The organism is Neofamilia massiliensis (assembly GCF_001299475.1).
Lineage (GTDB): Bacteria > Bacillota > Clostridia > Tissierellales > Peptoniphilaceae > Neofamilia > Neofamilia massiliensis.
The window spans coordinates 691838-749508 of record NZ_CYUJ01000003.1 but is presented as its reverse complement, the minus strand read 5'-3'; the positions used below and the strand labels follow the sequence as shown (position 1 = coordinate 749508).

General features: G+C 36.1%; 54 protein-coding genes, 1 tRNA gene and 1 other annotated feature (2 of these 56 running past the window's edge). Of the genes, 47 read left to right on the top strand and 8 right to left on the bottom strand.

What is annotated here, in order from left to right; genetic code table 11:
* Nucleotides 1-515, top strand: partial view of a ribonuclease HII gene (locus BN2667_RS07945; RefSeq protein ID WP_054252791.1) — the 3' portion only. Its footprint begins 481 nt before the window's first position; only the last 515 of its 996 coding nucleotides appear in the window; the start codon falls outside the window, past its left edge; it ends in the stop codon at nucleotides 513-515.
* 4 nt (nucleotides 516-519) lie between these two features.
* On the opposite strand, the gene BN2667_RS07940 is transcribed toward BN2667_RS07945, so the two are convergent.
* The 4 genes from BN2667_RS07940 to BN2667_RS07925 all read right to left on the bottom strand — a co-directional run bounded on the left by BN2667_RS07940 (nucleotide 520) and on the right by BN2667_RS07925 (nucleotide 3396).
* Entirely contained in the window at nucleotides 520-771 is a 252-nt protein-coding gene (locus BN2667_RS07940) for a hypothetical protein (protein ID WP_054252790.1), read from the bottom strand.
* Nucleotides 772-1076: 305 nt separating this feature from the next.
* Complete coding sequence (pcp, locus tag BN2667_RS07935; RefSeq protein WP_054252789.1) at nucleotides 1077-1718, bottom strand: pyroglutamyl-peptidase I; 642 nt, start codon at nucleotides 1716-1718, stop codon at nucleotides 1077-1079.
* A gap of 18 nt (nucleotides 1719-1736) precedes the next feature.
* The gene (locus BN2667_RS07930; protein ID WP_054252788.1) at nucleotides 1737-2732 is read right to left on the bottom strand and encodes a DUF979 domain-containing protein; all 996 of its coding nucleotides are present in this window, start codon (nucleotides 2730-2732) and stop codon (nucleotides 1737-1739) included.
* The gene (locus BN2667_RS07925) at nucleotides 2725-3396 is read right to left on the bottom strand and encodes a DUF969 domain-containing protein (protein WP_054252787.1); all 672 of its coding nucleotides are present in this window, start codon (nucleotides 3394-3396) and stop codon (nucleotides 2725-2727) included. Before BN2667_RS07925 ends, BN2667_RS07930 begins: the two co-directional genes overlap by 8 nt.
* 267 nt (nucleotides 3397-3663) lie before the next feature.
* Here BN2667_RS07925 and BN2667_RS07920 point away from each other — a divergent pair, with 267 nt between their 5' ends.
* From BN2667_RS07920 to gltS, 15 genes are all read left to right on the top strand, one after another.
* Entirely contained in the window at nucleotides 3664-4203 is a 540-nt protein-coding gene (locus BN2667_RS07920; RefSeq protein ID WP_054252786.1) for a TetR/AcrR family transcriptional regulator, read from the top strand.
* 135 nt (nucleotides 4204-4338) lie between these two features.
* Nucleotides 4339-5703 carry a radical SAM/SPASM domain-containing protein gene (locus BN2667_RS07915; protein ID WP_054252785.1) on the top strand — a complete coding sequence of 455 codons (1365 nt, stop codon included), beginning with the start codon at nucleotides 4339-4341 and terminating at the stop codon, nucleotides 5701-5703.
* Between the two features lie 102 nt (nucleotides 5704-5805).
* Nucleotides 5806-7335: a YifB family Mg chelatase-like AAA ATPase gene (locus tag BN2667_RS07910; RefSeq protein WP_054252784.1), complete on the top strand. Its 1530-nt coding sequence runs from the start codon at nucleotides 5806-5808 to the stop codon at nucleotides 7333-7335.
* 9 nt (nucleotides 7336-7344) lie between these two features.
* Nucleotides 7345-7995 carry a DUF1638 domain-containing protein gene (locus BN2667_RS07905; protein ID WP_054252783.1) on the top strand — a complete coding sequence of 217 codons (651 nt, stop codon included), beginning with the start codon at nucleotides 7345-7347 and terminating at the stop codon, nucleotides 7993-7995.
* A complete protein-coding gene (gene dprA / locus BN2667_RS07900) occupies nucleotides 7974-9053 on the top strand; it encodes a DNA-processing protein DprA (RefSeq protein ID WP_054252782.1) in 1080 nt (359 codons plus the stop codon). The genes BN2667_RS07905 and dprA overlap by 22 nt, the downstream gene beginning before the upstream one ends.
* A 78-nt stretch (nucleotides 9054-9131) precedes the next feature.
* Nucleotides 9132-10085: a putative ABC transporter permease gene (locus BN2667_RS07895; RefSeq protein WP_054252781.1), complete on the top strand. Its 954-nt coding sequence runs from the start codon at nucleotides 9132-9134 to the stop codon at nucleotides 10083-10085.
* Between the two features lie 287 nt (nucleotides 10086-10372).
* Nucleotides 10373-11482, top strand: a complete 1110-nt coding sequence (gcvT, locus tag BN2667_RS07890) for a glycine cleavage system aminomethyltransferase GcvT (RefSeq protein ID WP_054252780.1) — start codon at nucleotides 10373-10375, stop codon at nucleotides 11480-11482.
* Between the two features lie 19 nt (nucleotides 11483-11501).
* A complete protein-coding gene (gcvH, locus tag BN2667_RS07885) occupies nucleotides 11502-11885 on the top strand; it encodes a glycine cleavage system protein GcvH (protein WP_054252779.1) in 384 nt (127 codons plus the stop codon).
* A 3-nt stretch (nucleotides 11886-11888) separates the two neighbouring features.
* Nucleotides 11889-13238: an aminomethyl-transferring glycine dehydrogenase subunit GcvPA gene (gene gcvPA, locus BN2667_RS07880; protein ID WP_054252778.1), complete on the top strand. Its 1350-nt coding sequence runs from the start codon at nucleotides 11889-11891 to the stop codon at nucleotides 13236-13238.
* A complete protein-coding gene (gene gcvPB, locus BN2667_RS07875; protein WP_054252777.1) occupies nucleotides 13235-14692 on the top strand; it encodes an aminomethyl-transferring glycine dehydrogenase subunit GcvPB in 1458 nt (485 codons plus the stop codon). The genes gcvPA and gcvPB overlap by 4 nt, the downstream gene beginning before the upstream one ends.
* A gap of 53 nt (nucleotides 14693-14745) precedes the next feature.
* Nucleotides 14746-16155 (top strand): dihydrolipoyl dehydrogenase, encoded by a 1410-nt coding sequence (lpdA, locus tag BN2667_RS07870; RefSeq protein WP_054253022.1) that lies wholly within the window; start codon nucleotides 14746-14748, stop codon nucleotides 16153-16155.
* 1 nt (nucleotide 16156) lies between these two features.
* Nucleotides 16157-17164: a lipoate--protein ligase gene (locus BN2667_RS07865; protein WP_054252776.1), complete on the top strand. Its 1008-nt coding sequence runs from the start codon at nucleotides 16157-16159 to the stop codon at nucleotides 17162-17164.
* 14 nt (nucleotides 17165-17178) lie between these two features.
* Nucleotides 17179-18033 carry a bifunctional 5,10-methylenetetrahydrofolate dehydrogenase/5,10-methenyltetrahydrofolate cyclohydrolase gene (locus tag BN2667_RS07860; RefSeq protein WP_054252775.1) on the top strand — a complete coding sequence of 285 codons (855 nt, stop codon included), beginning with the start codon at nucleotides 17179-17181 and terminating at the stop codon, nucleotides 18031-18033.
* A 26-nt stretch (nucleotides 18034-18059) separates the two neighbouring features.
* Nucleotides 18060-19310, top strand: a complete 1251-nt coding sequence (locus BN2667_RS07855; protein WP_054252774.1) for a serine hydroxymethyltransferase — start codon at nucleotides 18060-18062, stop codon at nucleotides 19308-19310.
* Between the two features lie 325 nt (nucleotides 19311-19635).
* Nucleotides 19636-20856, top strand: a complete 1221-nt coding sequence (gene gltS / locus BN2667_RS07850) for a sodium/glutamate symporter (protein ID WP_054252773.1) — start codon at nucleotides 19636-19638, stop codon at nucleotides 20854-20856.
* Nucleotides 20857-20948: 92 nt separating this feature from the next.
* On the opposite strand, the gene BN2667_RS07845 is transcribed toward gltS, so the two are convergent.
* A complete protein-coding gene (locus BN2667_RS07845) occupies nucleotides 20949-21569 on the bottom strand; it encodes a DUF3841 domain-containing protein (RefSeq protein WP_054252772.1) in 621 nt (206 codons plus the stop codon).
* A 250-nt stretch (nucleotides 21570-21819) separates the two neighbouring features.
* On the opposite strand from BN2667_RS07845, the gene BN2667_RS07840 reads away from it, so the two are divergent.
* From BN2667_RS07840 to BN2667_RS07775, 14 genes are all read left to right on the top strand, one after another.
* Nucleotides 21820-22686: a sulfide/dihydroorotate dehydrogenase-like FAD/NAD-binding protein gene (locus tag BN2667_RS07840; RefSeq protein WP_054252771.1), complete on the top strand. Its 867-nt coding sequence runs from the start codon at nucleotides 21820-21822 to the stop codon at nucleotides 22684-22686.
* A complete protein-coding gene (gene gltA, locus BN2667_RS07835; protein ID WP_054252770.1) occupies nucleotides 22679-24055 on the top strand; it encodes an NADPH-dependent glutamate synthase in 1377 nt (458 codons plus the stop codon). The genes BN2667_RS07840 and gltA overlap by 8 nt, the downstream gene beginning before the upstream one ends.
* Before the next feature lie 6 nt (nucleotides 24056-24061).
* Nucleotides 24062-24430 carry a zinc ribbon domain-containing protein gene (locus tag BN2667_RS07830; RefSeq protein ID WP_054252769.1) on the top strand — a complete coding sequence of 123 codons (369 nt, stop codon included), beginning with the start codon at nucleotides 24062-24064 and terminating at the stop codon, nucleotides 24428-24430.
* A 239-nt stretch (nucleotides 24431-24669) separates the two neighbouring features.
* Nucleotides 24670-25980, top strand: coding sequence for a YjiH family protein (locus tag BN2667_RS07825; RefSeq protein ID WP_242848724.1), 1311 nt, complete (start codon nucleotides 24670-24672; stop codon nucleotides 25978-25980).
* Between the two features lie 141 nt (nucleotides 25981-26121).
* Nucleotides 26122-27456, top strand: a complete 1335-nt coding sequence (locus BN2667_RS07820) for a TrkH family potassium uptake protein (RefSeq protein ID WP_054252767.1) — start codon at nucleotides 26122-26124, stop codon at nucleotides 27454-27456.
* 11 nt (nucleotides 27457-27467) lie between these two features.
* Nucleotides 27468-28124 (top strand): potassium channel family protein, encoded by a 657-nt coding sequence (locus BN2667_RS07815; protein WP_054252766.1) that lies wholly within the window; start codon nucleotides 27468-27470, stop codon nucleotides 28122-28124.
* Nucleotides 28117-28905: a TrmH family RNA methyltransferase gene (locus BN2667_RS07810; RefSeq protein ID WP_054252765.1), complete on the top strand. Its 789-nt coding sequence runs from the start codon at nucleotides 28117-28119 to the stop codon at nucleotides 28903-28905. Before BN2667_RS07815 ends, BN2667_RS07810 begins: the two co-directional genes overlap by 8 nt.
* Nucleotides 28902-29609 carry a DUF6873 family GME fold protein gene (locus BN2667_RS07805; RefSeq protein ID WP_054252764.1) on the top strand — a complete coding sequence of 236 codons (708 nt, stop codon included), beginning with the start codon at nucleotides 28902-28904 and terminating at the stop codon, nucleotides 29607-29609. The genes BN2667_RS07810 and BN2667_RS07805 overlap by 4 nt, the downstream gene beginning before the upstream one ends.
* Nucleotides 29602-30924, top strand: a complete 1323-nt coding sequence (gene hisS, locus BN2667_RS07800) for a histidine--tRNA ligase (protein WP_054252763.1) — start codon at nucleotides 29602-29604, stop codon at nucleotides 30922-30924. The genes BN2667_RS07805 and hisS overlap by 8 nt, the downstream gene beginning before the upstream one ends.
* Before the next feature lie 9 nt (nucleotides 30925-30933).
* Nucleotides 30934-31117: a binding site (T-box leader), on the top strand.
* 45 nt (nucleotides 31118-31162) lie between these two features.
* On the top strand, nucleotides 31163-33070 hold the full coding sequence (gene thrS / locus BN2667_RS07795; RefSeq protein ID WP_202903569.1) for a threonine--tRNA ligase: 1908 nt from the start codon (nucleotides 31163-31165) through the stop codon (nucleotides 33068-33070).
* A gap of 71 nt (nucleotides 33071-33141) precedes the next feature.
* Complete coding sequence (locus tag BN2667_RS07790; protein ID WP_054252762.1) at nucleotides 33142-34191, top strand: DNA polymerase IV; 1050 nt, start codon at nucleotides 33142-33144, stop codon at nucleotides 34189-34191.
* Between the two features lie 13 nt (nucleotides 34192-34204).
* On the top strand, nucleotides 34205-34963 hold the full coding sequence (gene rph, locus BN2667_RS07785; protein WP_054252761.1) for a ribonuclease PH: 759 nt from the start codon (nucleotides 34205-34207) through the stop codon (nucleotides 34961-34963).
* Nucleotides 34932-35540, top strand: a complete 609-nt coding sequence (rdgB, locus tag BN2667_RS07780; RefSeq protein ID WP_242848723.1) for an RdgB/HAM1 family non-canonical purine NTP pyrophosphatase — start codon at nucleotides 34932-34934, stop codon at nucleotides 35538-35540. Before rph ends, rdgB begins: the two co-directional genes overlap by 32 nt.
* A 177-nt stretch (nucleotides 35541-35717) precedes the next feature.
* Nucleotides 35718-36974 (top strand): YkvI family membrane protein, encoded by a 1257-nt coding sequence (locus BN2667_RS07775; RefSeq protein ID WP_054252760.1) that lies wholly within the window; start codon nucleotides 35718-35720, stop codon nucleotides 36972-36974.
* A 51-nt stretch (nucleotides 36975-37025) separates the two neighbouring features.
* On the opposite strand, the gene BN2667_RS07770 is transcribed toward BN2667_RS07775, so the two are convergent.
* A complete protein-coding gene (locus tag BN2667_RS07770) occupies nucleotides 37026-38033 on the bottom strand; it encodes a potassium channel family protein (protein ID WP_054252759.1) in 1008 nt (335 codons plus the stop codon).
* A 175-nt stretch (nucleotides 38034-38208) separates the two neighbouring features.
* Here BN2667_RS07770 and BN2667_RS07765 point away from each other — a divergent pair, with 175 nt between their 5' ends.
* From BN2667_RS07765 to BN2667_RS07685, 16 genes are all read left to right on the top strand, one after another.
* A complete protein-coding gene (locus BN2667_RS07765) occupies nucleotides 38209-38619 on the top strand; it encodes a YkvA family protein (RefSeq protein ID WP_054252758.1) in 411 nt (136 codons plus the stop codon).
* Between the two features lie 227 nt (nucleotides 38620-38846).
* Nucleotides 38847-39383, top strand: a complete 537-nt coding sequence (locus BN2667_RS07760; RefSeq protein ID WP_054252757.1) for a hypothetical protein — start codon at nucleotides 38847-38849, stop codon at nucleotides 39381-39383.
* Nucleotides 39384-39605: 222 nt separating this feature from the next.
* Nucleotides 39606-40022 carry a YkvA family protein gene (locus BN2667_RS07755; protein ID WP_082380233.1) on the top strand — a complete coding sequence of 139 codons (417 nt, stop codon included), beginning with the start codon at nucleotides 39606-39608 and terminating at the stop codon, nucleotides 40020-40022.
* 218 nt (nucleotides 40023-40240) lie between these two features.
* On the top strand, nucleotides 40241-42181 hold the full coding sequence (locus tag BN2667_RS07750) for a site-specific DNA-methyltransferase (RefSeq protein ID WP_054252755.1): 1941 nt from the start codon (nucleotides 40241-40243) through the stop codon (nucleotides 42179-42181).
* Between the two features lie 102 nt (nucleotides 42182-42283).
* Nucleotides 42284-44146, top strand: a complete 1863-nt coding sequence (locus BN2667_RS07745; protein ID WP_202903568.1) for a site-specific DNA-methyltransferase — start codon at nucleotides 42284-42286, stop codon at nucleotides 44144-44146.
* A gap of 1 nt (nucleotide 44147) precedes the next feature.
* Nucleotides 44148-47258: a type III restriction-modification system endonuclease gene (locus tag BN2667_RS07740; protein ID WP_054252754.1), complete on the top strand. Its 3111-nt coding sequence runs from the start codon at nucleotides 44148-44150 to the stop codon at nucleotides 47256-47258.
* Between the two features lie 169 nt (nucleotides 47259-47427).
* A complete protein-coding gene (locus tag BN2667_RS07735) occupies nucleotides 47428-48438 on the top strand; it encodes a YeiH family protein (protein WP_082380232.1) in 1011 nt (336 codons plus the stop codon).
* A 459-nt stretch (nucleotides 48439-48897) separates the two neighbouring features.
* Entirely contained in the window at nucleotides 48898-50076 is a 1179-nt protein-coding gene (locus BN2667_RS07725) for a TlpA family protein disulfide reductase (protein ID WP_054252752.1), read from the top strand.
* Nucleotides 50077-50087: 11 nt separating this feature from the next.
* Nucleotides 50088-50240, top strand: a complete 153-nt coding sequence (locus BN2667_RS09470) for a CD1871A family CXXC motif-containing protein (protein ID WP_054252751.1) — start codon at nucleotides 50088-50090, stop codon at nucleotides 50238-50240.
* Between the two features lie 40 nt (nucleotides 50241-50280).
* The gene (locus tag BN2667_RS07715; protein ID WP_461786645.1) at nucleotides 50281-51105 is read left to right on the top strand and encodes a 4Fe-4S binding protein; all 825 of its coding nucleotides are present in this window, start codon (nucleotides 50281-50283) and stop codon (nucleotides 51103-51105) included.
* A 356-nt stretch (nucleotides 51106-51461) separates the two neighbouring features.
* The gene (locus BN2667_RS07710) at nucleotides 51462-52115 is read left to right on the top strand and encodes a response regulator transcription factor (protein WP_054252749.1); all 654 of its coding nucleotides are present in this window, start codon (nucleotides 51462-51464) and stop codon (nucleotides 52113-52115) included.
* Nucleotides 52112-53431, top strand: coding sequence for a sensor histidine kinase (locus BN2667_RS07705; RefSeq protein WP_054252748.1), 1320 nt, complete (start codon nucleotides 52112-52114; stop codon nucleotides 53429-53431). Before BN2667_RS07710 ends, BN2667_RS07705 begins: the two co-directional genes overlap by 4 nt.
* Before the next feature lie 77 nt (nucleotides 53432-53508).
* On the top strand, nucleotides 53509-54066 hold the full coding sequence (locus BN2667_RS07700) for a hypothetical protein (RefSeq protein WP_054252747.1): 558 nt from the start codon (nucleotides 53509-53511) through the stop codon (nucleotides 54064-54066).
* 78 nt (nucleotides 54067-54144) lie between these two features.
* Nucleotides 54145-54220, top strand: a tRNA-Ala gene (locus BN2667_RS07695).
* A 165-nt stretch (nucleotides 54221-54385) separates the two neighbouring features.
* The gene (gene tnpA / locus BN2667_RS07690; RefSeq protein ID WP_054252746.1) at nucleotides 54386-54868 is read left to right on the top strand and encodes an IS200/IS605 family transposase; all 483 of its coding nucleotides are present in this window, start codon (nucleotides 54386-54388) and stop codon (nucleotides 54866-54868) included.
* 254 nt (nucleotides 54869-55122) lie between these two features.
* Nucleotides 55123-55326: a hypothetical protein gene (locus BN2667_RS07685; RefSeq protein ID WP_054252745.1), complete on the top strand. Its 204-nt coding sequence runs from the start codon at nucleotides 55123-55125 to the stop codon at nucleotides 55324-55326.
* 60 nt (nucleotides 55327-55386) lie between these two features.
* On the opposite strand, the gene BN2667_RS07680 is transcribed toward BN2667_RS07685, so the two are convergent.
* A complete protein-coding gene (locus BN2667_RS07680) occupies nucleotides 55387-56574 on the bottom strand; it encodes a cation:proton antiporter (RefSeq protein WP_054252744.1) in 1188 nt (395 codons plus the stop codon).
* A 22-nt stretch (nucleotides 56575-56596) separates the two neighbouring features.
* Complete coding sequence (locus BN2667_RS07675) at nucleotides 56597-56932, bottom strand: hypothetical protein (RefSeq protein ID WP_054252743.1); 336 nt, start codon at nucleotides 56930-56932, stop codon at nucleotides 56597-56599.
* 139 nt (nucleotides 56933-57071) lie between these two features.
* Here BN2667_RS07675 and BN2667_RS07670 point away from each other — a divergent pair, with 139 nt between their 5' ends.
* Nucleotides 57072-57671, top strand: the 5' portion of a protein-coding gene (locus BN2667_RS07670) for a DUF5714 domain-containing protein (protein WP_054252742.1). It continues 105 nt past the right edge of the window; the window shows 600 of its 705 coding nt (coding positions 1-600); the start codon lies at nucleotides 57072-57074; its stop codon lies off the right edge, out of view.

The window sequence follows — 57671 nt, the reverse complement described above, 5'->3', positions numbered from 1 at the left end:
ACAGGGATGAAGTCTTGTGCAAAAAATACGAAGAAGATTATCCAGGCTATGGATTTTTAAAACACAAGGGCTATGGAACTAAAGCCCACAGGGAGGCCCTTTTAAAACACGGCCCATGTCCAATTCACAGGCAGTCATTTTTAAAAAATATGAAAAAGTGGGAAGATGAGGCCAAGAGAATTGGAGACCTGGGAGAAAAAAAGGCAGAGGCCTATTTAAAAGATGAAGGCTATGAAATCCTAGAGAGAAATTTTATCTTCCACGGCGAAGGAGAAATTGACCTAATAGCCAAAAAAGATTTTTACCTAGTCTTTGTAGAAGTCAAACAGAGAAAAAATGCCAACTACGGCTACGGAGCAGAAGCAGTAGACGAGATTAAACAAAAGAAAATAAAAAAAGCGGCAGAGTACTACTACCACTTTGTAAACAAAGAAGACCTCCAACCACGGTTTGACGTTATAGAAATCTATTCAGAAACAGAGGACCTTAACCACTTTATAGACGCCTTCCAATAAGAACTTATCTTATGTCGTAGCCACATTCCTTGCACTTGTGTTGGAAGGGATATTTAAGGCTTAAAAGTTTTTTGCAATTTGGGCAGCGGAAAAAATATAAAAAGAAAATTAGGTCGATTAGTGCAAGTAAAACTAAACTACTTATGACCTTAGTCCTGTCTAAATTTAAAAAGGGCAGGTTGTAGGTTAAAAGTTCTACTAAGATAATTGTAGATAGACCGCTAATAATTTTTCGAATTCTTTGACTACTTATCAATTTAATCATCTCCCTGTTTTAAGACTAGGAGACTTTGAAAAAGTTGGCTTAAAGGATGGGTAAAAATTGAGTAAAATATAACTTTTCCCAAAACAAAATCGTATAAGTATCCACTAGGACATGGCTTTACTTAATATAAAGATCAAATTTTATTAGAATTAGAAGATGATGAGATTATCAGGTCCAAATTTAGAGGAGATTTTAAGATAGATGGACATCGTCTGATAGATCAAATTAAAAAAGCAGGTGCATACGCACCTGCTTTGTCAACAGTCTGAGGAAAGCTTTCGCTTTACCCTCTTCCTTTAGTGGGTTTTTCCACCAGTAACTTTTATATCTGTATCATTTTCCACAATTGCTTCTATTGCAAGTTCTAGTGCCTTTACAATTGTATCTAGTGCCATTGACGGCATATTCTTCTTATCAGTAACTTGTTCTGGTAAGAATGGGATGTGGATAAAACCAGTTCTCATATTTGGATATTTTGTTGCTTGAATATGAGCAACCCCATATAGAACGTGGTTACAGATAAATGTTCCTGCAGAGTTTGAAACTGATGCTGGGATTTTACCTTCTTTAATATGTTCAACCATTGCCTTTATTGGTAGTGTTGAGAAGTATGCCGCTGGGCCGTCTTCAGCTATCTTTTCATCAATTGGTTGATTACCTTCGTTGTCTTTGATTCTGCAGTCGTCGCAGTTTATTCCAACTCTTTCCACTGTAATGTCAGGTCTTCCTCCTGCTTGTCCAATAGATAGGACTACATCAGGATCAACTTCTTCTATCTTTGCTCTAATTTTATCAACAGATTTTCCAATTACTGTAGGAATTTCTAACTTAATTATTTCCGCTCCCTTAATTTCATCTGGTAATTTCTTTACAGATTCAATTGCAGGGTTAATAGATTCGCCGCCAAATGGGTCAAATCCAGTTACTAAGATTTTCAAAAAATCACTCCTTTTAAATTAAAATCCAAATACTAACATCAATATAATGTGAACAACTACTAAAGTTAATGCCACTGGTGCTTGAGTTTTCATAATTGTGTATTCATTGTCTGTTTCAAGAATAGCTGCAGGAACGATGTTGAAGTTTGCAGCCATAGGTGTCATAAGAGTACCACAGTATCCACAAGTCATACCAAGAGCGCCGATTATTGCTGGGTTTGCACCGTTTGCAATTACAAATGGAATACCAACCCCAAGTGTAATAACAGTAAATGCAGCAAAGGCATTACCCATGATCATTGTAAATATAACCATGCCCAGACAATATGCAACTACACCTAAAACTTTTGCTTCAGCTGGCACAATAGCAGCTACACCAGAACCAATAACTTCACCAACGCCTGCAGCTGCAAAAACAGTACCAAGGGCACCTAGAAGTTGTGGTAATAGTGATGAACTACCAATAGTCATAAGCATCTTTGCAGTATCTTCCTTAGTTTCATGATACTTGGCCTTTGTAATAACAAGGGCGATGATTATAGCTATTATAGATGATATACCCAAAGTTTGTGCCGCTGAAAAACCAAAGTAAATTGGACCTTCTTCACCTGTACCAACAGGAATCTTAAAGCTCTTTGCTTGGGCCATAATCATAGCTATAATACCAATAGCTAAAGCAGGAATAAAAATCTTATTGCCAACTCTTTTGCCATACTCTAGCTTTTGTGCTTCACTTTGGTCTTCAAACTCGCCGACTTGAACTTGTTTAGTCAAAGTTAAAACTCCAAGCACAAGTAAAAGGCCACCAACAATAGCTCCACCATATTCTAGCTTGTCAACTAAAAGCTTGCCGGTGCAAAATAAAACGCCAAGCAAAGTCCAAAAGGCGAAAGTTCCCGCCGCGGATTTTTTATTTCTAAGACCAGTAATACCAGTCATAATACAAATCAGTCCACATAAAATATAGATGATTTCATCAATTATAATGCTGTTATCAGCTATGAATTTAAACATGTTTCATGTCCTTTCTTAGTCTTCTCTCATATAAATAGCATTGGACCAAAGCTAGAATTAACATAGAAACCCCAGCTAAAATAGAACTCTTCGCTATTTCACCATTAGTAACATCATAACCTGCTTGGTTAAGAGTACCTTGAATTAAAAGTACACCAGAAGCTACAGGGAAAATATTTTGTCCAAAAAAGTTTCCATAGTTTTCAGCAGCCCCAGCAAGGCCCTTTAACTCCTCAAGTCTCTTGTCAGAAAGCTCAACCTTCTTGTTTGCAGCTCCTTCAGCCATAGGTAAAATTAATGGTCTAACAAATTGAACGTGACCACCAAGTCTTAGAGAAAGTGCAGCAGCTGCCCATCTAATTAAGATGTAAAGGCCAACAACACCGCCGGCGCTGGCAGACTTCATCTTTTGAATAGCCTCTGCAGCCCTGTCTTTAAGACCATATCTTTCCATAATAGCAATTAGAGGTAAGCTTAAGAAGAAAAGAGACATGTATCTGTTGTTGACAAATCCCTTCCCAATTACATCTAAAACTTCAACAATTGGCATGCCGGCAATAAGACCGGTAACCAATCCGGATATAAGCACTACTGCAACAACATCAAGCTTTAGAACAAATCCAATGACAATTATCAGTACGCCTATTAAAACCCAATAGTTCATATAGAACCTCCTTTATTTTTTTACTTAGAATAGAATAACTTCTAACGACACAATTATGACAAAAAAATTATAAAAGCATCGTATTTTATAATTATAACATATGGAGGCAAAAATTTTTTAAAAACCTTACTTGAAAATAAGCAAGGAAAAATCTAAATTGCAATATTAAATGACTGAGTTTTTACTGGTAATAAAAAGCCCTAGTAGGGTATTAAATATTTATAGGAAGCTTTTAAACGCAAACTAAATTTTGAAAGGGAGACATTTATGGCCAATTACACCCAAGGACTTATTTATGATACTTTTTTATCTATGTTAGATAAAATGTCCTTTGATAAAATTACAGTGACTTCACTAATAAAGGAATGCAATATTAGTAGAAATACTTTTTACTACCACTACGAGGACATATACGACCTTTTAGATGATGTCTTAATTAGCCTAATAAAAAAATACGACCAAGAAGCAGCAAAGAAAGATCTAAAAGAAGTTTTAAAGTCCATGTTATATGACTGCAGGGAAAATGGAACCAAGGTCTACAACATCTTTAATTCAATTTCTAGAGACCGTTTAGAAAGATATATTTTTGATGAAACCAATAGTATAATCAGCCACCGTCTTATGAAAATTGCAAAAGAGAAAAATGTAGATCCAGCTAGGGCCCAGGCTATTACAGATATTGTAAGATATTCTATTTATGGTTTCTTTATGGAGTTTTTGTGGAATGGAATGAAGGCAGATATTGAGGAAAGTGTTGATAAGTTAATTGACATCTACAACGAGCTTTTAGAAAAAATGTTTTATTAGTCAAATTTAGATTTCTGTATAAATTAGTACAAATCTTAATTTTTGTACTAATTAGTACAGCTTTAACCATTTAACTATTCGAATATTATATAACTTTTGTTATACTATAAAATATAGAAAGCTAGGAGGTTATATATGAGTGTTAAATCAAATATTGCAAAACTAGGCTTGACTAGTGCTTTTGATCATCTTTATAAAGACCCAGAGAAGAATTTACGTGACCTAATGGATTGGGCTGACAAATTTTCTGGCGGCCTTTACGAAAGCCAAAGAACAATAATTCGCAAGGCTATTGAAGACCCAGATGACCCATACTATCCTTATGTCCGCCATGTTGTAAATGACATCGACCCTGAAGTTATGAAAACTGCAGCCGTTAACTTTTTTGTGAACTCAAATTTAAAAAGTGGGCCAGTTCAAAATAAATTAAGGGAAAAATATAATTGTAATATTCCATGGGCTATTTTAATGGACCCAACTTCAGCTTGTAACTTACAATGTACAGGTTGTTGGGCAGCTGAGTATGGAAACAAACTAAATTTAAGCTTTGAAGAAATGGACGACATTATTAACCAAGGAAAAGAACTTGGTGTTTATATGTATATCCTATCAGGTGGAGAACCACTTGTAAGAAAAAAAGACATTATCCGCCTATGTGAAAAACACGACGACTGTATGTTTACAGCCTTTACTAACGGAACCTTAATTGACGAAGAATTTGCTGACGAGATGCTAAGGGTTAAAAACTTTGCACCAGCAATTTCCCTAGAAGGTTTTGACGATGCAACTGACCAACGTAGGGGTGAGGGAGTTTATGACAAGGTTATAAAGGCAATGAAGATCCTTCATGAAAGAAAATTAATTTATGGAATTTCATGTTGTTACACATCTGCCAACTACAAGGCCATCACTTCTAAAGAATACTTAGATATGATAGCAGCAAACGGAGCATATTTCGTTTGGTACTTCCACTATATGCCAGTAGGCATGGATGCAAGTCCAGAACTTTTACCAACACCAGACCAAAGGGAATATGTCTACAGACAAATTAGAGAATATCGTAAAAACAATCCTCTATTTGTCATTGACTTCCAAAATGACGGTGAATATGTAAACGGATGTATAGCTGGCGGTAGAAGATACCTGCACATTAATGCCAACGGAGACTTTGAACCATGTGCCTTTGTCCACTATTCAGATTCAAATATTCGTGAAAAAACTGTGCTTGAAGCCTTGCGTTCACCACTTTTCCAAGCCTACCACGACAACCAACCATTTAACGACAACCTTTTTAGGCCATGTCCAATGTTGGAAAATCCTCATGCCTTAAAGTCTATGGTAGAAAAAAGTGGATCTAAGTCAACTGATATGCAGTCACCAGAATCTGCCGACCACTTGTGTAACAAGTGCCAACCTTATGCAGATAACTGGGAAGAAAGATCAAAAGAACTTTGGGAAGAAAGATTAGAAGAAAAACCAAGCCTAAGAAAAAACGCATAAAGAGAAAATTATAAAATCAGCTAGGGAAATTTTCGTCTCTAGCTGATTTTTTTAGCTACTATGATATAATTATATTAGCCAATAAAAATTTAGGAGGGACAAATGTTTTCTTGTATAAAGACTTGCACTTTAGAGGGTTTAGAAGGTCACATTATTGATGTGGAGACAGATATTTCCAGAGGAATGCCAAAGTTTATGATAGTTGGCCTGCCTGCAACTGCTGTTAAGGAATCTGTTGAAAGGGCCAGGGCTGCTGTGAGAAATTCTGGTCTGGAGTTTCCTGTTGCAAAAATTACAACAAACCTTGCTCCTGCAAATTTAAAAAAAGAAGGAACCCAAATGGATTTGGCAATTGCCTTGGGAATTTTAGCTTCTTCTGACCAGCTTAATTATGATAAGGCTGAAGAATACATATTTTTAGGAGAGCTGTCTCTAGACGGGGCCATTAATAGAATTGACGGCGCCTTGCCTATGGTTATTTCCTGTAGAGACCTGGGCTATAAAAAATTTATTGTGCCAGCTGCCAACAAAAAAGAATGTGCAGTTATAGCTGACGTTGAAATTTATCCAGTTGAAAGCCTCAACCAAGTTATAGATTTTTTAGACGGCAAGGAAAAAATTGACCGTTTTATTTTAGACCACATTGACATGCAAAATGACTTTTACAACCTAGATTTTGAAGACATGAGGGGGCAAGAGAAATTAAAAAGAGCCTTAGAAATTTCTGCAGCTGGTAACCACAACCTCCTAATGCTTGGACCTCCAGGATCTGGAAAGACTATGGCAGCAAAGAGATTGCCATCGATTTTACCTAGACTAACCTTTGAAGAGGCCATTGAAGTTACAAAAATTTATTCAGTAGCAGGACTTTTAAAAGAAGAAGGCCTAATTCGCCAAAGGCCCTTTAGGTCTCCCCACCATTCAGCCTCATCTGCATCTCTAATTGGCGGAGGCAGAATTCCAAAACCAGGCGAGGTTTCATTGGCACACAATGGAGTTTTATTTTTAGACGAACTGCCAGAGTTTCAAAGGTCAGTTATCGAAGCCTTGCGCCAGCCTATGGAAGACTGTGTTGTAAATATCTCTAGAGTTTCAGCAACCTTACAATATCCGTCTGACTTCTTATTTCTATGCTCAATGAATCCTTGTCCTTGTGGCTATCTTGGTGATCCTAACCACGAGTGTACTTGTACTGACAGGGAGATTAGTAATTATCTAGGGAAAATTTCTGCGCCAATTTTAGATAGGATTGACATCCACGTTGAAGTAAATCCTGTTAGCTTTGACGACCTTTCTTCAGGTGAAAAGGCAGAGTCGTCAGCTGAGATTTTAAAAAGAGTTGAAAGAGCCAGAGACATTCAGCTTAAACGCTTTGAAGGCAAGAAGATCTATTCAAATTCACAAATTCCAGACAAACTAATCCACGAATATATAAAAATCGACCCTAGCCTAAAGAAACTTATTCAAATGGCCTTTAAAAAATATAAATTTTCAGGCAGGGCCTATAATAAGATTTTAAAAGTTTCTAGGACCATAGCCGACCTTGAAGGATCAGAAGAAATTAAAGACAGTCATCTGCTCGAGGCAATTTCTTATAGGTCCATAGCCAATGACTATTGGGGAAATAGATAGGAGTTAAAAATGACCAGACAAATACTTTTAGCCTGTCAAACTATAGAAAAAGAAGTTCTAAGTATTAATGAAGAAACAAATTTTCAAGAGACCATCCACTTTATGCCAAAGAACTTGCACACAGATCCAAAAAAATTAAAGGCCTACCTCCAAGACTTTATTAACTCCACTTATAATATAGACGAATTTTTAATTTGTACAGGCTCTTGTGGAGGTGGAACAGAAAATTTAAAAGCTACAAATGGCAGGGTAATTATTCCAAAGGCTGGAGACTGTTTAGACCTTTTACTTTCTAGCGACAAGAAAAGTCCTAGGTCAATGTCTTCTATGTTTTTTACAAAATCTTGGGTGGACTATGTAAAGGATTCGCCTTTGGATTTTTTAAAAAAGGTTGAAGAAGTTGGCGAGGACCAGGCAGTCCAATTTGTAAGAAAAATTTATGCCAGCATTGATGCTATTAATATAATTGACACTGAAACCTATGACCTTGATGAAGTGACAAGCTATCTTGAGCCCTTAGCCCAGGCTACAGGTTTAGAGCTAAATATTTTAAAAGGCCAGTGCAGGCTTATAAAAAAACTTATGACAGGTCCCTATGACCAGGACTTTATAGTTATAGAAAAAAACGAGGAGGGAAAATGGAAAAAAGAGACATTTTAATTTATCTCCATTCCCTATTTTTAAATGAAGAATACTTTGACGAAATTTTAGCCTTAGAAAATCTTGAAGATATATTGTATATGGAAGAAGAGGATCTAAAAAAAATTCCCAAGGCCAAGGACAAGAGTATAGAAAAAATTTTACAATCAAGGTCCAAGGACTATATTAATTCTCTTGTAGACAAAATCAACAAGTCGGCAACTGACGTCATTACAATTTTTGATGAAAATTATCCAGAAGAACTTAGGATGATCGAAAGAAGTCCAAAAGTCTTATATGTAAAGGGAAAACCCCTTGATCTGTCAGGAGTGAAAATTGGAGTAGTTGGGGCGAGAAAGTCAACTAAGTATGGCAAATATGCAGTTGAAAAATTTGTCGGCGACCTGGCAGCCTTAGATGCGACAATAATTTCTGGCATGGCCCTAGGCATTGATGCCCAAAGTCACAAGGCAGCCTTAGATAATGGCGCCTACACCATTGGCGTCTTAGGTACTGGAGTAGATTTAAAATACCCAGGAAAAAATGAAGAACTTTTTCAAAGGATGTACAGGGAAGGAACTTTAGTTAGCGAATATCCTTTGGGAACAGAGGCTCTTCCATACAGGTTTCCAGAGAGAAACAGAATAATTTCTGGCCTGTCTGATGGAGTTATTGTAATTGAAGCCAAGGAAAAGTCTGGGTCTTTAATAACTGCCAGACTTGCAGCAGAACAAGGAAGAGAAGTCTTTGCAGTTCCTGGCAATATAAATTCTATTTATTCAGTGGGAACCAACCGCCTGATCCAAGATGGGGCAACTCCCCTAATTGACATAGAGGACATAAAGCTAGCCCTTCCAGCCCTAAATGATCAAGTCCAATTGGAAGTGGACCTAGCTGACTTAGACCTAAGCGAAGATGAGGCCTTAGTTTACCAGCAAATAAAAGAAGGAGTAGACAACCTAGACCTTTTAGTAGAAAAAACAAAACTTCCAGTAGCCGACCTTTCGTCCCTAATAATCTTGTTAGAAATGAAAGGGCTAATAACAGACCTAGGTAACCAGGGAATAAAAATCTTATAAAAAAATTTGGAGACAGGATATTAGCTTGTCCTTTTATCTACAAAAAAATTATCTATAAAATTAGAAAGGTACATTATTATGTCTGTAAAAAACTTAGTAGACTATATTTATATTTTCTTCATCTTTTCAGTTGCTGGCTGGCTAATTGAAGTTACTTTAAAGTCTATCCAATTTAAAAAATTTACTAACAGGGGATTCTTAGTTGGCCCCTACTGTCCAATTTATGGCCTAGGAGCTTTTTTAATTGTGCTTACAAATAATTATTTAGGAACTTACGATAGCTCAGCTGCCCTAATATTTTTATCATCTGTATTTATTTGTGGCCTAGTCGAGTACTTAGTTTCATATTTTTTAGAAAAAAACTACCACGCCAGATGGTGGGATTATAGCTATAAGCCAATGAATCTAAATGGCAGAATTTGGATTGGAAACTTAATTTTATTTGGCCTAGGTGGCCTTTTAATTGTAAGAGTTTTTAATCCTATATTTATGGACTTATTTTATAAGCTGGACTTTTCTGTGCGCAAGTACTTGGTTATTGTTATAAGTATCCTTATGCTTGCTGACTATATTGTCTCTTACTTTGTTATGAAGTTAGTCAAGGTAAATGTTGAACAGTCTCAGGCTGACAACACAGAAGACATTAAAAACGAAATTAAACTTTTAGCTACCAACAAAAACATTTTGTACAACCGTTTCATAGATGCATATCCTGAAGTTAAGTACAGAACTGATAGAATAAAGAAAAGACTTAAAGACCTTGAGCTGGAAACAAAAAGACTTAGAGAGGAAATCGAAAGAGAACTTGCTGAACAAAAAGAAGCTCTCAAAGAAGACATCAAACCTCTTAGCCTGATAAAAAATGATTTAATCGACAGCCAAGAAAGGCTAATTGAACTTTTAGAAAATGATCTGGCAGATAAAGACCAAATAAAAAAACTAAAGGCAGAAATAAAAGATCAAAAAGAGCTTTTAGAAAAGAAAAAAAAACTTTTAAAAATCGACAAAATTGAAAATCTAAAAATACTTTAAAATCTTAAATTTCATAAAAAAAACAAAAAGTTTATTTAAAAACAAAAGGGCTTAGAAACAAAATTCTAGGCCTTTTTTCTTGTGTAAAAATTAAGAAGCTTTGGCCTTGGGCAAATTTAAATTAATTTTAAGATTTCGTCAATAAATTATTTAAAATAGATTTGTTAGAATTTGAATATTTTTTTAAAATAATGGTATAATTATATATAGTGACATTTATATTTTACTGAGAAAAGAGAAAAGGTTTTCGCAAGTAAATATTTATAATAATGTAAAGGAGGAATATTATGGCAAAAAAAACACCGCTTTATGATGCCCATATAAAGGCAGGAGGCAATGTTGTTGATTATGCCGGCTGGATGTTACCAGTTGACTATGAAGGACTTATTCCAGAACATGAAGCAGTAAGACAAAGGGTTGGAATCTTTGACGTATCTCACATGGGAGAAATAAAGCTTCTAGGCAAAGACGCATTAAAGTTTGCTGATTATGTAAACACTAACGACATTAAAAGTCTAGAAGACGGACATATAGCCTATGGATTTTTCTGTGATGAAAACGGAGGAGTTGTAGACGACCTTTTAACTTACAAGGCTTCGGAAGAAGATGTTTATTTAGTAGTTAATGCTGCTAATTCTGACAAGGATTATGAATGGCTTTTAAAACAAGCTGACGGCTTTGATGTTGAAGTTATTAATGTATCAGACAAGACAGGTGAGGTTGCTGTTCAAGGACCTTTAGCTGAAAAAACTGTTCAAAAACTAACTGACTTTGACCTAAGCACTTTAAAGTTCTTTACTTTTAAAAGAGATGTAGAAATTGCTGGCGTAAAGGCAATGATTTCTAGAACTGGTTATACAGGTGAAGATGGATTTGAAATCTACACTGACTGGGACGACATCGTTAAAATTTGGGACAAGGTTTTAGAAGCTGGAGAAGAATTTGGCATTATGCCAACTGGTCTTGGTTGTAGGGACACTTTAAGATTTGAAGCCAGCCTACCACTTTATGGCCACGAAATCTCACAAGATGTCAATCCACTTGAAGGTGGATTTAAATACTTTGTAAAATTAGATAAAGAAGACTTTATTGGCAAGGATGCCTTAAAGAAACAAGACGAAGGAGCTCAAGAAAGAAAGCTTATAGGTATTGAACTTGTAGACAGAGGTATAGCCAGAGAAGGCGCCAAGGTCTTTAAAGACGGCGAAGAAATTGGCTATATTACAACAGGCTACATGAGCCCAACTATTGGCAAGGCCATAGCAAATGCCCTAGTTAAAAAAGAATACGCTAAAAAAGATATAGACGTCGAAATTCAAGTTCGTAAGAGAATGATTAAGGCAAAGACTATATCAAAAAACTTTTTAAGAAATTGGAAAAAAGAAAATAACAAATAAATTTTAGGAGGATAAAAAAATGGCAAAAATTGAAAAAGGATTACTTTACACTGAAGATCACGAATGGTTAAAAGTTGACGGAGAATATGGCTATGTTGGCCTATCAGACTTTGCTCAACACCAACTAGGAGACATTGTTTATATTGAACTTCCAGATGTTGACGAAGAATATGAAATTGGCGAAAGCATTGGATCTGTTGAATCTGTAAAAACTGCAGCAGACATTAACATTCCAGTTAGTGGTGTAGTTGTAGAAATTAACGAAGACCTAGATGCTGAACCAGAAAAAGTTAATGAAGATCCATACGAAACTTGGATTTGCAAAATCAAAATTAATGACAACGCAGAAGTTGAAGATTTAATGACAGATTCTCAATACGAAGATTTCTGCGAGGAGGCATAATTAATGACTCACCCTTATGTTCCAGCAACTGACCAGGATAAGAAGGCCATGCTGGAAGCAATTGGACTTTCATCAACAGATGACTTGTTCAATGACATTCCAGAAAGTTTTAGACTTAAAGAACCATTAAAGTTAGACGAGTCTAAATCAGAACTTGAGGTTTTATCTTATCTTAGTAAGTTAGCAAAAGAAAATAAATCAGTTAGTGATTATCCTTGCTTCTTAGGAGCAGGAGCCTATGACCACTATATTCCAACAATTATAGATTCACTAATTTCAAGATCAGAGTTTTATACTTCTTACACTCCTTACCAACCAGAAATTAGCCAAGGAACTCTACAATCAATTTTTGAGTTCCAAACTCTAATTACTAGACTAACAGGTATGGACATAGCTAACGCCTCACTATATGACGGCGGTACAGCTTGTACAGAAGCAGCTATTATGGCTTGTGCATCTTCAAGAAAGGGAAAGATTTTAGTTTCAAAATCTATAAACCCAACATCTTTAGAAATTCTAAAGACTTATTTAAAGAGCCAACATCTTGAATTAGTAGAAGTTGAAATGAAAGACGGCCAAACTGACCTTGAAGACTTAAAGGCAAAAGTTGACGATGAAACAGCTGGCGTAATTGTTCAAAGCCCTAACTTCTTTGGTATTATCGAAGACGTAGAAAAGGCTGTTGAAATTACTCATACAGCTAAAAAAGCTGCAATGATTTTATCTACAGATCCATTCTCCCTAGGACTTTTAAAAACTCCTGGCCAAATGGGTGTAGACATTGTAGTTGGCGAAGGCCAATCTCTAGGACTTCCTCTAGGCTATGGTGGACCTTATCTAGGAATTTTAGCTACAAGCGACAAGTTTATGAGAAAGATTCCAGGTAGACTTATTGGAGAGACTGTTGACGAAGATGGCAAGAGATCTTATGTATTAACTTTAGCTGCTCGTGAACAACATATAAAGAGAGAAAAAGCTACTTCAAATATTTGTACCAACCAAGGACTAATGGCTTTATGGGCAACAATTTATATGGTAACTATGGGTAAGGAAGGCATGAAAGAAGCTGCCTACCAATCCACTCAAAAAGCCCACTATGCCTATGACAAACTTCTTGCCACAGGCAAGTTTAAACCATTATTTGAAGGACCTTTCTTCTTAGAATTTGCTTTAACTTCTGACCTTGAAGCTGAAAAAGTTAACAAGGCTCTTTTAGATGCAGGTATAATTGGCGGTTACGACCTAGGAAGAGACTTCCCAGAATACAAAAATGCCATCTTATTTGCAGTAACAGAAAAGAGAACTAAAGAAGAAATAGACAAACTTGTAGAAGTATTGGAGGGAATAAAATGATTAACTACGACAAATTAATTTTTGAAATTTCAGAAGCAGGCCGTAAGTCATATTCTCTTCCAGCTTTAGATGTTGAAGAAAAACAAGTTGACAAACTTATTGACTCAAAGTTTTTAAGAGAGGATGAATTAGATTTTCCAGAAGTTTCTGAAAACCAAATTATCAGACACTACACTAATTTATCTATGAAAAACTATTCAGTAGACCAAGGTTTTTATCCACTAGGATCTTGTACAATGAAGTACAATCCAAAAATCAACGAATTAACTTCAAGACTTGACGGTTTTGCAAACATTCATCCACTTCAAGATGAATCAACTGTTCAAGGTGCTTTAAGGTTAATGTATGAACTAGACAAAGACCTTTGCGAAATTACTGGCATGAACAAAATGTCTTTAAACCAAGCAGCTGGAGCCCATGGTGAATACACTGGTATTTTAACTATTAAGGCTTATCACGAAGCTAGAAATGACAATAAGAGAAATATCATAATTGTCCCAGACTCAGCTCACGGAACTAACCCTGCAACAGCAGCAATGGCTGGTTGCGAAATTAGAGAAGTCAAATCTGACGAAAACGGCTTAGTTGACCTAGACTCATTAAGAAAAGCAGTAGGCGAAGATACTTGCGCCCTAATGTTAACTAATCCAAATACAGTTGGCTTATTTGATAGAAACATTAAAGAAATTACTGCAATAGTCCATGAAGCAGGAGGCCTATGCTACTATGATGGCGCCAATGCCAATGCTATTTTAGGCCATGCAAAACCTGGAGACATGGGCTTTGATGTAATCCATCTAAACCTACACAAGACCTTCTCCACTCCTCACGGTGGTGGTGGACCAGGATCTGGACCAATTGGTGTAAAAGAATTCTTAGCAGAATTTCTACCAAAACCTACAGTAGAAAAAGATGGCGACACTTATAGACTAGACTTTGATAGAGAACATTCTCTAGGCAGAATTAAAGACTTCCAAGGCCACTTCTTAACTTTAGTTAGAGCTTACACTTATATATTATCTCTAGGCTCAAACGGACTAAGAGATGTTGCTGACATGGCAGTTTTAAATGCAAACTATATTCAAAAAATGCTAGAAGACGACTACAACAGAGTAGCCAAAGGCGTATGTATGCATGAATGTCTATTTGCTGGTTTAAAAGACGACAATGATGGAGAAATTAGAACCTTAGACGTTGCTAAGAGGCTGATGGACAAGGGCTTCCACCCACCAACAGTTTACTTCCCATTAATTGTTCAAGAAGCATTAATGATAGAACCAACTGAATCAGAAACTAAGGAAACTCTTGATGAATTTATTAAGGCGATGAAAGAGATTGCTGAGGAAGCTAGGGAAAACCCAGAAGTTCTAAAGAATGCACCTCTATCAACTCCTGTTAGACGTCCAGACGAGACTCTAGCAGCTAGAAAACCTGTATTAAAATATCAAGGATAAAATAATTTCAAAAGGAGGCAGTTTTGCCTCCCTTTATTTTTTTAGGAGGAAGTATGACAAAAAAAGTCGGAGTAATTGGAGGTGGACCAGGAGGCTATGTTGCAGCCATAAGACTAGCCCAACTAGAAGCTGAAGTTGTAATAATTGAAAAAGACAGCTTTGGAGGAACCTGCCTAAACAGAGGCTGTATTCCAACAAAAGCCTATGCAAAATCAGCAGAACTAATCCACCAAATGAACAAGGCTGAAGAATTTGGAATCAAAATTTCAGAAAAACCTCTAGCAGATGGAGAAAAACTCCTAGCTAGAAAAAAAGATGTAGTCAACAAACTAGTAACAGGAATTGACCAACTTTTAAATTCTTATGCCAATATAAAAATCTACAAGGGCCTTGCAGAACTTGAAGATGAGAAGACTATTAAAATCCAAACAGATGAAGGCGAAGTTTTAGAAGAAAACTTTGACGCCATAATTTTAGCAAACGGCTCAAAACCTTCTATGCCTCCAGTTGATGGCATAGACCTAGAAGGAGTAATTTCTTCAGATGAACTCTTAGAATTAGACCATGTTCCAGAATCTCTAGTAGTAGTTGGAGGCGGAGTAATAGGCCTTGAATTTGCATCAATTTATCAAGAATTAGGCAGCCAGGTCTACGTTCTATCTTCAAGGGTTTTAAAAAATGCAGATGGCGAAATCCAAAAGAGAATTGCCAGCCAACTAAAAAAGCAAGGCATAAAACTTTATAACGACATTAGGGCCAAGAAAATTGAACAAGTTGACGGCAAACTCCAAGTTACAGCCAAGTACAAGACCAAGGACAAGGAAGAAATTGTTACAGGCGACTATGTTCTAATGGCATCAGGCCGTGGACCAGTTTTTTCTGGCCTTGAAAAAGAAGGACTTGGCCTTGAAATGGACAAGGGCGGAGTTATTGTAGACAAGGACTTCCAAACTAGCCTTAAGGGAGTTTATGCTATTGGAGACCTAGTAAAGGGAAATCCACAACTTGCCCATGTTGCATCAGCCCAAGGTGAATATGTAGCTGAATTAATTATGGGACATGAGCCAGAAATTAATTTAGAAATCTATCCATCTTGTGTCTTTACCTTAGATGAAATTGCCTATGCAGGCTATACAGAAGAGGAATTAAAAGAAAAAAATATTGAATATAAATCATCAAAGTTTAATTTTGTAGCCAACGGCAAGGCCCTTTGTGCAGGCGAGCCAACAGGTTTTGTAAAAATTCTTGCAAGTCCAGATGGAAAGATTCTAGGCTCTCACATTTTAGGACCTCACGCCTCAGACTTAATAGCTGAACTAGCTCTTGCTCAAAGCTCTGGCCTGGAAGTTAAGGATATTATTTCAACTATCCACGCCCATCCAACTTTAGCAGAAGCCAGCCACGAGGCAGCAGCAGGAATTTTTGACCAAGCTATTCACATGGCCCAGCCTAGAAGGAGATAAGATGAAATTTGTAGAATCTCATTCCAATGACGCAGAATACAATTTGGCATTTGAAGAATTTATTTTCAAAAACCTGCCCCTAGATGGAGACGAAGAATATGTCTACCTTTGGATAAATGACAAGGCAGTTATAATTGGAAAAAACCAAAATGCCTGGGCAGAAATAAATGAAAATTTCTTAGAAGAGTCTGGAACAAAACTTGTAAGGAGAATTACAGGTGGCGGAGCAGTTTATCACGACCTAGGCAACTTAAACTTTTCCTTTATAACCAAGGACAAGGGCCAAGGAAAAATTGACTTTTCAACCTACTATGTGCCAATAGTTGAAGCGCTTAAAAAAATTGGAGTTCCAGCAGAGCTATCTGGTAGAAATGACATTACAGTAGATGGGAAAAAAGTTGTTGGCGCCTCCCAATCAATTTGGAAGGGAAGAGTCCTTTCAAATGGCTGTATGCTTTTTGATGTGCAAATGGAAAACCTGGCCCAGGCCTTAAAGGTCAGACCTGAAAAACTAAAAAGCAAGGGAGTAACTTCAGTAAAGGCTAGAGTAACCAATATAAAACCATATTTAGATTCAGCTGTAACAGTAGAAGACTTTAAAGAAGTTTTATTAAAGGAACTTTTTATCCAAAGGGGAGAAGAAGTTAAAGAATACAAGTTGTCAGATGCTGAACTAAAAGAAGTTGAAGAAATTAAGGCCAAGAGATTTGGCAACAAGAATTGGAACTGGGGAAAATCACCTAAGGGATCATTTTCCAAGGGCATAAAATTTCCTCAAGGCTTTATAGAAACTTCCTTTGACGTAGAAAAGGGAAAACTAGCAAACGTAAAAATCCTAGGCGACTACTTTGGAACTGCAGATTCTGTAGAAGTAGAAAGTGCCTTGGATGGACAAAATTATAACAAACATGATATACTAGAAGTGTTAAAAGACATAGACCTAGAAAAATATTTTGGCTCAGGCCTTGAAGCTGAAAATATTCTACACTTGTTTTTTGATGAAGATTAATAGGGAGGTAGATAATGGAAAGTACACTTTATAAGGGAAAGCCAGTTGCAGACAGTCTTAAAGAAGATTTAAAAAAGAGAATCTCAAGACTAAAAGAAGAAAGACACATGCCAAAACTTACAATAATTAGAGTTGGCAATAATGAAGACGACTTGTCCTACGAAAGAGGAATAAGAAAGAACTGCCAAAACCTAGAAATCGAAGTTGAGACTTTAGAGCTGCCAGTTGATATTAGCCAGGCAGATTTAGAGAAAACTTTAACACAAGTAAATGAAGACGATGACACCCATGGAATTATGATATTCAGACCTCTTCCTAGCCACTTAGACGAAGGAAGAATTGCAAGTCTAATTGATCCAGAAAAAGACGTCGACTCAATGAATCCAGAAAACCTAAGTAGACTTTTCTTAGGCAAGGACGGAGGATTTGTACCTTGTACACCTCAGGCAGTAATTGACCTATTAGAATTTTACGACTTTGACTTTGAAGGAGCCAATGTTGTAATCCTAGGCAGAAGTCTAGTTGTTGGCAAACCACTTGCTATGTTATTTTTAGAAAAAAATTCAACAGTAACAATTTGTCACTCAAGGACAAAGAATACTAAAGAGCTTACTAAAAATGCAGACCTAGTAGTTGCAGCACTTGGCAGGGCCAAAATGGTTGATGACAGCTACTTTACTAAGGACACTATTGTAGTTGATGTTGGAATAAACGTTGACGAAAATGGAAAACTTTGCGGCGACGTAGATAGAGAAAGTGTTGCAGGAAAAGTTAAGGCTTTAACTCCTGTTCCAGGAGGAATTGGTTCAGTAACATCAACAGTACTAATGGACCACATTGTTAGAGCTTGTGAAAATGCTAAAAAATAAAATTTATATAAAGGAGAGAAAGACCAATGTATAAGGAAAAACTAAAAAATGGCGATGCTGAAGTTTATGAAGCTATGATGGACGAAATCAAAAGACAAAGAGAAGAAATCGAACTTATAGCATCAGAAAACATCGTAACAGAAGCAGTAATGGAAGCTATGGGATCTGTATTTACTAACAAGTATGCAGAAGGCTATCCAGGCAAGAGATACTATGCTGGATGCGAATATGCTGATGTAGTAGAAAACCTAGCTAGAGACAGATATTGCAAATTATTTGGTGCAGACCATGCCAACGTTCAACCACACTCAGGAGCCAATGCTAATATTGCAGTTTACACTGGATTTTTACAACCAGGCGACAAGGTTTTAGGAATGAACCTTTCTGAAGGTGGCCACCTTACTCACGGTTCACCAGTAAACGCATCAGGAAAACTTTATAACTTTATAGCCTATGGAGTTGACCCAGAAACTGAAAGAATTGACTATGACAAGTTAGAAGAAATTGCCAAGGCAGAAAAGCCAAAGATGATCGTTGCAGGTGCATCAGCTTATGCAAGAGAAATTGACTTTAAGAGAATTGGTGAAATTGCCAAGGAAGTTGGCGCTTTATTTATGGTAGACATGGCTCACATTGCAGGCCTTGTTGCAACAGGCTACCACCAAAGTCCAATTCCTTATGCAGACTTTGTAACAACAACAACTCACAAGACCCTAAGAGGACCAAGAGGTGGAGTTATTTTCTGCAAGGAAGAATACGCAAAACAAATTGACTCAGCAGTATTCCCAGGCCTTCAAGGTGGACCACTTGTTCACGTTATAGCAGGCAAGGCAGTATCAGCCAAAGAAGCCCTTGACCCATCTTACAAAGAATATATTGGTCAAGTAGTTAAAAACGCCAAGGCCATGGGCGAAGTTTTAAAAGCTGGTGGCATTAGACTAGTATCAGGCGGAACTGACAACCACTTATTACTACTAGATGTTAGAAACCTAGGAATAACTGGTAAAGAAGCAGAAGCTAGACTAAAAGAAGTTCACATTACAACTAACAAAAACACAGTTCCAAATGACCCAGAAAAACCATGGGTAACATCAGGAATTAGAATAGGAACTCCAGCTGTTACAACTAGGGGAATGAAAGAAGACGACGTTAAAAAAGTTGCAGAACTTATGATAGACGCCCTAAAACAAACAAGACCAGCAGAAGAAATTAAAGCTGACGTCTTAAAACTTCTAGAAGACTTCCCACTATACCCAGACCTACCAGCAACAAAATAAGCTATTAAAAATAAAACCACTAGGATAAAAAAATCTTAGTGGTTTTTTCTTTGTTGTTTGAGAGACCTTCCTTTAGCTGCGTTAAAGTCCTAGGTGGTTAAACAGAGGACGTTCATTTATGTGTCTAGTATTTAGGGGACATTGCTTTAGCTGTGTCCCCTTTACAATTTTTCCAAATGAAAAGAACTTTCTATTTTGACATAAAAAAATCTTTTAAGATTAAGCATAAAAACTTCTTCCCCTATTTCCTTGAAATAAATTTAGTTATTTGATAGACTGAAAAAGTTGTTGCAATTTTTATAAATATTTTTAAAGGAGAGGGATTATGGAGAATATTTATGTAATTTCAACTAATATGATGCAGACAACTGCTATAGCAATTGTCATGCTCTATGTTGGAAAATTTTTAAGGTCGAAAATTAATTTTTTTGAAAGATTTTGCATTCCAGCCCCTGTAATCGGAGGCTTTTTATTTGCAATTATTCACTTAATTTTAAAGTCAAATGGAATCGCCACTTTTCAAATGGATGAAAGTCTAAAAGATCCATTTATGATGGTCTTTTTTACAGCAATTGGAGTTGGAGCCAATATTGAAACACTAAAAAAAGGTGGCAAGGGCTTTTTAATTTTTCTGGTCTTGTCTTTACTTTTAGTGTTTTTGCAAAATGTTGTTGGAATGACTTTGGCCAAGCTAATAGGCGAGTCATCTCTTTTAGGTCTTGCTTGTGGGTCACTAACAATGACTGGAGGTCATGGAACAGCAGGAGCTTGGGGCCCAGACTTAGAAGCAGCTGGTCTTCAAGCAGGCGAAGTTGTAGCCCTAGCATCAGCAACCTTTGGTGTAATTATGGGATCTTTAATTGGCGGACCAATTGGATCAGCTAGAATAAAAAAGCACAACTTAAAACCAAACCCAAGTCTAATGGATAGTCCAGAAGAAATTATGGTTGAAGAGACAAAAGATTTAACAGTTGAAGACTTCTTAAAAGTTCTAGGTCTAATTTTTTGTTCAGTTGGCCTTGGAGCTATATTAAAAGGCTTCTTAAAAGACAATGTAACAATAATGGGAACAGAGCTAAACCTACCTGAATATGTAGCAGCAATGATTTTTGCAGGTATTTTTGTAAATACTTTAGGCAGGAAAAAGCCATTTAAAATGGACCAAAGGGCCAACGATATTTGTGGATCAATTGGCTTAAATGTATTTTTATCAATAGCATTAATTACAATTGACATGTCTCAATTAAAGGCAGTTTTTGGTCCAATGTTAATAATTCTTGGATCTCAAACACTTTTAATGGCTCTATTTTCTTACTTTATTTGCTTTAGAGTTATGGGCAGTTCCTATGACGCAGCAGTTCTTGCTGGCGGTATGTGTGGCTTCGGCATGGGCGCAACTTATAACGCCCTTGCAAACATGGACTCTATTACAGAAAAATATGGACCAGCTCCAGAAGCCTACTTTATTTTACCAATGGTTGGAGCCTTTGCCATAGACATAATTAACGTATTGATGATTACAGTATTTGCACAAATTAGTTTTTAAGACCAAAAAACTGCTAGATTTAGCTTCTAGCAGTTTTGTTTTTTATGGAAGGGAATTTATTTTCTCTTCAATTTTTTATATTCAAAAATTTTTTACTCTAGCCATGTATCTTGAAAGTCTTCTAATTCTTTGAAAAAGTCATCACCTGGTCTGATAATTTTCTTTACCCAGGTCTTTTCAATTTTCCAAAGGTTGGCTTGGACTTTAAAAATGGACCTATCGTCAATTTCAAAAATCCTCTCCCAACTATTAACTATTCTCTCCTTAACATCGTCAAAGGCTCCTGTGTACTTTCTATCGAAAATATCAAAGGTGTGTTTGATGCCATTTTTTTGTAATAGTTTTTGAAAATCTCTTTTGTCCGCCTGGTCTCGTGGAATATATTGGTTGTTTAAAACTAGGTCCCACTTGGCACCGTCAAAATAAATGACTTGGTCCTTGGGTACTTTTAGGGCATAGACAACTTGTTTTTCAATGGGCTTGAGGCAGTTGTACTTTGAAACTGAGCACCAAATAGGATAGTCCTCTCCTTCAGATCTTTTAATTCTCTCTTCTGCCATTTTAACAAAGAGGTCATAGCGGTCTAAGAAAAAGGGAGCTATATCTAAAAGATGGAGCTTTACATAAATTTTTTTATTTGTTATCTGGCCCTTGGTCTCTAATTCAAAAAGACTATTTTCGTGTTGTCTAGTATATAGGCTTACATATTCCATTTAAGTCCTCCTTAAGAATTTTATACCCAAGTCTTTGGCAAAAGAAATTTTTACAAGAAAAAAGCCCCAGTCTTTGGGGCAAAAATTTTTATTCTACACGGCCACCTGTATAGCCACCCTTGTCATATCCTTCTTGGTCAAAGAAAATTTTGACTAAGTTTCAGCCTTAGAATTTTCTTGATAGATTTTTGCCAAGAAATAAAAAAATAGAGTATAATAAAAAGTAGTGATATTTTTTGGGGGGAAAGACTTGTATAAGATTGTAAAAAAAGAAAAACTAGCTGAGGGAATTTATTCCTTTGACATAGAGGAAAGAGCCATTGCAAAAAAAGCCTTGCCTGGTCAATTTATTATTTTAATTGTAGACGAGAATGGCGAGAGAATTCCACTGACAATTTGTGACATCGATAGGGACAGGGGACTTGTTAATATTGTAGTTCAAGGCCTAGGCGCTTCGACAAAAAAACTTTTTGCTATGGAAGTAGGCGACTGCTTAGAAAACTTCTTAGGACCACTAGGCCTGCCATCAAAATTTGTAGAAGAAGATCTAGAAAATTTAAGAAAGAAAAAATTTCTCTTAGTTGCAGGAGGCTTGGGAACAGCTCCTCTACTTCCTCAAGCCAAGTGGCTCCACGAAAACAAAATCGCCTTTGATGTCATCTTAGGTGCCAGGTCCAAGGACTTGGTAATTTTAGAAGACAAGTTTAAAGACCTTGCTGATGAACTTTTAATTTGCACAGACGATGGATCTTATGGCCTCCACGGCTTAGTAACTGATGGCATTGACGAGATGATAAAAAGAGGCAAGACTTATGACCAGTGCATTAGCATTGGGCCAATGATTATGATGAAATTTGTCTGCCTAAAGACCAAGGACTTAAATATTCCAACAGTTGTTTCCATGAATCCAATTATGGTAGATGGAACTGGCATGTGCGGAGCCTGTAGGCTTAGAGTTGGCGGTCAGACTAAGTTTGCCTGTGTTGACGGGCCAGAATTTGACGGCCATCAAGTTGACTTTTCTGAGGCCATGAGAAGGATGAGTCTCTACAAGGCCCAAGAAGAAGAAAAAAACCACGACTATTGTGACTTAGCTGGAGGGATAAAAATTGACTAAATTAAAGAGAGTTGAAGTTTCCTACAGGGATCCAAGTATTCGAATAAAAGACTTTGAAGAAGTTTGTTTAGGCTATACTGAAGAAGAGGCAAGAAAAGAAGCAGCCAGGTGCATCCAATGTAAAAATCCCCACTGTATTTCTGGCTGCCCAGTTGCCATAGACATTCCCGGCTTTATAAAAAAAATCGCCGACGGAAATTTTAAAGAAAGTTACGAAATCTTATCAACTTACACCAGCCTACCAGCAGTTTGCGGCAGAGTCTGTCCCCAAGAAGACCAGTGCGAAAAATATTGCATAATGGGAAGAAAAGGAGATCCTCTAGCCATAGGCAAGTTAGAAAGATTTGCAGCTGACTATGCCTTGGAAAATAATATAGAAATTTTAAAAAAGATAGAAAAAAACGGCAAAAAAGTTGCAGTAGTTGGCTCAGGACCTGCAGGCATTACTTGTGCAGGAGAACTTGCAAAACTAGGCTATGAAGTCAGTCTCTTTGAAGCTCTTCACAAGGTTGGCGGAGTTTTAACCTACGGCATTCCAGAATTTAGACTGCCAAAAGAAAAAATTGTAGCAAGAGAAATTGCTAACTTAGAAAAACTTGGAGTGGAAATAAAGAAAAATGTCCTAATAGGCAGGACTTATACCATAGACGACTTGTTTGATCAAGGATATGAGGCTGTCTTTATTGGATCAGGAGCAGGCAGCCCAGTTTTTATGGGCATTCCTGGAGAAAACCTAAATGGAGTTTTCTCTGCCAACGAGTTTTTAACTAGGGCCAATTTAATGGAAGCCTACAAAAAAGCTTCAGATACGCCAATATTTTTAGGAAAAGAAGTCCTAGTTGTAGGCGGAGGTAATGTTGCCATGGACGCAGCCAGAACTGCCAAGAGATTTGGTTCAAATGTGAAAGTTATTTATAGAAGGACCAAGGACGAACTGCCAGCTAGAGTTGAAGAAGTTGAAAACGCTCTTGAAGAAGGAATTGAGTTTTTATTTTTAGCAAATCCTTTAGAAATCCTTGGAGACGATCATGGTTGGGTCAAAGAAGTTAGGGCTATAAAAATGGAATTAGGCCAAGAAGATGCAGACGGAAGAAAAAGACCTGTCCCTCTTCCAGGATCAGAATTTACTTTCAAAACTGACATGATAATACTCGCCCTAGGCACAAATCCAAACCCACTAATTTCTCAAACAACTGCCGACCTTAAAGTCGACGAGAAAAAGAGAATTATCGCAGATGACTTTGGCATTACTAACAAGGACGGAGTTTTTGCAGGTGGAGATTGTGTATCAGGATCTGCAACAGTAATTCTCGCCATGGGAGCTGGAAAAAAAGCCGCCCAGGCCATTGACGAATATTTAAAGAAGTAGGGACTTATGTTTTTTATATTTGGAATAAATAGCAGACAAGAAGACTTGGGAAATATTTCAGCTGGAACTTGCAAGGTCTGTGAAAAGCACGGAAACTTTGATGCCTTTGTGACCTACCAAGTCTTATCAATATTTTTCCTTCCTATAATAAAGTGGGATAGGAAATATTATTTAAGAGAAAGGTCTTGTGGATCTCTATTTGAAATCGACGAGGAATTAGGAAGAGAAATAGAAGCTGGAAGAAAGATAAATATTTCAGCTTCAGATATGAAATTAATTGCAAGCTCTTACAAGCAGACAAAAACTTGTCCAGCCTGCGGCTACCAGGCAGACCCATCTTTTGACTTCTGTCCTAAGTGCGGGCAAAGACTTTGAGAAGTTAAATCTTTACAAAGAAAATTTTTCACAAGGATAGGACTAAAAAATAATTTTATAAAGAACAAATCTTAAAGCCTAGGTCTTATCCTGGGTTTTAATTTTTTATGCAAAGACAAAATTTTAATTTTGAAAAAGAAAATTAAGATTTTTTCAAAATTATTAAAAAACTAGTGCATTAACTCCACATATACAGTATAATTATATCGACGCCACAAGGCGAATTTAATAGGAGGAAGATGATGGAGAGACAAAAAAACTACACATCTAAAGACATAGCCATATTCTTGGCCTATGCAATTTTTGGTATCTTTATGTTTTTCGTTCCAATTGAGCTAGGAGGTAAGTCTACAATACCTATAGACCATCTTACTAACTTTGTGAAAACGATACCAAATTACAATTTCATATTCGGTATATTTATAGTTACAGCAGGAATAATCTACGCAATTAAAACCAAGGGCTGGCAAGGCTCAACTTTAAATGCAGTATTTTTTGTACTAAAGCTTACAGCATTAGTCTTTATGATAATGTATGTAACAAAAAAAGGACCAGAAAAGTTTTTTGAAAAGGGCATGCTGCCATTAATTTGGAATGGCATAATGGTTTCTGTAACTACAATTGTTCCTATAGGATCAGTTTTCCTAGCCTTTTTAACAGGTTTTGGTCTAATGGAATTTATTGGAGTTTTTATGGAACCAGTTATGAGACCAATTTTTAAAACTCCAGGCAAGTCAGCAGTTGACGCAGTTGCTTCCTTTGTTGGATCTTATTCACTGGCACTATTAATTACTAATAGAGTTTATAAGGAAGACTATTATACAACAAAAGAAGCTGCCATTATTGCCACAGGATTTTCAACAGTTTCAGCAACCTTTATGGTAATTGTTGCAAACACTCTAGATTTAATGGACCACTGGCTTCTTTACTTCTGGCTAACTCTATTTGTAACATTCTTAGTAACAGCAATAACAACTAGGATATTCCCACTTTCTAAAAAACCTGAAGTATATTATTCTGGCAAGGTAAAAACTCAAGAAGAAAAACCTAAATTTAGTTTTAAAGATGCAGTTGATGCAGGAATGGAATCCTTTAAAAAAGCAAAACCTCTACCAGTTGTTATAAAATCAAACTTTATTGACGGTTTCAAAATGGCCTTAAACATTGCTCCATCCCTACTTGGCATTGGAATGATTGGCCTAATTTTAGCAGAGTACACTCCAATTTTTGATATAATTGGCTATATCTTTTATCCATTTACTTTAATAACTAGAATGCCTGAGCCAATGATTACAGCCAAGGCCCTGGCACTTTCTATAGCAGAAATGCTTCTTCCTGCTCCAATAGTTGCAGGTGCAAACTTTGATATAGTTACAAGGATGCTAGTTGCAGTTGTATCTGTTTCAGAAATTCTATTTTTCTCAGCATCAATTCCATGTATTATGGGAACTGAAATTCCTATGAAGTTTTCAGACTATATAATTATTTGGATTGAAAGAGTAATTTTATCAATACTAATTACAGCGCCAATTCTTTGGCTAATATTTTAAAATTTTAAGCCCTGGTTTTTACTAGGGCTTTTCTTTTACATAAATTCCTTTCTAAATTTAAAAAACTAAGAAAACTTTACAATAAATTATTTGTTTAAAAATTCTAAGTAGAGTATAATTTACATTTGAAAGTAGGTAGATATGTTTAATAAGATTCGATCAATTTCACTAAATCCGCCCTTGGTTTTGACCTTGGGCTTTGGCCTAATAATTTTTATAGGAGCCTGTCTTTTGTCTCTGGGAATTTTTACAAGGTCAGGCCAGCCAATTGGTTTTTTAAATGCCTTGTTTACTGCGGCGTCAGCTACTTGTGTAACTGGCTTGGTCGTTGTAAACACCTTGGAATTTTGGAACCTTGGTGGCCAAATTGTAATTCTCATCCTCATTCAAATTGGGGGCCTTGGCATTATGACTTTGGCGACACTTTTGCCATTGGCTCTTCGAAAGAAAATTGGCCTTACTAGTAGGCAAATTATTAGGGAACAATTAAATGTTGAATCATTTTCTGGCTTAGTAAAGTTATTAAAATACGTCATGTATTTTTCTCTGGCAGTTGAATTAGTTGGAGCTATTTTACTTGCCACAGTTTTTGTGCCAGACTTTGGCCTAAAGTTAGGCTTGTGGAGGGCAGTTTTTCATTCGATCTCTGCCTTTTGTAATGCAGGTTTTGATATTTTAGGCGACTCAATGTTTTCTTACAGGTCAAATATTATTGTAAATTTAACTATTATGGCCTTGGTTGTCATTGGCGGCCTTGGTTTTGCAGTAAATGCAGAAATTTTTTCTAGAAAGAAGAGAAAAAATTATTCTACTCACACAAAACTAGTTTTATTAAGTTCTGCAGTTTTAATTGTCCTAGGGGCTGTTATGTTTTTTATAATTGAAGATGACAATGGAGCAACCTTAGCAGACGAAAATTTTATGACCAAGCTTTTAGCATCTAGTTTTCAATCTGTAATAGCAAGGACAGCTGGCTTTAACTCTATAAACCTTGGAGCCATGAGAGATGCAGCAGCAGTTTTAATGATTATGCTCATGTTTGTTGGTGGATCTCCTGGTTCAACTGCAGGTGGACTAAAGACTACAACCTTTGGCGTTTTATTTGCATCAACTTTTTCTGTAATTAGAGGTGAGGATTCAGTTAGGATCTTCCACAAAAAGGTGCCTAACGAAACTGTTTCAAAGTCCCTGGCCTTGGTTATGATATCCATGGTAGTTGTTGTAGGCTTTTCTTTTGTGCTAGCAATGACAGAAAAGTTTTCCTACATTGACATACTCTTTGAAGTTGTCTCTGCTTATGCAACTGTTGGCGTATCTAGGGGCATAACTTCAAGCCTAAGTAATGTTGGCAAGATAATTATTATAATAACTATGTATATGGGAAGAATTGGTCCTTTAACTATGGCCTTTGCCTTTGGAAAAAAACAAAAGAAATCAAAAATAGAATATCCAGATGCTAACATTTCTGTTGGCTAAAAGGAGGAAAAATGGAAGATAAATCAGTAGTAGTTTTTGGTGCAGGTAGATTTGGTTCTGCCCTGTCAATAGAACTTTTTAAAGACAATTTAGAAGTAATGATTGTAGACAATGATGAAGAAAAAATTCAAAACCTGGCCACCCGAGTGACAACAGGAATTATAGCAGACTTAAAAGACGAAGATGCCATTGAAGAACTAGGCCTAAAAAACTTTGACCTAGCAGTTGTGGCCATAGGATCAGACCTAGAGTCTGCAATTATGGCAACAGTAGCAGCTAAAGAACACGGCATAGAAACAATTTATGCCAAGGCTCCAACGCCTATGTATGGAAGAATTTTAAAAAAAGTTGGGGCAGACTATATAATCTATCCAGAAAGAGAAGTTGCAGAAAGCCTAGCCAGGTCAATAGCAGGGTCATCACTAATGGAATACATTAACTTTTCAGATGAATACTCTGTAGCAGAAATTAAGGCGCCAAAGGCCTGGACCAATAAAAGCCTCAAGGACTTAGATCTTAGATCTAATAATAACATTATGGTTGTGGCCATAAGAAGGGCAGGCAAGATGATAATTTCTCCGATGGCAGATGATAAAATATATGAAACAGACTCGCTAATAATTTTAGCCAGATACGAAGACATAGAAAAGTTGACCAGCCATGCTTAATATTATCCAAGCTGAATCCAATAAAAAAATTAAATATCTTAGGTCTCTCAAACAAAAGAAAGTTAGACTTAGAGACTCAACCTATATACTAGAAGGCTTAAAAGTAAACCTAGAAGGCATCCGCGAAGGAGCAGACCTAATAGAAATTTTTATGAGCCAAAGTTTTTATGAAAATGAATATGAAAAATACCCAGACCTAGCAAAGGTTAGAAAAAATATTGTAGCTGACAAGGTCTTTAATAAAATTACTGACACAGTAAATTCTCAGGGAATAATTTCTACAGTCAAGGCAGATCTAAAAAATCTAGAGGACATTATGCCCTTTGGCAGGTATATTTTAGTTGACGGGCTTTCAGACCCGGGAAACCTTGGTGGCATAATCAGGGCCATTGACGCCTTTAACTTTGATGGCCTAATTCTCGGCCCAAAGACTGTAGATATTTTAAATGAAAAAGTCGTCAGGTCAACTATGGCATCGATTTTTAGGGTCAAGGCCTATGTAATGGACGACCTTAAAGAAATGACAGACTTAAAAAAGAAAAAGTTTCGAATTTTTTCAACAAACCTAAGCCCAGCTTCCAAGGACCCAGTCCAAGTAGATTTAAAAAACAACATTATCCTAATTATAGGAAATGAAGCCAATGGAGTATCAAGTGAGATGGAATCTTTCGCCGATGGAATGATTCACATACCAATGGAAGGCAGGGCAGAATCCTTAAACGCCAACGTCTCGGCATCGATTTTAATGTATGAGTCTCAAAGACAAAGGAGAGAATCTTGATTTGTATATATGACCAAAGACTTCCAGAGGAAATAGTTGAAAAATTATCTGCCTCTGGATTTTTTCTTCTTCCAAGTAAAAATTGCGAAAAACTAAGTGGAGCTCTTTCAACTCATCCAGATGTCCAAGTTTGTAAAATCTCTGATGAAATTATTGTCGCCAGTCCAGAGGTCTATGACTACTATAAAAATATTTTAGAAAAATATGGTATAATAGTAAGAAAAGGTGGGACTGTCTTAGGAGACAAGTATCCTAGTGACTCAGCTTATAACTTGGCAGCAAATGAGACCCTGGCCATCCACAATTTTAAATTCACAGATGATGAAGTTAAAAAACTTATAAAGACAAAAGAGCTAAGGGAAATTTCTATAAACCAAGGCTACAGCAAGTGCAATATTTTGTTCTCTAAAACTGGAATAATCACATCCGACATGGGAATTTATAAAAAACTTACTGGAGTAAAAAAACTTTTAATTTCCCCAGGGAACATTTCTCTTGCAGGTTATAACTACGGCTTTATAGGTGGAGCCAGTGGGACTTTTAAAGACACGGTATATTTTCTTGGAGACCCAAGTTTACATCCAGACTTTGAGGAGATAAAAAATTTTCTAGAAGAAGATGAAACTGATTTTAAAATTTTATCTAAGAAACCACTTGCAGATTACGGCAGTTTAATATTTTTACAAGGAGGAAAAGATGACTAATATAGTAAAACCATCAATACTAGCAGGATTTATGGAACTACTTCCACAAGAACAAATCCAATTTAACAAGATGAAGGACACAATAAGAAGGACCTACGAAAGTTTTGGCTTCTTGCCACTTGACACACCAGTAATGGAAAAGGCCGACGTGCTTTTAGCCAAGGGTGGCGGAGAAACAGAAAAACAAGTTTACAGGTTTGAAAAGGGAAAATCAGACATAGCCTTGCGCTTTGACCTAACAGTTCCCCTAGCTAGGTATGTGGCCCAACATTATTCAGAACTTTCCTTCCCATTTAGAAGATACCACATCGCCAAGGTTTATAGAGGCGAAAGAAACCAAAGAGGCAGGTTTAGAGAATTTTACCAATGTGATATTGACATAATTGGAGATAGAAAACTTGCAATTATAAACGATGCTGAAATTCCAGCAATAATTTATAATGTCTTTAAAAATCTAGAAATTGGCGACTTTACAATTAGAATTAACAACAGAAAACTTTTAAAGGGATTTTATGGGTCCCTAGGCATTGAAGACTCAACTTATGTTCTAAGAATTATTGATAAGATGGAAAAAATCGGCCTAGAAAATGTAAAATTAGAATTAAAAGACCTTGGCCTAGACGATTCTAGCATTGAAGCTATAATTAAATTCCTAGAAATCTCTGGATCAAACTTAGAAAAAATTAAGGCCCTTAAGGACTTAAATATAGAAAACGAAACTTTCTTAGAAGGACTAGATGAAATAGAAAAAGTTTTTGAATATTTAAAACTATTTAATGTGCCAGAAGCAAATACAGAATTTGACCTTACAATTGCTAGAGGTCTAGACTATTACACAGGAACAGTCTATGAAACTAAATTAAATGACCACCCGGAAATTGGTTCAATTTGTTCAGGCGGCCGCTATGACAACTTGGCCTCCCACTATACCAAACAAAGTCTACCAGGAGTTGGAATTTCAATTGGCTTAACTAGACTTTTCTACCAACTTCAAGAAGCTGGAATTATCAAGACAGAAAAGAATATTCTAACAGACCTATTAATTATTCCATTTGAAGGCTTTGAACCTAACGCCATTGAACTTCTATCAGCTTTGAGAAAAGAAGGGGTTACTGGCTTTATAAATGCAGAGGCAGGAAAACTTGGCAAAAAAATGAAGTATGCAGATGATCTAAATATCAAGTACACAATTTTAATTGGCCAAGACGAAGTTGATGAAGGCAAGTACATGCTTAGAAATATGGAAACAGGCGACCAAGAAAAACTTTCTGTTGACGAAATAATTGCTTGTATAAAAAAAGAGAAAATGATATAATACAAGATAATCTTTGCGATGAAGGGACGAGTAGGCTAAGAGAGCTTTTTTAGAGAGAAGATGGTCGGTGCAAATCTTTAAAGTCCTTAGTTGAAAACTAACCCTGAGCTTAGCCGTAATGGGCTACGGTAACGCGATATAGTTTTAAATGAGAAGTAATTAAGGTGGAACCACGGTGCTAATCGTCCTTTAGAGGATGACTAGCACTTTTTTTATAAAAATTTTTAAGGAGGACAAGATGATAAAATTAATACTACCAGACGGATCTGAAAGACAATACGATTCAGAAGTTTTAGCCAAAGAAGCAGTCCAAGATATATCCATGGGCCTATATAGAGAAGCTCTAGGCGTTGTTGTAAACGGAAAAATCCTAGGCATGAACGACACAATAAAAGAAGGCGGCGACTTTAAAGTTGTAAAATTTGCTGACAAAGAAGGCAAGGCAATTTTTTGGCACACTTCATCTCACGTTTTAGCAGCAGCCCTTCAAAGGCTTTATCCACAAACAAAGTTTGCCATTGGACCTGCGATAGCAGATGGTTTTTACTACGACATTGACCTAGACGAAAAACTAACAGAAGACGACCTAGAAAAAATTGAAAAAGAGGCAATGAAAATCGCCAGAGAAAATTTAGATGTTGAAAAAATTGTAATTTCAAGAGAAGAAGCCTTAGAGAGATTTCCTAAAGACAAGGACCCTTACAAGTACGAGCTAATTTCTGACCTGCCTGAGGGAGAAGAAATTTCTCTTTACAAGTTAGGCGACTTTGTAGACCTTTGTCGCGGACCTCATCTTGAATCAACTAAAAAGATCAAGGCCATAAAACTACTTTCAATAGCAGGAGCCTATTGGAGGGGAGATTCAAAAAATAAAATGCTTCAAAGGATTTATGGAATTTCCTTTGAAAAGCAAAAGAACCTAGACGAATATTTAGAAATGAGAGCAGAGGCAGAAAAGAGAGACCATAGAAAACTAGGAAAGGAACTAGATTTATTTTCCTTCCACGAAGAAGGCCCAGGATTTCCATTTTACCATCCAAATGGCATGGTCCTAAGAAACACTTTACTTGACTGGTGGAGACAAGTTCTCCTTGACAACGGCTATGGAGAAATACTAACTCCAATTATTTTAAATGAAGGACTTTGGCACCAATCAGGTCACTGGGACCACTACAAGGAAAATATGTACTTTACAAAAATTGACGAAAACGACTATGCAGTAAAGCCAATGAACTGTCCAGGATCAGTAATAGTTTACGGCTCTACTCCTCACTCTTATAGGGATCTACCAATAAGACTAGCTGAATACGGCCTTGTTCACAGACACGAACTTTCTGGAGCCCTTCATGGCCTCTTTAGAGTTAGGGCCTTTACCCAAGACGATGCCCACGTTTACTGCCTAAGGTCTCAAATCAAAGACGAAGTCTTTAGGATGATTGACCTTGCCGACTACCTATACGGAACTTTCGGTTTTAAATATAGCGTTGAAGTATCAACAAGACCAGACGACTATATGGGTGACTTAGAATCTTGGAACCTAGCTGAAGACAGTTTGAAAAAAGCTTTGGAAGAAAAGGGCATCCCTTACGAAATTAACGAAGGCGACGGAGCCTTTTATGGACCAAAAATCGACTTCCAATTAGAAGACGCCATTGGCAGAACTTGGCAATGTGGAACTATCCAACTTGACTTCCAATTACCAGAAAACTTTGACCTAACTTATATAAACGAAAAAGGCGAAAAGGAAAGACCAGTAATGCTTCACAGGGCTTTACTTGGATCCTTTGAAAGATTTTTAGGAATTTTAATTGAACACTTTGCTGGAAAATTCCCACTTTGGTTGGCACCAGTTCAACTAAGGGTTATTCCAGTATCAGAAAAGTTCCTTCCTTATGCAGAAGAAGTTGAAAAAACTTTTAAAGATGCAGGCTTTAGAATTGACCTAGACAGAAGAGACGAAAAGCTAGGCAAGAAAATTAGAGATGGCCAACTACAAAAAATTCCTTATGTCTTTGTAGTAGGAGAAAAAGAAGTAGAAGGCAAAAACATTTCTGTTAGAGCTAGAGATGGCATCGACCTAGGCGTCCAAGAAATTGACGAATTCCTAGAAAAAATAAAAAAAGAAGTAGAAGAAAAACAAAGATAAATATTTAGAGTCTAGAGACCAGCTGTCCCTAGGCTCTTTTTGTGTTATAATTTATTTAAAAGAGGTGACCTATGGACATAGAAAAATTAAATATAATTCACATGGACATGGACGCCTTTTATGCATCAGTAGAAGAAAGAGATAATCCAAAACTAAAAGGCAAGCCCATGGTTGTAGGAGGTAGGTCTAACCGTGGCATAGTAACAACAGCCAACTACCAGGCGAGAAAGTACGGCATCCACTCGGCCATGCCCCTATTTATGGCTAGACAACTTTGCAAGGATTTAATTGTAGTTCCAGTTAGGCACGACCACTACACTCAAGTTTCAAGGCAAGTCTTTGATATAGTCCACGAACTTACAGATATGGTAGAAAAACTTTCAATTGACGAGGCCTTTATAGATGTGAAAGACTTAGATATAAATTCCCTAGAAGCCTGCCAGTACATTAGAAAAAAAGTTCAAGAAGAACTTGGCCTTACAATGTCCTTTGGAATTTCCTACAACAAGTTTCTAGCAAAAATTGCATCAGACTATGAGAAGCCGTCTGGACTTACAATAATTTCAGAAGATATGATGCCAGAATTTTTATATCCCTTTCCCCTGTCAAAAGTCTACGGCATTGGCCCTAAGTCCCAAGAGAGATTTAAAAGTTTTGGTGTCACAACAGTTAAGGACCTAATGGCCTTAGACGAAGACTTCCTAGTAAAAATTTTAGGCAAAGCAGGAAGAGATGTTTACGCAAGAATTCGAGGCATTGATCCCAGACCAGTTGAGCCTTATTCAAAACGCAAGTCCCTAGGAACAGAGAGGACCTTTGAACCAACTAGAAACGAAAAACTTTTAGTAGACATGCTAGAAAAATTTGCAGAAGAAGTAAGTGAAGACCTAAAAGAAAAACGAATCCAGGGAAAGACAATAATTGTAAAGTTAAAGTACGATGACTTTTCAGTTCACACCAGGTCCAAGACCATGGACCTTTATACCAACGACAAGGAAAAAATTTTCGACCAGGGGCTAGAATTATTTAAAGAATTAAAACTAGACAGGCAAGTTCGCCTGCTAGGCCTAACAGTTGGAAATTTATTAGATGACCATATAGTCCAAATGACTTTTTTATAAAGAGAGGTAAAAAATGAGAGCAGACAACAGAGAAAACCAAGACCTAAGAGGCATAGTATTAACAACTAACTACACAGAAAATCCAGACGGATCAGTCCTAATAGAAATGGGCAGGACCAAGGTTATTTGTACAGCCATGATAGAAGACAAGGTGCCCCTTTGGCTAAGAAATAAGGGCCAAGGCTGGCTGACAGCAGAATACGCCATGCTTCCAGGCTCAACAAACACCAGAAAACAAAGAGACTCAACTAGGCCAAAAGCAGATGGCAGAAGTATAGAAATCCAAAGACTAATTGGCAGGTCTCTAAGAACTTGCATCGACTTAGAATTAATAGGCGAAAGGACAATTTGGATAGATGTTGACGTCATCCAAGCAGATGGAGGAACCAGGTGTGCAGCAATAAACGGAGCCTTTGTTGCCCTATACTTGGCAATGAAAAAACTTTATGAACAAGGTCTTATAGAAAAATTTCCAATAAAAAATTTCCTAGGAGCAGTATCAGTAGGAAAAGTCCATGGAGATATTCTCTTAGACCTAAACTACCAAGAAGACTCCCAGGCCCAAGTTGATATGAACGTAGTAATGAACGACCAAGGAAAATATTGTGAAGTCCAAAGCTCAGGAGAAAATGGAACCTTTGATAAAGACGAATTTAAAGCCATGCTAGACCTGGCAACAGAAGGAATTAACGATATCTTTGTAGACCAAAAATTGGCCTTAGAAAATTATTTGGAGGACTATGGAAATGAAAAAAATCCTACTAGCAACTAACAACAACCACAAAGTAGAAGAAATTCAGGCGATCTTAAAAGACCTAGGCTATGAAGTCCTAGCCAGGGACCAAGTCTATGACGGAAACTTCGACGTAGACGAAAACGCAGACACCCTAGCAGGCAATGCCCTGTTAAAGGCCCAGGCCCTAAGAAATTTAGTTTCAGAATCCTATATGGTCCTAGCAGACGACACAGGACTTTTTGTAGACGCTTTAGACGGAGCACCAGGAGTTCACTCAGCTCGTTATGCAGGAGATGCCCACGACGATGAAGCCAACAAGAAAAAACTTTTAAAAGAACTTGAAGATGTCTCAGAAGAAAAAAGGACAGCCAGATTTAAAACAGTAATGGCCCTAGTCCAAGCTGGCAAGGACCCAGTTTTTATAGAAGGAATCTTAGAAGGAAAAATCGCAGAAGAAGAAAGAGGATCATCAGGCTTCGGCTACGACCCACTTTTTATCCCAGATGGCTACAGTCTCAGCCTAGGCCAAATGAACCCAGAAGAAAAAAACAGAATCAGCCACAGGCATAACGCTTTAATAAAACTGGCTGAGTATTTAAAAGAGCTGGAATAAAAAATAAAATTAGAATTTATATAAAACCTCTAGGAAACTCTTAGAGGTTTTTTCATTAATAATTCTTTTATTTCCAAAATAAGCCAAAGGCAAATTTGCAAAAACTTTTTTTATTGAGTATAATGGTGACTTTGTAATACGAACGATAAGTTAATGAAAATAACAAGAGGAGTTTTAATGAATAAAAAGAAAATAAGTGTAATCCTAGCCTATGTTGGGGTCCTAACTGGAGCAGGTCTTGCCAGTGGCCAAGAATCTATCCAGTACTTTGCACCCTTTGGCCTAAGTGGCCTCATTGGCCTAGGAGTAGCTGGACTTTTGCATATTTTTGTTGGCGGCATAATTTTACAAATGGGCAGCCACTTTATTGCAGAAAGTCACATTGACGTTTTAGAAGAAGTTTCGAAAAAATATTTGACCAAGTTTATGGATTTTGCCCTAATCTTAAATTGTTTTTTAATGGGCTTTGTAATGATAGCAGGATCAGGATCGATTTTGAACCAGCAATTTGGTCTAGCAAAATGGATGGGGTCTTTGCTTTGTACAATTTTAATAATAGTAGTGGGAATGTTAGACTTTGACAAGGTGACAGGTATAATCGGATCTTTTACGCCACTGGTATTAATATTTACAATAATTGGCTCTATCTTTATTTTAACTGGACCAAGACCAGACTTTCAGGCCTTAGACACCCTAGGAAAAACTCTGCCACCAGCACTTCCAAATGTTTTTGTATCAACAATAAACTATTTTGGTATGTGTATGATGTCTTGTATATCCATGGCCTTTGTCCTTGGTGGAACTAACACCGACTCAAAAGAAGCTAGATTTATTGGAAGGACAGGCGGATTCTTAGTTGCCCTTTTAACTGGCTTAATTGGGCTGACAACTTTTATCGCCCTTGGCCAAGTAAAAGACTCAGACATTCCTATGCAAATAATTTTAAAGTCAATACACCCAACACTTGGACTGTTAATGTCTATAATAATTTTTGCCATGATCTTTAATACTGCCATATCCCTTTTCTATTCGGCAGCAAAAAGACTAGCCCCAAATGAAAAGAGATTTAAAATAAACCTGGTTGCTTTTACTCTTTTAGGTTTTGGACTTTCGTTTTTTGGTTTTAAAAAGTTAATGGCTATTCTCTATCCAATCCTTGGCTATATAGGATCGATTTTAGTTGTAGTCTTAGTAGTCGCCTGGATAAAAGAAAAAGAAGAAATAAAAAGAGAACACAAAAAAAGAGAAAAAATGGCCGACCTAACTAGGAAAAAATTAGATGATGATAAGGACTTTAATAAAAAAGACCAAAGAAAGCTAGAAAAACTAGCTGAGTCATCAATAATTGAAGACGAAAAAATTATAGAAGAAATAGAAGAAAAAGTAGAAGAAGAATTTGCAGACCAAGAAGAAAATCTTGAAGAAGAAAATTAATAAAAAACTGTTGGAAGAAAAACCAACAGTTTTTTTGTATTGAGAAAAATTTTAAAGACTTTCATCGCCTAGGTCTCTAAGTTTTTGGACTTGGTCCTCTCTGCCTAAGACAATTAAAACATCGCCAAGTTTAAAATCATAGCTGGCAGGAGGATTAAAAAGCATCTCCCCACTTGCGTGATCTTTAATAGCAAGGACAATAAGGCCAGTCTTATTTGGGATCTGCGCCTGGGCCAGGGTCTTGTTTTCTAAATAAGAATCCTTTTTCACCACAACCTCTTCTAGGTCCAACTCAACATCGCCAACCCTAGTAACAACATCTAAAAAAGAAATAATATTAGGTTTGATCATAAGAGATGCCATTCTCTTGCCAGAAATTTCTATGGCAGACAGAGTTTTGTTTGCGCCAACCTTCATAAGCTTGTCAGAACCAGACTTGCTTGTAGCATTTGCAATAATATAAATGTCCTTGTTTAAGTTTCTGGCAGTTAACACAGTAACAATGTTGTCCACTTCAGACTCTAAGGCGGAGATCAGTCCCTTGGCCTTTAAAATTCCAGCCTGGTCTAAGATCTCTTCCTCAGTAGAATGACCTTCAATAACTAAAATATTTTCGTGGCTATAATCCTCAAGGTCCCTTTCCCTGTCAGTAATAACCACAAAGTCTAGATTTTCGTGAGCAAACTTAGCAACAATAACATCAGCCAGCTCGCCAGAGCCGCAAATAATATAATGGTCCTTCAAAGCAGAAATTTTCTTATTCATCTTCTTTCCCTTCCATAAATCTCCCAGCCTGCCTTCAACAAACATGGCAACAATAGTAGTAAAGGCATAACCAACAATGCCAACACCTAAAAAAATCATGATAACTGAAAAAATTTCAGACAGATGACTAGTAGTTCCCACCTCGCCAAAGCCAACAGTGGAAATAGTAATCACAGTCATATACAAGGCATCAATAAAACTAACATTTAAAATAAACTTGTAGCCAACAATCCCCAAAGCAAGCAGGAGAATAAAGGCAATTAAAATAAGTTTTAGCTTTCTCTTTTCTTCCATAAAAAACTCCTTAGCAGTCCTTAATAATTATATTATAATATACTTATCTAACTAGGACCAGAGAGAAGACGAGAAGAGAAGTGTTTTTCTTTTGAAAAAACAGGTATATAGTATAATAATCTTATTAAAAAGCTAAATAGAAAAAATAAATTCAAAAAAAGGAAGCGATATAAAGATGAAAATAAGATTAGAAAGACGAGCAGAGAGAGAAATCGACAAGGGACGCAAAAAAGCGGAAATACTACTAGCAAACGGAGACAAACTAGAAAAATTTCTCCAAGACCTAGAGCGAAAACTAAAGAAAATCCCAGGCCTAGGCACGACCTTTGCCATGGTACCAACAATGATCTCCCTAGTAAGGTCCTTTGCAAGAAGAGAATACAAAGAAATCCCCAAGGGCACAATTCTAGGAATAATAAGCGTCCTTGCCTATATCCTCCTACCAGTAGACTTCTTGTTTGACCTAATCCCTGGTCTAGGCTACGCCGACGACGCCTTTGTCCTTTTGACTTTCTTAAGAAAAGGCGCAGAAGAAGATATAGTAAAATATCAAAAATGGAGATTTAAAAATAATAAATTTGTGTAAGGACAAAGGAAGAGACTTAAGATTAAGAGCTGAAAGGCTCTTTTTTGTTAGGAAAAGAAAATTAAATGTTTTTGCGATAATTTTCTTAAAAAAATCATAGATTAAATAAGGCAGTAGTAAATTATATAAAGAATTATGCTATAATAGGATCAATAAAAACAGAATATCCAATACATAGAAATTTCCTTTTAAGGAAAGAAAATAATTTAAATAACAAGGAGACTAAAATGGATTCTGCAGAAACAATTGTATTTGAAGAAAATGGTGACACTAGAATAATTAGAGATGACGAAACAATATTGATGACGCCAGATGGAAGGGTATATCTTGAATTCGACGATGGAGACTTTATCGAATTAGAAAGGGAAAAAATATACACCAGAGAAGAATTATACTATCCAGATGGAAGAATAAAGAACAACGAAAAAGCCTACTACGATATTAAAAAGGCTATGAATAGAAGACTAGAAGTTTCAGCTACAGAAGGAGATTTTTTAATAGCTTATAGAACGACTTATGCTCCTGCTAGTGAAAGATCTATTTTTGATAGTATTCCAGTAGACGATGACGACGATGATTTTGACACTTACTATTATGAAGAAGAGGAAAATAGACGTCGTGAAGAGGAAGAGGAAGAAGAAAGAAGAAGAGAACAAGAAGCAGAAGATATATACTGGGAAGAACAAGAAAGAAAAGAAAAAGAAGAAAGAGAAAGAGAAGAATTAGACTTGCTTCTTCTCATGTGTGAAGAAAACGACTGGTAAAAATGTACAAACCTAGACTGAGCGTATAGCTTAGCCTAGGTTTTTTTGTTTTGTCAAATAGTGTTGATTAAAAAAATAGTTTAGATAGAAATGCCTGGACTATTTTTGTTTGGATCAAAGGAGCTTAAAATAAGTTGAAGACTTAGTTTTTTGAAAGGGGGTGTGGTATAATAATCTTAATAAAAATATACATATAAATAAATAAAAAATAGGAGAATAATCATGACAGACCAAGTATTAACAGAAAAACAAGCAAAAAAAGAATATGAGAAAGGCTTAAAGAAAGCAGAAATACTACTAGCAGATCCAGATAAGCTAGAAAAATTCCTACAAAAGTTAGAAAGAAAACTAAATAAAATTCCAGTCATGGGAGAAACCTTTTCTATGGTGCCAACAATGATCTCTCTAGTTAGGTCTTATGTAAAAAAAGAATACACAGAAGTGCCCCTAGGAACTATTGTCGGCATAATAAGTGCCCTAATCTATATCCTTTCCCCAATAGACCTAATTCCAGATGGCATCCCAGTAGCTGGATTTACAGATGATGTTGCAGTCTTATTAATCTGCCTAAAAGCCGGAGCAGAAGACGATATAATAGAATATCAAAAATGGAGACTTGCCAACAATAAACTTATATAGAAAAATAAAACAAATTAAGAAGAGCTGAGAGGCTCTTTTTTTATTTGGGAAGATTTAAATCAGGCTATTTTTAGTCAATTTAAAAATCATATGGTATAATTATAAGGATAATCTTATAAACAAATATAAAATTATATGAGATGAGATAGAAATATTAAAGTATACCTATTGCTTATTTAAAGAGCTAAAACATAATTAAAAGGAGCTGGAGAAATATAATGGATAAACTAAAAATGTTATCAAAAAATACTTCGGATGAGAATTTTAAAATTATCTCAAATCTTTTTCCAGGTTTAATTACTGAGAAAGTAACAGGATACGAAGATGATGGTACTCCTATTATTGAGAAAGTAATAGACGTTGATTTACTAAATAAAGAAATTTCAGAAAGAATTGTTTCAAATAATGAACAAAGATTTCAATTCACTTGGCCTGAGAAGATAAAAAATATCGTTGAAACAAATACTCCTATTTTTAAAACTCTACGCCCATCAAAAGAAGAGAGTGTTAATTTTAATAAAACAAAAAACTTATATCTTGAAGGAGATAATATTGAGGTTTTAAAGATGCTTCAAGAATCGTATTTAAATAAAATTGATGTTATTTATGTTGATCCTCCATACAATACAGGAACAGATATTCTATATATAAATGATTATTCAGACAATGAAGATGAATTTGGAGAAAAATATGAAGTTGACTCTGAAGGGAATAGACTTTATACCAATACAGATACAAATGGTAGGTTTCATACAAATTGGCTAAACATGATTTATCCAAGGATAAAATTATCAAGAAATCTTTTAAGCGATGAAGGATTTTTTTTGATCGCCATAGACCATAATGAGTTAGCAAATCTTATTCAAGTTTGTGATGAAGTTTTTGGTTTTAGAAATAGAATTGCAATTATAACTGTCGTTCACAAGCCAGAGGGTAGGAATCAAGCAAAATTTATAGGTCCTAGTAATGAATTTATGCTTGTATATGCGAAAAATGAATCTACTGCAAAACTACAGAAAGTTGTACTTGATGAAGAACAAAAAAAGGCTTTTGGATGTAAAGACAGACAAGGAGCATATAGACTAAAAAATTTTATCAGATTATCTGATGGTAAATATGCCACAAAAGAAAGTAAACCTAATTTTTGGTATCCAATTTATGTTAGCCCGGACTTAAAAGAATTAACTTTAACTAAGAAAAAGAATTATGAGGCTGTTTATCCTGTTACTGATACTGGAGTTGAGAGAACGTGGAAAACAACATCTGATACATTTCTTGATAGGTATAAAGAGGGCAATATTATTGCAAAAGAAGACAATGGTAAAATAAGAATTTTTGAAAAGCTCAGGGAAAATCAAGTCATAAGAACTCATTGGATTGAGAAAAAATACCATGGATATCATTACGGTACAAAGCTATTAGATGATCTACTAGAAACCAAAACATTTGATTTTCCTAAATCTTTGTATTTAATGAGAGATATTGTTAAGTTATTTTGTCCGAAAGAAGGAATTATTTTTGATTACTTTTCTGGATCTTCAACCACTGCTCATGCAACAATGATGGTAAATGCGGAAGATGGCGGAAATAGAAAATTTATAATGAGCCAGATTCCAGCTGAATGTGATAAAAAATCTGATGCCTATAAGGCTGGCTATGAAAATATTTGTGAAATTGGCAAAGAAAGAATAAGACGTGCAGGTCAAAAAATTCTAGAAGACAATAAGGACAAGGAAAGTATAGAAGACCTTGATATTGGATTTAGGGTTTTAAAAACTGATAGTTCTAATATGAAAGATGTTTACTATAAGCCAGAGGAAATTAGCCAAAACTTTTTAGATACTCTTGAAGACAATATAAAGGCAGATAGAAGTGGGGAAGACTTACTCTTCCAAGTTATGCTAGACTTAGGAATCTCTTTGTCTGCAAAAATAGACCTAGAAAATATTGACGGCAAGGAAGTCTATATTGTAGATGATGGCCATTTAATAGCCTGCTTTGATAAGGATATTGATGACGACTTAGTTACGAAGCTAGCTAAAAAAGAACCAGTCTTTGTAGTCTTTAGAGACTCGTCAATGAAATCAGACTCTAGTCTCAATAACTTTGACCAAATTTTCAAAAGACTAAGTCCAGAAACCACAAGAAAGGTGATTTAAGATGAAATTTAGTCTTAAGATCTAAGGCTATCAAACTCGGCTAGCAGAAATACGACTTATACAAAGATCCTAGACAATATTAAAAGGAGCTGGAAAAATATAATGGATAAACTAAAAATGACGACAAAAAACCTGGCAGAAGAAAAACTTGAACAATTTACGAATCTTTTTCCAAATGCAATAACAGAGACAATAGATGAAAATGGGAATTTAGTTAGAGCCATTGACAAAGACATTCTAGAACAAGAGTTATTCAGCACGGTAATTGAAGTAAGAGATGAAAGATACCAATTCACCTGGCCAGATAAGAAAGAGGCAGTTTTAAAAGCCAATGCTCCTATAGCAAAAACCCTAAGACCTTGTAGGGAAGAAAGCCTAAACTTCGACCAAACAGAAAACCTCTATATAGAGGGAGATAACCTTGAGGTCTTAAAGCTCCTTCAAGAAACCTACCTGGGAAAAGTTAAAATGATCTATATAGATCCACCATATAATACAGGAAAAGATTTTGTCTACAAAGACTCATTTAAAAAATCCACCAAAGATTATTTAGACCAAAGTGACCAATATGATGAAGAGGAAAATAGACTAGAACAAAATCTAGAATCAAATGGTCGCTTCCATACTGACTGGCTAAATATGATTTATCCTAGATTAAAATTAGCTAGAAACTTACTATCAGATGATGGAGTTATTTTTATTTCTATTGATGACAATGAACAGGCAAATTTAAAAAAAGTTTGTGATGAGATTTTTGGAGAAAGCAATTTTATTGCATCTTTTATTTGGCAAAAAACTTATAGCCCTAAAAATAATAATAAATATGTATCAGAAGATCATGACTTTGTTATTTGTTATTCAAAAGATAAAATTATTTTAGGAGAGTTAAACAGGTTAGATAGAGATGAAAAATCAAATATTATGTATAAGTATGATGACAATGATGGTAAGGGTAAATATAGACTTGACAATTTAACTATAGGAAAACAAAAAGGATACGATATAAGCTGGGATGGAAAAATATATAAAGAACCACCAACAAGAGGATGGGCTTTCACTGAGAAAAAAATGTATGAGTTGATAGAAGAAGGAAGAATCTACCTACCAGAAGATGAGAATAAAAGACCTGCTTACAAAAGATATTTATCAGAAGTGCCTGGAATTATATCGAAGACCATTTTACCATATGATTTAGTTGGACATACACAATCCTCAAAACAAGCTTTAGACAAATTAATAGGAATAAATATATTTGATTATCCAAAACCTGTAGAATTAATAAAATATTTTCAAATTATAGGTTCTACTCAAGAATCAATCATCCTAGACTTCTTCTCGGGATCAGCAACTACTGCACATGCAGTTATGGAGTTAAATGCAGAAGATGGAGGCAATAGAAAATTTATAATGGTCCAGCTGCCTGAAGAAACAGATGAAAAGTCTGAAGCCTACAAGGTTGGCTATAAGAACATTTGTGAAATTGGCAAAGAAAGAATAAGACGTGCAGGCCAAAAAATCCTAGAAGACAATAAGGATAAGAAAGGTATAGAAGACCTGGACATTGGCTTTAGGGTTTTAAAAACTGACAGCACCAATATGAAAGATGTTTACTATAAACCAAAAGAGATCAGCCAAAACTTTTTAGATAATTTTGAAGACAATATAAAAGAAGATAGAAGTGGAGAGGACCTACTCTTCCAAGTTTTGCTAGACCTAGGCATCTCCCTATCTGCAAAGATAGACCTAGAAAATATTGGCGGCAAGGATGTCTATATTGTAGATTATGGCTATTTAATAGCCTGTTTTGATAAGGATATTGATGACGACTTAGTTACGAAGTTAGCTAAAAAAGAACCGGCCTTTGTAGTCTTTAGAGACTCATCAATGAAATCAGACTCTAGTCTAAATAACTTTGACCAAATCTTCCAAAGACTTAGTCAAGAAACCATAAGAAAGGTGATCTAAGATGAAATTTAATTTTAAGACTCAAGACTATCAGACCAAGGCAGTAGAATCAGTAATTAAAGTTTTTAAAGGTCAGGGTAAATCATCCAAACTAAAATACCGTTTAGATCCAGGCCAAGAAATACCTAAGCACAACAGCCAAATGGAAGTCGGGATTGAGGACTCAAAATTTTATTCAGAAGATTTTATTTATACTGCTTTTAAAAATAGAGAACTTGAAATTGATAAGATCCAACTTTTAAGTAATATTAAGTCTGTACAAATTAATAACGGCATTAAGACTTCAGAAGAATTGGTAAAGGGCCAAGGGGCCTGTTCACTAGATATAGAAATGGAAACGGGAACTGGTAAGACCTATGTCTATATAAAAACTATGTTTGAGCTTAATAAAAACTATGGATGGTCTAAGTTTATAGTAATTGTCCCTTCTATAGCTATTCGTGAAGGGGTTAAAAAGTCTTTTGAAATGACTGAAGACCACTTTATGGAACTATATGGGAAGAAGATTAGGTATTTTATTTATGATAGTAAAAATTTAAATCAAATTGACGCTTATTCTTCTGATGGTGGAATAAATGTTATGATTATAAACACCCAGGCCTTTAACACTTTAAAAGAAGGAGCAAAAAATAAGGCTGCTAGAATTATTTATAGTAAACGAGATGAGTTTGGATCTAGAAAGCCTATTGATGTAATAAAGTCCAATAATCCAATTTTAATTATAGATGAACCTCAAAAAATGGGAGGGACTGCCACTCAAGAAGCTATGAAAAACTTCAATCCACTTTTCTCTCTTAATTATTCTGCTACCCATAAAAATAAGCATAATTTAGTCTATGCCCTTGATGCCGTTGATGCTTTTAATGAAAGGCTAGTTAAGAAAATTGAGGTTAAAGGTTTTGAACTTAAAAACTTTAGAGGATCAGATAGGTATTTGTATTTAGATGATATTATTTTGTCTAAAAATGAAGCTCCCAAGGCAAGAATAGAGTTTGAAATTAATTATAAGAAGTCGATAAACAGGGAAAGTAGAATTCTATCAGTTGATGACAACCTCTACGATATTTCTAAGGGTATGGACCAGTATAAGGGATATAGGGTTGCAGAAATAGAACCTCGTGAAGGTCTAGTTCGCTTTACTAATGGAGAAGAACTTAGAAAAGGGGAGGTTCGTGGAGATGTATCTGAAAAAGATATGAGGCTGGTTCAAATTAGGGAGACTATTAAGTCTCATTTTGAAAAAGAAGAAGAGTTATTTAATAAAGGCATTAAAACACTGTCTCTATTTTTTATAGATGAGGTTGCCAAGTATAGGCAGTACGATGAAGATGGTAATGAGCTTCTAGGCGAATATGGAAAAATCTTTGAAAGAGAGTATATAAATATTTTAAATGAATATATCACCTTTGACGACACGCCTTATATAAGGTATTTAAAGTCTATTGATGTGAAAGACACCCACAAGGGATATTTTTCTATTGATAAAAAAGGCCGTCTTATAGATAGTAAAGAGAAAGGCACAGATAAGACTTCAGATGACATTTCTGCTTATGACCTAATATTAAAAAACAAGGAAAGACTTCTTAGCTTTAAGGAGCCTACTAGGTTTATTTTTTCTCACTCTGCCCTTCGTGAAGGCTGGGACAATCCAAACGTCTTTCAAATTTGTACACTAAAACATGGAAATTCTGCTACTATGAAAAGACAGGAAGTTGGTCGTGGCCTCCGCCTTTGTGTTGATAAAAATGGATTTAGAATGGACGAGCAGACCCTGGGTAGAGATGGAGTTCACAAGCTAAACAAGCTAACTGTAATTGCCAGTGAGTCCTACAAGGATTTTGTAAGAGACTTACAAAGAGAGACTAAAGAAAACTTACATGATAGACCACTAAAGGCCAGCAAGGAATATTTTGTCGGCAAGACTATTTTTATTAATGGAGAAAAGCATACTATTAGCCAAATAGAGGCAAATATTTGCTACCAATATTTAGTTAAAAATGACTATGTCACCATGGATGGCGAAGACAAAATTACAGATAAGTACCATGAAGACAGTGATAATAATACTCTAGCACCACTGCCAGATACTATTAAAGAATATGGAGATGAAATCCATCGCCTAATTCGAGCTGTATTTAGCGATAAGGTTTTAGAAGATATGCAGGACGATGGGCACCAAATAAAAATTCTTGAGAATAAGACTAATGATAACTTTAAAAAGAAAGAATTTAAATCCCTTTGGGAATCTATTAACCAGAAGTATTCTTATACTGTCTCTTTTGATAGTGACGAGTTAATTAAAAAGTCTGTAGAATCAATTAATGACAATTTGTTTGTATATAGGCTAAGATATACTACTGGAATTTCTGAACAAAAAGATAACTTCACTGTAGCAGATGCTCAAAGTGGAATGTTATTTAAGTCAGAACAAACTAAAACTTATGAATTAGATGTACATTCTACTAGCGACGTTGAGTACGACCTAATCGGTAGAATATCATCAAATACAATGTTAACTAGAAGAACTGTAGTTAAAATTTTAAAGGGCCTTAACAGTGGCAAGTTTTATATGTTTAGAGAAAATCCTGAAGAATTTATTAGTAAGGTATCTAGATTAATAAATGAGCAAAAGGCAACTACTATAGTTGAACATATTTCTTATGACAAAATAGATGAGAAATACGACAAGTCAATTTTCACTCTTGAAAAAAGCGGACCTTATAACAAGGCCTATGAGGCAAAAAAACATATTAAAGATTATGTCTTTACAGATGGAGATCCAAATAATTCTGTTGAAGGAAAATTTGCAAAAGATCTAGATGGAGCTGAAGAAGTTTGTGTCTATGCAAAACTCCCAAGAGGTTTTTATATCCCTACCCCAGTTGGAAATTATTCTCCAGACTGGGCCATAGCCTTTAACGCTGGAACTGTTAAGCATATTTTCTTCATTGCTGAAACAAAGGGAACAATGGAAAGTCTTCAACTAAGGCCAATAGAACAGGCGAAAATTTATTGTGCTAAAAAGCTTTTTAATGAAATTTCTACAGATGATGTTGTTTATCACGAAGTAGATAGCTATGAAAACTTATTAAACATAATGACAAAAATTTAAAAGCAAAAACCAAAGCTCTTTGCAATTAATCCAATTGCAAGGAGCTTTTTTACATACATAAAACTCATTCCCCCTGGCTTTTATCTCTCATATCCTATAAAATAGTAAGGCTGGCTTTTCAAAGGCTGGCCTTATGTTTTTAATTTATTTCATTTATATAGGAGGTTTTATGACTAAGTTTATAAAAGATATTTTTCCTGGGGTGTTTTTGGCTCTCTTTGTTGCCTTAGGGGCGAAGTTTTTAGAAAGGTTGCTGCCTCTGCAGTATATTGGCGAGTCAGTGCTGGCTCTGTTCTTAGGGATTTTTCTCAACAACTTTATTAAGACTGATAAGTTTTCCAAGGGGCTGAAGTTTACTTCTAAGAAGATTTTGAAGCTGGCTATTATTTTTTTAGGGGCTTCTTTAAATATTGCCATGGTCCTTCATGTTGGGAAACTTTCTCTTACTGTTATGGTCTTTACTCTGCTGACTTGTTTTGGTGGAGGGCACTTTATTGGAAAAGCCCTTGGCCTAAATTGGAGGATGTCGTCTTTAATTTCTGCTGGAACTGGAATTTGTGGCGGGTCGGCTATTGCTGCTCTTGCTCCTGTTATTGATGCTGAAGATGTTGATGTTGCCTATGCCATGTCGGCGACTTTTATTTTTGATATTGCTATGATTGTGCTTTTTCCAATAATGGGAAGGGCGCTTAATCTTTCTGATATTGCCTATGGGCTTTGGACTGGAACTGCTGTCAACGACACTTCGTCTGTTGTCGCTGCTGGCTATGCCTATTCTGAAGCTGCTGGCGACTTTGCCACTATGGTAAAGCTAACTAGGACTCTTTCTATTATCCCAACTGTTTTAGTTTTTTCTATTATTTCTCAAAAGAAAAAATCTGACAGGTCAAAGGGTCAAGGAGTAGGTGTTAAAATTTCTAGCATCTTTCCTTATTTTATTTTAGGATTTTTGGCCCTGTCCTTAATTAATTCTTTTGGTTTTATTTCTGAGTCTCTGGCCCACAACTTAAAGACTCTTTCTAAGTTTTTAATGGTAATGGCCCTAGGATCAATTGGTCTCAACACTTCTTTTAAGGACTTGCAAAAGTCTGGGATCAATCCAATGGTCCACGGCTTTGTAATTTCTCTTTTAGTTGTTGTGGTGTCGCTTTTGGTCCAAGTTTTTATGGGCTTGGTTTAAGATTATTTCCCTGGCTGGATGGCTGGGGATTTTTTAATTGCTGATAAGTGGAAAAGGGGGACAGACCACAAGGGATCATTCCCACATCTTGCTGGGCAGTCAAATTCTACCAATAAACTTTCCTGATAATTGGGACACAGCTAAAGCAATGTCCCCGGTGAATCGGATGGGGACACACCTGAAATTGGCAGTCAGATTCTACCAATCGACTCTCCCTTTGGTCGGTCTCTTGGGAATCTTTTGCATAAGACCTGCTGCAAGATCAAAGATTTTGGCTAGGGCTTTAAATGTCCCCAAAAAGCAAAGTTGAACAAAACAAAAACTTTTTTGTGAAAAAAATATGAAAAGAAATCCATTTCATATTGGTTTCATAAATCTATATTAATATAGGCTTGTAAGAAAAATTTACTTAAAAAAAAAAACAAATTTGAAAATGAAAAAATATTTAGGAGGATTACTATGAAGAAAAATTTATTAAAGAAAGCGACCCTAGTCTTAAGCTTGTCTCTACTTTTAGGGGCAGCAGGATGTCAAAAGGCTGATGAAAAACAAAGTCAAAAACCAGCACAAGCTAGCCAAGAACAAGGCCAAGTTGTTGATGCTGATGCAGCAGGAATGACCATTGACAAAAATGGTGAAGCTTCTAGCGAAACTTTTAAACCAGCTGATTATACTTTAGAAGCCAAAGACGAATATGTTTATGAATACCTAGGCCTAAAATTCAAATTAACTGACAAGATTTTAGATGCAATGAATAACAAGGACCTAGCAATGCTAGACGACCAAAGCCCTATTGACCAAGATTTAAAATATGCCCTACTTTCTTTTTCCAAACTTAGCGAAGAAGACAAGAATGCAGAAATCCCAATGATGGGCAACGGCTATGTTAACTGGCAAGAAGGTCTAGAGAGAGTGGGAACTCTAGGTATGTACGAAAAGGGAATGACAGAAGAAGAAATTTCAAAGATCACTAAATGTCAAAACCACAAAAACTTAGGACCTTCATCAGACGGTATGTACGAATACTACCTAAGTACAAATGCTGACGACAGTGGCCTTGCTGATGAATTAGCAATGACAAATGTTGAAATTATCGATAAGTTAGACAAACCAGAAAATGGTTTTGTTCTAGGAGAAAAAACTGATTTAGAAGGAACTGTTCCTTTTGGAGGAGCTGATGTTGAAGATCTTTCTAACATAGCAACTAAGGACATTGAGGGAAAGGACTTTACCAGTGCTGACTTTGGAGATTATGACCTAACTATGGTCAACGTCTTTGCAACTTGGTGCACTGCTTGTGTAAAAGAAATTCCAGACCTAGTTGAACTTAAAGACAAAATGAAGGACATGAATGTAAACCTAGTTGGAGTTGTAACTGACACAGTTGATGACAAGGGAGTTAACCAAACTGCAGTTGAACTTTCTAAACAAATTGCAGAAAAGACAAATGCCAACTACCAATTTTTAATGCCAGATGCTACAAACTTTAACGGCAGATTAAATGGCATCCAAGCCCTTCCAGAAACATTTTTCGTTGACAAAAACGGAAAAATTGTCGGCGAAACTTATTCAGGTTCTCACAACTTAGCTGACTGGACAAAAATTGTTGAAGACGAACTAGCAAAGTTAAATAAATAAGGTTAGTAATAATGAAAGAAAAATTTTTAAAGGGGCCATTTAAGGCCCTTGGCATTATTGCCCTTGCTGTAGCCATGATGGTTTATGGATATGGCAACGGCGAGGCCAAGGTTGTTTTAGAAAAGGCCATAAGAATATGCATGGAGTGTATTGGAATTGGATAAGAAGAAATTTTCTAAGGACCTGTATTTAGTAAGAGACAGGATCAGACACAGTTTTCAATTTATCTGGTTCTTGTTTACAAATTCTTTTTTTGAAGGTTTTAAAACTGGAAAGATCTACCAAGGTGATTTAAAAAAACTTTGTGTCCCAGGGATGAATTGTTATTCTTGTCCTGGTGCCAAGGGAGCTTGTCCAATTGGAGCCTTGCAGGCAGTTATTGGAAATGCCAATTACAAGTTTAGCTTTTATGTTGTAGGTTTTTTATTTTTTGTTGGAGCCTTAGTTGGCAGGTTTGTCTGTGGATTTTTATGTCCTTTTGGTTTAGTCCAAGACCTGCTTTACAAGATTCCCTTTGTTAAAAAAATTCAGACCTTTAAAGGCGACAAGTACTTAAGAAAACTAAAATACCTGATCTTACTTATTTTTGTAATAATTTTGCCTATGGTCCTAGTTGATATTTTAGGCCAAGGCTCACCATATTTTTGTAAACTTATTTGTCCAGTGGGCATGTTAGAAGGTGGGATCCCTCTTGTTTTATTAAATAAGACTATGAGATCGGCCATTGGATTTTTATATTATTGGAAGTTTGCGATTTTAATTGTGACAATTATACTTTCGATTATTATTTATAGACCATTTTGTAAATATATTTGTCCTCTAGGAGCAGTTTATTCTGTCTTTAACCCTATTTCAGTTTTTCGTTATAGGTTAGACCATGACAAGTGTATTTCCTGTGGCAGGTGTAAAAAAGTCTGCCAAATGAATATTGATCCAGTTAAGTGTTCAAACTCTTTAGAGTGTATAAGGTGCGGCAGGTGCAAAAATGCCTGCCCAACCCAAGCAATTGATTATTCTTTTAAGGGATAAGTTTTGTTGGATGAAATTTAGTGGGGACACAGTTGTGGTAAATGGGGACACACCTAAAGGAATGTCCCCAAAAAGAATCTGTTCATGAGACCTGTTGCCAAATCATAGATTTGGACTAGGGCATCAACAGGCTCAAAGGGACAGTCCTCTATACACCCTAGCTCAACTCAACGTGGGGACTGACCCTTGTGGTCTGTCCCCCTTATCCACAGCACAACCACGGAAGATATTTAAACTTAAATACACGATACTTCCTCCATATAGATAAAGACGCTGGCCCTAGCCCGGCGTTTTTTAATTTTTTAGAAAAATCTGTCAGCATAATATATAATAGAAGAAAAGACAAAGGAGGCCCTATGAAAATCCTAGTAGTTGAAGACGACCAAATAATTCGCGAGGGAATCAAAGAATTCTTAGAAGAATTTTCTTATACAGTTATATCAGCCAAAGACGGCAGGGAAGGCCTGGAAAAATTTTCTAAGGACATTAATCTGGCAATTTTAGATATACAAATGCCCTATATGAACGGCCTGGACCTGTTAAAGGAAATTAGAAAGGAAAGTCAGGTTCCAGTTTTAATGCTAACAGCCTTTAATGAAGAAGAATACAAAATCGACGCCTTTACAAACCTAGCAGATGGCTATATTGAAAAGCCATTTTCTCTGCCCCTTTTAAAAGCCAGGGTTGATTCGCTAATAAAGAAAAACTTTCCAAATCAAGAAACTTTTTCCTACCAGGACTTGGAGGTAAACTTTTCTTCATATACAGCAAAACTCGACGGCAAGGACGTCGATGTAAACGCCAAGGAGCTGGAAATTTTAAAATTCTTTTTAAAAAACGAAGGCCAAGCCCTTACAAGGTCTCAAATTATTGACGGAGTCTGGAAGGACTCAGAAGAAATTCCCTTTGATCGGGTAATTGACGTCTACATTAAAGAACTGAGAAAGAAATTAAAACTAGATTGTATTGTGACAATTAGAAATGTCGGCTATAAGTTGGAGAGAAAATGAAAAACTTAAAAATATTTCCTAAGATGTTTATCCAAATTTTTTCTGTCCTTGGGGCACTTTTAATTCTGAGCCACCTTTTGCTTTATATAATCTTCCCAAAGACCTATTTAGAAAGCAGAAAGGAAGAACTGGCAGAGAAGGCAGATTTAATTTCAGAAAATTTATCTGGCAGAGACAGGGCTAGTGTTGAAGAAGCCTTAGAACTTTTTTCAGAAACCAACGAGATCAAGGCAGTTTTAGTTGAAGAAAGTGAAAGTGGCGCAATAAAAGTCCAAGACGACATCGACATTAACCTTGAAAGCTCCGACAACTCGCTTCTCATCGAAGAAAGACAAATTGAACTGGCCCAAGGTCAGAAGTCTAGTCTGCAATTTTTGTCAGTGGCAGATATGAAAAAAGAAGGCAAGGACCTGAGCCTAAAGTTTTTGCCCTACTCACTTTCGATTTCAATAATTTTTTCCGCCTTGGTGGCCTTAATTTATGCCAGGCAGATAAAAAATAATGTTACTGAGATCAAAGACATTACAGACAAGATGATGGTCTTAGACAAGACTGCCAGGCTAAAAATTACATCAGCAGATGAAATTAGCCAGCTCAAGGAACAAATTAACGGCCTGTATTTTACCTTGCTTGAAACAATTGATGATTTGGAAGAGAAAAATGCAGAGATAATCAGACTAGAAAAAGTAAAGGCAGACTTTTTTAAGGGGGCATCTCACGAACTAAAGACTCCTCTTGCCAGCCTAAAAATTATTTTAGAAAATATGGCCTACAATATTGGCAAGTACAAGGACAGGGACCACTACATTAAGGAATCTCTAAAACTTGTAGACGCCCTGTCAGCAAACATTTCCCAAATTTTAACTGTCTCTTCCTTGGATAAATTAAAAAACGATGGCGAAGTTCTTGAGATTAAGGGTATAGTAGAAGAAGAGATAAATAAATATAAGCTTCTAGCCAGGGAAAAAGATCTGACTATCAACAATAACCTAGCAGATGAAAAAATATTTATTGGCAGGTCGGCCTTGAAGATAATAATTTCTAACCTGCTATCAAATGCAGTGAAGTATTCAAAGGCAGGCGGCAGTATAAATATTGGAGTAGACGATAAAGATTTTTATATGGCCAACAGCTTTGATGATAAGTCTTCCTTAGATATGGAAAAACTTTTTCAAGTGAAGTTTGATATTAATAAGAAAAACAGCAGCGGCCTAGGTCTTTATATTGTTGGAAGCTTATTAAACAACTATAAAATCGCCTACGATGCTCAAGTTTCTGGCGGCGAATTTATTTTTAAAATTAAATTAGATGATTGATGAAGATAACTGTCAACGGGGACACACCTAAAGGAATGTCCCCATTGGGAGAAAAATGAGATACGAAAGGAGAAAAAATGTATATACTAAGCTTGCACCAAGATGGTGACGAAACAGAAATCGGAATATTTAATTCTCTTGAAGAAGGCAGGGAATTTATTAGCAAACTTGATGCCTATAAGGCTGAAGAGGAAGATGGTTTTCTTTATGAGACCTTGGTTTTAGACAAGATTCCTACTTATGTAGAAGTGACTTATAGGGGCAACATTGTTCCCTTTAGCAGGTTTATGTTTAGGGGAGACTCTGATGTAGATATATTTTGGAGCGAAATTTTTAACCTAAGTGAAGAAGGATCTGGCATGGTTCCAAGTGCGACTCTTGTTGATGCCTATGGGGTTAACAATGAAGATGTCAAGGGCTATATAGAAAGAAGAGAAGCCAACTTCAAAAGAGCCAAGGAATTTTTAGAAAAAAAAGGTTATGAAGTTACAAGGGCCTACTTTGGTTCAGAAGACGGGGAAGCAATTTTGTACAAGGAAGCTGACTCAGATGACTGGCACTTTTTAACCCACATGGACCCAGGTTTTGCAGATGGAGATGACCTTGATATTGTTTTAGAAGAATTTGAAGAATAAATAGTGAGCAAAAGCTCCTTAGTAGATTTTATAAAGGTCTTGACAATCGCCAAGAAGTTTTATAAAATGTTTACTAATGGGGGTATGGCTCAGTTGGGAGAGCGCTTGGCTGGCAGCCAAGAGGTCAGGAGTTCGAGCCTCCTTATCTCCACCATACTTTTTGTAATTTGGCTTAACTTGCTACAACTTAGCAGTTAAGCCATTTTTGTGGGTTTACCACAATAAATACCCCCAGCTATGCTGGGGGAATAATTAGCTTTAGCTTCAAGGAAAAAAACTCCAATCATGTTAAAATAGATTTGTCTATCAATCTAATTAAATGAAAGGAGTTACCCACGTGGATAATAATAGTTTATCACATACAAAATGGAATTGTAAATATCATATAGTATTTGCACCAAAATACAGAAGACAAATAATTTATGGAAGAATAAAAACAGATATAGGAAAAATTTTAAGAGATTTGCTGACTAGAAAAGGAATAAAAATAATAGAAGCAGAGTTATGCATAGACCACGTTCATATGTTACTAGAGATACCACCAAAATATAGCGTGTCAGAAATAATGGGATACTTAAAAGGAAAAAGTAGCTTAATGATATTTGACCGCCATGCCCATTTAAAATATAAGTATGGAAATAGAAACTTTTGGTGTAGAGGTTATTATGTAGATACAGCAGGAAAGAACATGAAGAAAATTCAAGAATATATCCAAAATCAGTTAAAAGAAGATTTTACAAAAGACCAAATAAGTATAAAGGAATATATGGATCCATTTACTGGAGAAAAAACAAAAATGTAAAAAATGGAATGAGGCGCTTTAGCGCTAGTTGAGAAAGTAGTGCGATTGATAGACATTCAGTGTGCACAAGGTGCACAGCAGGTAAAAGCCCCTTATAGGGGCAGAGCAAACCACCGGCTACGCCGGTGGTTATGATTCATTTTTACCTTTGTCATAACTTATCATAATTTGGCATAACTTTTTAAACTTAAGCAGACAATAAGCAAACTATAAGCAGACAAATTATTTATAAAATTTGAAATGGAGGGATAATTTTGAAGAAGACAAGTGAAGATTATTCTGATTTAATTTTAAAAGACCTAATGAAGTCAGGTTATAGGGGCCAAGAACTTTATGAGGAATTTATAAAAATGAAAGGGAAAATTGGCTACGCTTATAATCAAATGGCCATGGAAGCCTATAAAGATTATAAAGAGGGCAGAACATATTCACTAGAGGAAGCCTTTGATGAAGAATAGAAGATGATTAAAAGAAAAACCTAGCTGAAGTTAACATCAGATAACTTAGCTAGGTTTATTTTATTTTTTTAAATTTGCTGGATCTATTTGGCCGGCTTTGGTCAAAGCGTATTTAGCAGTTAGTGGGCCGACGAGTTCGTAAATTATTGTGGCACCTAGGACTACTGTTCTAACTTGGGCACCAAAGGGATCTGGTAGGATCTTTGATGCTATTAGGGATAGACCTATGGCGACACCTGCTTGGGGAACCAAGGTTAGGCCTAAGTATTTTTGTACATTTTCTGGAAAGCCTGCCATTTTTGTTGAGAAAAAGGTTCCTAAAAGTTTTCCTATAACTCTTGCAACTACATAGAATACTCCAAGTAGGCCTACAGATGTTAGGGCACTTAGGTCTAAGTCTGCTCCAGATAAGACGAAGAAGGCTATAAAAATTGGGGGAGTTACGTTTCCAATTAAAGATTGGTACCTTCTTGGTACATGGCCGACGTTTGCTATTAAAAGTCCCATTGCCATTAGAGCCAGTAGACTGGATACATTAAAGTAAAGGGATGCTGCTGCGGCTATAAAAATCATTGCTATAGTAAAGGAAAATAATTGGTCGTCTGATTTTAATTTTTTTGAAACGAAAATAAAAATTAGACCAAAGGCCAGGCCAATAAGTAAGGCCAAAATTATTTCCCAAAGGGGTTTTAATAGCATTGAAGATAGGGCCAGGCCTGTTCCTGCTTGTAAGGCGATGGCAATTGATGACGATATACCAAAAATTATAATTCCAACTGCGTCATCTAAGGCTACTACTGGGATTAGTATATCAACTAGGTCTCCCTTGGCCTTGTATTGTTTTATTACCATTAGGGTTGCTGCTGGTGCTGTTGCACAGGCAATTGAGCCTAGAACAATTGAAAATCCAACTGACTCTTTAAAAATTAGCATTGAGCCTAGGCTGACAACTAAAAATGCGCCAAAGGCTTCGAAAAAAGTTACTAGTAAAATTTTTGTACCTATTTTTTGTATGCTCTTTATATTCATTTCAGATCCAACTGAAAAGGCTATAAAGGCCAGGGCCACTTCTGAAATTATTTCCATTGCCTTTACTTGGTCACGGGATAAGAGTCCTAAAACTGAAGGGCCAATTAAAATTCCTGCCAATAGGTAGGCAGTTACATCTGGAAATTTTAGTTTGCCAATGATTTTTGCAAGAAAAATTCCAGAAAGAATTAGGACTGCAATTGAGTACATTTCTTCCATTGTTTAAAATCCACTTCCTCTATTATTTTGTCAAACCTTCGAAGCTGGTTATGTCGAAAGTAAACATTATTCCTACATTTTCTTGGTCAAGGTCTCCTACAACTTTTCTAACGCAATTTTTTGCAACTTCTGTTCTTTCCTTGTCTAAAACTAAAATGATAGTTTTGTTATAGGGTCTGCCTTCGTTTAATAAAGATCCTAAATAAGAAAATTTAAAAGTTGAAAAGTTTTCTGCCAAATAACCTGCCATTCCTTGGCTTTCTAAAATTGTTCCGCCGTGGATCCCTGCTTCTTGTAGGGCCAAAAGCAATTCGTTATAATGGGCTTCATGATTTAATACGATAAATAGTGCTTCCATAATTTTCCTCCTTAACGATTTTATTATACTCCTAATTTTTTTTAATTACAATTTTTGAAAAAGCTAAAAATTTTATCTCTCAATTTTTATCTATCTAGTTTTTTATTAAATCTCTAGTATAATATAAGTAGGTGATAAGATGACAAGTAAAAATGGATGTTTAATATGTGGAAGTGAATTAACTTATTTAGATGAAGAAGCAGAGGTCAATTGCTATTTCTGTAATAAGACCTTTAAGACAAAGACAATTTGTGACGAGGGCCACTATGTTTGTGACTCATGTCATAGCAAGGAAGGTATAGATGCAATTATTTCTTATTGCTTAGAATCTAAGTCCAAGGACCCAATTTTTATTTTAAATGAGATAATGGAAAATCCCTTTATTTATATGCACGGACCTGAGCACCACGTCATGGTTGGAGCTGCTCTTTTAACTGCCTACGCCAATGCAGGTGGAGATATTAATTTAGAAAAAGCCTTAAAGGATATGAAAATAAGAGGCGGACAGTATCCAGGTGGGTCTTGTGGCTTTTGGGGAACTTGTGGGGCGGCAGTTTCTCTAGGAATGTTTTTAAGTATTATTACCCAGTCAACTCCTTTAAGTACTGAGTCTTGGGGTATAATTAATAGGGGAACAGTCAGGGCCCTAGACGAAATTGGAAAACTTGGTGGTCCTAGGTGCTGTAAGAGAAATTCTTTTACTGCAGCCTTGACAGGAGCGGACTATGTTTTAGAAAAC

Bases quoted from the DNA above. Each gene is read 5' to 3' on its own strand.
- BN2667_RS07925 (WP_054252787.1), bottom strand. From the start codon at position 3,396: ATGAACTATTGGGTTTTAATAGGCGTACTGATAATTGTCATTGGATTT.
- gcvT (WP_054252780.1), top strand. From the start codon at position 10,373: ATGGCAAAAAAAACACCGCTTTATGATGCCCATATAAAGGCAGGAGGC.
- BN2667_RS07790 (WP_054252762.1), top strand. From the start codon at position 33,142: ATGGACATAGAAAAATTAAATATAATTCACATGGACATGGACGCCTTT.
- BN2667_RS07865 (WP_054252776.1), top strand. From the start codon at position 16,157: ATGAAATTTGTAGAATCTCATTCCAATGACGCAGAATACAATTTGGCA.
- tnpA (WP_054252746.1), top strand. From the start codon at position 54,386: ATGAAAGGAGTTACCCACGTGGATAATAATAGTTTATCACATACAAAA.
- lpdA (WP_054253022.1), top strand. From the start codon at position 14,746: ATGACAAAAAAAGTCGGAGTAATTGGAGGTGGACCAGGAGGCTATGTT.
- BN2667_RS07725 (WP_054252752.1), top strand. From the start codon at position 48,898: ATGAAGAAAAATTTATTAAAGAAAGCGACCCTAGTCTTAAGCTTGTCT.
- BN2667_RS07755 (WP_082380233.1), top strand. From the start codon at position 39,606: ATGACAGACCAAGTATTAACAGAAAAACAAGCAAAAAAAGAATATGAG.
- BN2667_RS07915 (WP_054252785.1), top strand. From the start codon at position 4,339: ATGAGTGTTAAATCAAATATTGCAAAACTAGGCTTGACTAGTGCTTTT.
- BN2667_RS07860 (WP_054252775.1), top strand. From the start codon at position 17,179: ATGGAAAGTACACTTTATAAGGGAAAGCCAGTTGCAGACAGTCTTAAA.
- BN2667_RS07920 (WP_054252786.1), top strand. From the start codon at position 3,664: ATGGCCAATTACACCCAAGGACTTATTTATGATACTTTTTTATCTATG.
- hisS (WP_054252763.1), top strand. From the start codon at position 29,602: ATGACTAATATAGTAAAACCATCAATACTAGCAGGATTTATGGAACTA.
- BN2667_RS07845 (WP_054252772.1), bottom strand. From the start codon at position 21,569: ATGGAATATGTAAGCCTATATACTAGACAACACGAAAATAGTCTTTTT.
- BN2667_RS07750 (WP_054252755.1), top strand. From the start codon at position 40,241: ATGGATAAACTAAAAATGTTATCAAAAAATACTTCGGATGAGAATTTT.
- BN2667_RS07775 (WP_054252760.1), top strand. From the start codon at position 35,718: ATGAATAAAAAGAAAATAAGTGTAATCCTAGCCTATGTTGGGGTCCTA.
- BN2667_RS07760 (WP_054252757.1), top strand. From the start codon at position 38,847: ATGGATTCTGCAGAAACAATTGTATTTGAAGAAAATGGTGACACTAGA.
- BN2667_RS07855 (WP_054252774.1), top strand. From the start codon at position 18,060: ATGTATAAGGAAAAACTAAAAAATGGCGATGCTGAAGTTTATGAAGCT.
- BN2667_RS07680 (WP_054252744.1), bottom strand. From the start codon at position 56,574: ATGGAAGAAATGTACTCAATTGCAGTCCTAATTCTTTCTGGAATTTTT.
- BN2667_RS07820 (WP_054252767.1), top strand. From the start codon at position 26,122: ATGTTTAATAAGATTCGATCAATTTCACTAAATCCGCCCTTGGTTTTG.
- BN2667_RS07735 (WP_082380232.1), top strand. From the start codon at position 47,428: ATGACTAAGTTTATAAAAGATATTTTTCCTGGGGTGTTTTTGGCTCTC.
- gltS (WP_054252773.1), top strand. From the start codon at position 19,636: ATGGAGAATATTTATGTAATTTCAACTAATATGATGCAGACAACTGCT.
- BN2667_RS07740 (WP_054252754.1), top strand. From the start codon at position 44,148: ATGAAATTTAATTTTAAGACTCAAGACTATCAGACCAAGGCAGTAGAA.
- gcvPB (WP_054252777.1), top strand. From the start codon at position 13,235: ATGATTAACTACGACAAATTAATTTTTGAAATTTCAGAAGCAGGCCGT.
- rdgB (WP_242848723.1), top strand. From the start codon at position 34,932: ATGGAAATGAAAAAAATCCTACTAGCAACTAACAACAACCACAAAGTA.
- BN2667_RS07675 (WP_054252743.1), bottom strand. From the start codon at position 56,932: ATGGAAGCACTATTTATCGTATTAAATCATGAAGCCCATTATAACGAA.
- BN2667_RS07770 (WP_054252759.1), bottom strand. From the start codon at position 38,033: ATGGAAGAAAAGAGAAAGCTAAAACTTATTTTAATTGCCTTTATTCTC.
- BN2667_RS07710 (WP_054252749.1), top strand. From the start codon at position 51,462: ATGAAAATCCTAGTAGTTGAAGACGACCAAATAATTCGCGAGGGAATC.
- BN2667_RS09470 (WP_054252751.1), top strand. From the start codon at position 50,088: ATGAAAGAAAAATTTTTAAAGGGGCCATTTAAGGCCCTTGGCATTATT.
- BN2667_RS07930 (WP_054252788.1), bottom strand. From the start codon at position 2,732: ATGTTTAAATTCATAGCTGATAACAGCATTATAATTGATGAAATCATC.
- BN2667_RS07815 (WP_054252766.1), top strand. From the start codon at position 27,468: ATGGAAGATAAATCAGTAGTAGTTTTTGGTGCAGGTAGATTTGGTTCT.
- gcvPA (WP_054252778.1), top strand. From the start codon at position 11,889: ATGACTCACCCTTATGTTCCAGCAACTGACCAGGATAAGAAGGCCATG.
- thrS (WP_202903569.1), top strand. From the start codon at position 31,163: ATGATAAAATTAATACTACCAGACGGATCTGAAAGACAATACGATTCA.
- BN2667_RS07905 (WP_054252783.1), top strand. From the start codon at position 7,345: ATGACCAGACAAATACTTTTAGCCTGTCAAACTATAGAAAAAGAAGTT.
- BN2667_RS07705 (WP_054252748.1), top strand. From the start codon at position 52,112: ATGAAAAACTTAAAAATATTTCCTAAGATGTTTATCCAAATTTTTTCT.
- BN2667_RS07810 (WP_054252765.1), top strand. From the start codon at position 28,117: ATGCTTAATATTATCCAAGCTGAATCCAATAAAAAAATTAAATATCTT.
- BN2667_RS07745 (WP_202903568.1), top strand. From the start codon at position 42,284: ATGGATAAACTAAAAATGACGACAAAAAACCTGGCAGAAGAAAAACTT.
- dprA (WP_054252782.1), top strand. From the start codon at position 7,974: ATGGAAAAAAGAGACATTTTAATTTATCTCCATTCCCTATTTTTAAAT.
- rph (WP_054252761.1), top strand. From the start codon at position 34,205: ATGAGAGCAGACAACAGAGAAAACCAAGACCTAAGAGGCATAGTATTA.
- BN2667_RS07825 (WP_242848724.1), top strand. From the start codon at position 24,670: ATGATGGAGAGACAAAAAAACTACACATCTAAAGACATAGCCATATTC.
- BN2667_RS07765 (WP_054252758.1), top strand. From the start codon at position 38,209: ATGAAAATAAGATTAGAAAGACGAGCAGAGAGAGAAATCGACAAGGGA.
- BN2667_RS07910 (WP_054252784.1), top strand. From the start codon at position 5,806: ATGTTTTCTTGTATAAAGACTTGCACTTTAGAGGGTTTAGAAGGTCAC.
- BN2667_RS07895 (WP_054252781.1), top strand. From the start codon at position 9,132: ATGTCTGTAAAAAACTTAGTAGACTATATTTATATTTTCTTCATCTTT.
- gcvH (WP_054252779.1), top strand. From the start codon at position 11,502: ATGGCAAAAATTGAAAAAGGATTACTTTACACTGAAGATCACGAATGG.
- BN2667_RS07830 (WP_054252769.1), top strand. From the start codon at position 24,062: ATGTTTTTTATATTTGGAATAAATAGCAGACAAGAAGACTTGGGAAAT.
- BN2667_RS07700 (WP_054252747.1), top strand. From the start codon at position 53,509: ATGTATATACTAAGCTTGCACCAAGATGGTGACGAAACAGAAATCGGA.